Origin of the sequence: Vulcanisaeta moutnovskia 768-28, assembly GCF_000190315.1 — an archaeon.
Classification (GTDB): Archaea; Thermoproteota; Thermoprotei; order Thermoproteales; family Thermocladiaceae; genus Vulcanisaeta; species Vulcanisaeta moutnovskia.
In genome coordinates this window covers 228,685-286,046 of the sequence record NC_015151.1, presented here as the reverse complement: position 1 = coordinate 286,046, position 57,362 = coordinate 228,685, and the positions used below count along the sequence as shown (strand labels likewise).

65 protein-coding genes and 2 tRNA genes (2 of these 67 only partly in view) are annotated in these 57,362 nt (G+C 40.3%); 27 read left to right on the top strand and 40 right to left on the bottom strand.

From position 1 onward, the window contains the following. On the top strand, positions 1-1,156 hold the 3' portion of the coding sequence (locus VMUT_RS01570; protein WP_237699682.1) for an ATPase, T2SS/T4P/T4SS family. Its footprint begins 278 nt before the window's first position; only the last 1,156 of its 1,434 coding nucleotides appear in the window; its start codon lies beyond the left edge, outside the window; it ends in the stop codon at positions 1,154-1,156. After that, positions 1,143-1,910 (top strand): hypothetical protein, encoded by a 768-nt coding sequence (locus tag VMUT_RS01565; RefSeq protein WP_013603673.1) that lies wholly within the window; start codon positions 1,143-1,145, stop codon positions 1,908-1,910. The genes VMUT_RS01570 and VMUT_RS01565 overlap by 14 nt, the downstream gene beginning before the upstream one ends. Here VMUT_RS01565 and thsB read toward each other — a convergent pair. The 3 genes from thsB to VMUT_RS01550 form a co-directional block, all read right to left on the bottom strand. Then, positions 1,899-3,578, bottom strand: coding sequence for a thermosome subunit beta (gene thsB / locus VMUT_RS01560; protein ID WP_013603672.1), 1,680 nt, complete (start codon positions 3,576-3,578; stop codon positions 1,899-1,901). The two genes, VMUT_RS01565 and thsB, sit on opposite strands and share 12 nt — an antisense overlap. A 65-nt stretch (positions 3,579-3,643) precedes the next feature. Then, positions 3,644-4,675, bottom strand: coding sequence for a diphthamide synthesis protein (locus VMUT_RS01555; RefSeq protein WP_013603671.1), 1,032 nt, complete (start codon positions 4,673-4,675; stop codon positions 3,644-3,646). Positions 4,676-4,689: 14 nt separating this feature from the next. Beyond that, positions 4,690-5,148: an RNA methyltransferase gene (locus tag VMUT_RS01550; protein WP_013603670.1), complete on the bottom strand. Its 459-nt coding sequence runs from the start codon at positions 5,146-5,148 to the stop codon at positions 4,690-4,692. Positions 5,149-5,221: 73 nt separating this feature from the next. On the opposite strand from VMUT_RS01550, the gene speD reads away from it, so the two are divergent. Continuing rightward, on the top strand, positions 5,222-5,614 hold the full coding sequence (gene speD / locus VMUT_RS01545; protein ID WP_013603669.1) for an adenosylmethionine decarboxylase: 393 nt from the start codon (positions 5,222-5,224) through the stop codon (positions 5,612-5,614). 45 nt (positions 5,615-5,659) lie between these two features. Here the strand turns inward: speD and VMUT_RS01540 are convergent, their stop codons facing one another. The 4 genes from VMUT_RS01540 to VMUT_RS01530 form a co-directional block, all read right to left on the bottom strand. Further along, positions 5,660-5,890, bottom strand: a complete 231-nt coding sequence (locus VMUT_RS01540; RefSeq protein ID WP_013603668.1) for a histone family protein — start codon at positions 5,888-5,890, stop codon at positions 5,660-5,662. A gap of 70 nt (positions 5,891-5,960) precedes the next feature. Then, positions 5,961-6,140: a hypothetical protein gene (locus tag VMUT_RS12415; protein WP_013603667.1), complete on the bottom strand. Its 180-nt coding sequence runs from the start codon at positions 6,138-6,140 to the stop codon at positions 5,961-5,963. Further along, the gene (locus VMUT_RS01535) at positions 6,141-6,923 is read right to left on the bottom strand and encodes an ERCC4 domain-containing protein (RefSeq protein WP_013603666.1); all 783 of its coding nucleotides are present in this window, start codon (positions 6,921-6,923) and stop codon (positions 6,141-6,143) included. It lies immediately after the preceding gene. Positions 6,924-6,975: 52 nt separating this feature from the next. Next, on the bottom strand, positions 6,976-7,848 hold the full coding sequence (locus tag VMUT_RS01530; RefSeq protein ID WP_013603665.1) for a DMT family transporter: 873 nt from the start codon (positions 7,846-7,848) through the stop codon (positions 6,976-6,978). 105 nt (positions 7,849-7,953) lie between these two features. Here VMUT_RS01530 and VMUT_RS01525 point away from each other — a divergent pair, with 105 nt between their 5' ends. Beyond that, entirely contained in the window at positions 7,954-8,649 is a 696-nt protein-coding gene (locus tag VMUT_RS01525) for a phosphoribosyltransferase (protein WP_013603664.1), read from the top strand. Positions 8,650-8,698: 49 nt separating this feature from the next. After that, complete coding sequence (locus tag VMUT_RS01520) at positions 8,699-9,250, top strand: hypothetical protein (protein ID WP_013603663.1); 552 nt, start codon at positions 8,699-8,701, stop codon at positions 9,248-9,250. Here VMUT_RS01520 and nucS read toward each other — a convergent pair whose 3' ends face one another. From nucS to VMUT_RS01500, 4 genes are all read right to left on the bottom strand, one after another. After that, a complete protein-coding gene (gene nucS, locus VMUT_RS01515; protein ID WP_013603662.1) occupies positions 9,251-10,006 on the bottom strand; it encodes an endonuclease NucS in 756 nt (251 codons plus the stop codon). It abuts the gene before it with no gap. A gap of 47 nt (positions 10,007-10,053) precedes the next feature. Continuing rightward, positions 10,054-10,428: a hypothetical protein gene (locus VMUT_RS01510; RefSeq protein ID WP_013603661.1), complete on the bottom strand. Its 375-nt coding sequence runs from the start codon at positions 10,426-10,428 to the stop codon at positions 10,054-10,056. Continuing rightward, positions 10,425-10,655: a hypothetical protein gene (locus tag VMUT_RS01505; RefSeq protein WP_013603660.1), complete on the bottom strand. Its 231-nt coding sequence runs from the start codon at positions 10,653-10,655 to the stop codon at positions 10,425-10,427. Before VMUT_RS01505 ends, VMUT_RS01510 begins: the two co-directional genes overlap by 4 nt. A 61-nt stretch (positions 10,656-10,716) precedes the next feature. Beyond that, on the bottom strand, positions 10,717-11,910 hold the full coding sequence (locus VMUT_RS01500; RefSeq protein ID WP_013603659.1) for a citrate synthase/methylcitrate synthase: 1,194 nt from the start codon (positions 11,908-11,910) through the stop codon (positions 10,717-10,719). A 169-nt stretch (positions 11,911-12,079) separates the two neighbouring features. On the opposite strand from VMUT_RS01500, the gene VMUT_RS01495 reads away from it, so the two are divergent. Continuing rightward, positions 12,080-12,616, top strand: a complete 537-nt coding sequence (locus VMUT_RS01495; protein ID WP_048057113.1) for a nicotinamide-nucleotide adenylyltransferase — start codon at positions 12,080-12,082, stop codon at positions 12,614-12,616. A gap of 90 nt (positions 12,617-12,706) precedes the next feature. Here VMUT_RS01495 and VMUT_RS01490 read toward each other — a convergent pair. The 3 genes from VMUT_RS01490 to VMUT_RS01480 all read right to left on the bottom strand — a co-directional run bounded on the left by VMUT_RS01490 (position 12,707) and on the right by VMUT_RS01480 (position 15,528). Continuing rightward, positions 12,707-12,783 (bottom strand) — tRNA-Asn (locus VMUT_RS01490). 88 nt (positions 12,784-12,871) lie between these two features. Continuing rightward, complete coding sequence (locus tag VMUT_RS01485) at positions 12,872-14,101, bottom strand: FprA family A-type flavoprotein (protein WP_013603657.1); 1,230 nt, start codon at positions 14,099-14,101, stop codon at positions 12,872-12,874. Positions 14,102-14,262: 161 nt separating this feature from the next. Further along, entirely contained in the window at positions 14,263-15,528 is a 1,266-nt protein-coding gene (locus VMUT_RS01480) for a Glu/Leu/Phe/Val family dehydrogenase (protein WP_048056801.1), read from the bottom strand. Between the two features lie 126 nt (positions 15,529-15,654). On the opposite strand from VMUT_RS01480, the gene VMUT_RS01475 reads away from it, so the two are divergent. From VMUT_RS01475 to VMUT_RS01465, 3 genes are all read left to right on the top strand, one after another. Continuing rightward, positions 15,655-15,996 (top strand): PadR family transcriptional regulator, encoded by a 342-nt coding sequence (locus tag VMUT_RS01475; protein ID WP_013603655.1) that lies wholly within the window; start codon positions 15,655-15,657, stop codon positions 15,994-15,996. Further along, on the top strand, positions 15,977-16,600 hold the full coding sequence (locus VMUT_RS01470; RefSeq protein ID WP_013603654.1) for a CDP-alcohol phosphatidyltransferase family protein: 624 nt from the start codon (positions 15,977-15,979) through the stop codon (positions 16,598-16,600). The genes VMUT_RS01475 and VMUT_RS01470 overlap by 20 nt, the downstream gene beginning before the upstream one ends. 75 nt (positions 16,601-16,675) lie before the next feature. Then, complete coding sequence (locus VMUT_RS01465) at positions 16,676-17,116, top strand: DUF2286 domain-containing protein (protein WP_013603653.1); 441 nt, start codon at positions 16,676-16,678, stop codon at positions 17,114-17,116. Positions 17,117-17,128: 12 nt separating this feature from the next. Here VMUT_RS01465 and VMUT_RS01460 read toward each other — a convergent pair whose 3' ends face one another. Beyond that, positions 17,129-19,744, bottom strand: coding sequence for a DNA-directed DNA polymerase I (locus VMUT_RS01460; RefSeq protein ID WP_013603652.1), 2,616 nt, complete (start codon positions 19,742-19,744; stop codon positions 17,129-17,131). A 128-nt stretch (positions 19,745-19,872) separates the two neighbouring features. Here VMUT_RS01460 and VMUT_RS01455 point away from each other — a divergent pair, with 128 nt between their 5' ends. Then, positions 19,873-20,631 (top strand): CPBP family intramembrane glutamic endopeptidase, encoded by a 759-nt coding sequence (locus VMUT_RS01455; RefSeq protein ID WP_048056800.1) that lies wholly within the window; start codon positions 19,873-19,875, stop codon positions 20,629-20,631. Here the strand turns inward: VMUT_RS01455 and VMUT_RS01450 are convergent. The 3 genes from VMUT_RS01450 to VMUT_RS01440 are packed head-to-tail and all read right to left on the bottom strand — an operon-like array spanning position 20,600 to position 23,668. Next, the gene (locus tag VMUT_RS01450; RefSeq protein ID WP_013603651.1) at positions 20,600-22,015 is read right to left on the bottom strand and encodes a nucleotide-binding protein; all 1,416 of its coding nucleotides are present in this window, start codon (positions 22,013-22,015) and stop codon (positions 20,600-20,602) included. The two genes, VMUT_RS01455 and VMUT_RS01450, sit on opposite strands and share 32 nt — an antisense overlap. A 9-nt stretch (positions 22,016-22,024) precedes the next feature. Further along, a complete protein-coding gene (locus VMUT_RS01445) occupies positions 22,025-22,471 on the bottom strand; it encodes a phosphatase domain-containing protein (RefSeq protein ID WP_013603650.1) in 447 nt (148 codons plus the stop codon). A gap of 3 nt (positions 22,472-22,474) precedes the next feature. Further along, on the bottom strand, positions 22,475-23,668 hold the full coding sequence (locus VMUT_RS01440) for an aconitase X catalytic domain-containing protein (RefSeq protein ID WP_013603649.1): 1,194 nt from the start codon (positions 23,666-23,668) through the stop codon (positions 22,475-22,477). Between the two features lie 67 nt (positions 23,669-23,735). Between VMUT_RS01440 and VMUT_RS01435 the strand changes: the two genes are divergently transcribed. Further along, positions 23,736-24,503 (top strand): trehalose-phosphatase, encoded by a 768-nt coding sequence (locus tag VMUT_RS01435; protein ID WP_013603648.1) that lies wholly within the window; start codon positions 23,736-23,738, stop codon positions 24,501-24,503. Between the two features lie 172 nt (positions 24,504-24,675). On the opposite strand, the gene VMUT_RS01430 is transcribed toward VMUT_RS01435, so the two are convergent. Then, positions 24,676-25,932, bottom strand: coding sequence for a TiaS agmantine-binding domain-containing protein (locus VMUT_RS01430; RefSeq protein ID WP_237699681.1), 1,257 nt, complete (start codon positions 25,930-25,932; stop codon positions 24,676-24,678). 134 nt (positions 25,933-26,066) lie between these two features. Between VMUT_RS01430 and VMUT_RS01425 the strand changes: the two genes are divergently transcribed. Beyond that, on the top strand, positions 26,067-26,978 hold the full coding sequence (locus tag VMUT_RS01425; RefSeq protein ID WP_013603646.1) for a DNA polymerase sliding clamp: 912 nt from the start codon (positions 26,067-26,069) through the stop codon (positions 26,976-26,978). Between the two features lie 12 nt (positions 26,979-26,990). Here the strand turns inward: VMUT_RS01425 and VMUT_RS01420 are convergent, their stop codons facing one another. The 7 genes from VMUT_RS01420 to VMUT_RS01390 all read right to left on the bottom strand — a co-directional run bounded on the left by VMUT_RS01420 (position 26,991) and on the right by VMUT_RS01390 (position 34,053). Beyond that, on the bottom strand, positions 26,991-27,899 hold the full coding sequence (locus VMUT_RS01420) for a hypothetical protein (protein WP_013603645.1): 909 nt from the start codon (positions 27,897-27,899) through the stop codon (positions 26,991-26,993). A 7-nt stretch (positions 27,900-27,906) separates the two neighbouring features. Further along, complete coding sequence (locus tag VMUT_RS01415; RefSeq protein ID WP_013603644.1) at positions 27,907-29,100, bottom strand: nucleotidyltransferase family protein; 1,194 nt, start codon at positions 29,098-29,100, stop codon at positions 27,907-27,909. After that, positions 29,100-30,935: a glutamine--fructose-6-phosphate transaminase (isomerizing) gene (glmS, locus tag VMUT_RS01410; RefSeq protein WP_013603643.1), complete on the bottom strand. Its 1,836-nt coding sequence runs from the start codon at positions 30,933-30,935 to the stop codon at positions 29,100-29,102. Before glmS ends, VMUT_RS01415 begins: the two co-directional genes overlap by 1 nt. Before the next feature lie 55 nt (positions 30,936-30,990). Next, positions 30,991-31,677, bottom strand: coding sequence for a ribosome biogenesis protein (locus VMUT_RS01405; RefSeq protein WP_013603642.1), 687 nt, complete (start codon positions 31,675-31,677; stop codon positions 30,991-30,993). A gap of 21 nt (positions 31,678-31,698) precedes the next feature. Further along, positions 31,699-32,193, bottom strand: a complete 495-nt coding sequence (locus VMUT_RS01400) for a GNAT family N-acetyltransferase (protein WP_013603641.1) — start codon at positions 32,191-32,193, stop codon at positions 31,699-31,701. 227 nt (positions 32,194-32,420) lie between these two features. Continuing rightward, positions 32,421-32,897: a 30S ribosomal protein S13 gene (locus VMUT_RS01395; RefSeq protein WP_013603640.1), complete on the bottom strand. Its 477-nt coding sequence runs from the start codon at positions 32,895-32,897 to the stop codon at positions 32,421-32,423. A 37-nt stretch (positions 32,898-32,934) separates the two neighbouring features. Beyond that, on the bottom strand, positions 32,935-34,053 hold the full coding sequence (locus VMUT_RS01390) for a nucleotidyltransferase family protein (RefSeq protein WP_013603639.1): 1,119 nt from the start codon (positions 34,051-34,053) through the stop codon (positions 32,935-32,937). A 155-nt stretch (positions 34,054-34,208) separates the two neighbouring features. Between VMUT_RS01390 and VMUT_RS01385 the strand changes: the two genes are divergently transcribed. From VMUT_RS01385 to VMUT_RS01370, 4 genes are read left to right on the top strand one after another with little or no spacing between them, the layout of a single operon-like run. Next, on the top strand, positions 34,209-35,606 hold the full coding sequence (locus tag VMUT_RS01385; protein WP_148224620.1) for a hypothetical protein: 1,398 nt from the start codon (positions 34,209-34,211) through the stop codon (positions 35,604-35,606). 45 nt (positions 35,607-35,651) lie between these two features. Continuing rightward, entirely contained in the window at positions 35,652-37,022 is a 1,371-nt protein-coding gene (gene cca / locus VMUT_RS01380) for a CCA tRNA nucleotidyltransferase (protein ID WP_013603637.1), read from the top strand. Between the two features lie 57 nt (positions 37,023-37,079). Continuing rightward, a complete protein-coding gene (locus tag VMUT_RS01375; RefSeq protein ID WP_013603636.1) occupies positions 37,080-37,526 on the top strand; it encodes a hypothetical protein in 447 nt (148 codons plus the stop codon). A 6-nt stretch (positions 37,527-37,532) separates the two neighbouring features. Next, positions 37,533-38,186, top strand: a complete 654-nt coding sequence (locus VMUT_RS01370; protein ID WP_048056799.1) for an orotidine 5'-phosphate decarboxylase / HUMPS family protein — start codon at positions 37,533-37,535, stop codon at positions 38,184-38,186. Here VMUT_RS01370 and VMUT_RS01365 read toward each other — a convergent pair. From VMUT_RS01365 to VMUT_RS01355, 3 genes are read right to left on the bottom strand one after another with little or no spacing between them, the layout of a single operon-like run. Then, entirely contained in the window at positions 38,183-38,956 is a 774-nt protein-coding gene (locus VMUT_RS01365; protein ID WP_083805460.1) for a TRM11 family SAM-dependent methyltransferase, read from the bottom strand. The two genes, VMUT_RS01370 and VMUT_RS01365, sit on opposite strands and share 4 nt — an antisense overlap. Continuing rightward, positions 38,901-40,007 carry a DUF373 family protein gene (locus VMUT_RS01360; RefSeq protein ID WP_013603633.1) on the bottom strand — a complete coding sequence of 369 codons (1,107 nt, stop codon included), beginning with the start codon at positions 40,005-40,007 and terminating at the stop codon, positions 38,901-38,903. The genes VMUT_RS01365 and VMUT_RS01360 overlap by 56 nt, the downstream gene beginning before the upstream one ends. Positions 40,008-40,010: 3 nt before the next feature. Then, a complete protein-coding gene (locus tag VMUT_RS01355; protein ID WP_013603632.1) occupies positions 40,011-41,006 on the bottom strand; it encodes a coiled-coil protein in 996 nt (331 codons plus the stop codon). A 103-nt stretch (positions 41,007-41,109) separates the two neighbouring features. Between VMUT_RS01355 and VMUT_RS01350 the strand changes: the two genes are divergently transcribed. Together VMUT_RS01350 and VMUT_RS01345 are read left to right on the top strand one after the other, a co-directional pair. Continuing rightward, entirely contained in the window at positions 41,110-42,870 is a 1,761-nt protein-coding gene (locus tag VMUT_RS01350; protein ID WP_013603631.1) for a succinate dehydrogenase/fumarate reductase flavoprotein subunit, read from the top strand. A 56-nt stretch (positions 42,871-42,926) separates the two neighbouring features. Then, positions 42,927-43,346, top strand: coding sequence for a Trm112 family protein (locus VMUT_RS01345; RefSeq protein ID WP_048056798.1), 420 nt, complete (start codon positions 42,927-42,929; stop codon positions 43,344-43,346). A 30-nt stretch (positions 43,347-43,376) separates the two neighbouring features. On the opposite strand, the gene VMUT_RS01340 is transcribed toward VMUT_RS01345, so the two are convergent. After that, entirely contained in the window at positions 43,377-43,853 is a 477-nt protein-coding gene (locus tag VMUT_RS01340) for a hypothetical protein (RefSeq protein WP_013603629.1), read from the bottom strand. Positions 43,854-43,855: 2 nt separating this feature from the next. Continuing rightward, on the bottom strand, positions 43,856-44,149 hold the full coding sequence (locus VMUT_RS01335) for a DUF211 domain-containing protein (protein ID WP_013603628.1): 294 nt from the start codon (positions 44,147-44,149) through the stop codon (positions 43,856-43,858). A gap of 93 nt (positions 44,150-44,242) precedes the next feature. Between VMUT_RS01335 and VMUT_RS01330 the strand changes: the two genes are divergently transcribed. Further along, positions 44,243-44,692, top strand: a complete 450-nt coding sequence (locus VMUT_RS01330; RefSeq protein ID WP_013603627.1) for a DUF2258 domain-containing protein — start codon at positions 44,243-44,245, stop codon at positions 44,690-44,692. Between the two features lie 23 nt (positions 44,693-44,715). On the opposite strand, the gene VMUT_RS01325 is transcribed toward VMUT_RS01330, so the two are convergent. From VMUT_RS01325 to VMUT_RS12970, 4 genes are all read right to left on the bottom strand, one after another. Further along, positions 44,716-45,522, bottom strand: coding sequence for a SagB/ThcOx family dehydrogenase (locus VMUT_RS01325; RefSeq protein ID WP_013603626.1), 807 nt, complete (start codon positions 45,520-45,522; stop codon positions 44,716-44,718). A gap of 143 nt (positions 45,523-45,665) precedes the next feature. After that, a complete protein-coding gene (locus tag VMUT_RS12980; RefSeq protein WP_048056797.1) occupies positions 45,666-45,932 on the bottom strand; it encodes a zinc ribbon domain-containing protein in 267 nt (88 codons plus the stop codon). After that, a complete protein-coding gene (locus VMUT_RS12975) occupies positions 45,932-46,447 on the bottom strand; it encodes an IS200/IS605 family element transposase accessory protein TnpB (RefSeq protein ID WP_048056796.1) in 516 nt (171 codons plus the stop codon). The genes VMUT_RS12980 and VMUT_RS12975 overlap by 1 nt, the downstream gene beginning before the upstream one ends. A gap of 6 nt (positions 46,448-46,453) precedes the next feature. Then, a complete protein-coding gene (locus VMUT_RS12970; protein WP_048056795.1) occupies positions 46,454-46,648 on the bottom strand; it encodes a hypothetical protein in 195 nt (64 codons plus the stop codon). Between the two features lie 273 nt (positions 46,649-46,921). Between VMUT_RS12970 and VMUT_RS12910 the strand changes: the two genes are divergently transcribed. Beyond that, positions 46,922-47,065, top strand: a complete 144-nt coding sequence (locus VMUT_RS12910; protein WP_193387198.1) for a hypothetical protein — start codon at positions 46,922-46,924, stop codon at positions 47,063-47,065. A 36-nt stretch (positions 47,066-47,101) separates the two neighbouring features. Here VMUT_RS12910 and VMUT_RS12760 read toward each other — a convergent pair whose 3' ends face one another. Next, positions 47,102-47,242 (bottom strand): hypothetical protein, encoded by a 141-nt coding sequence (locus tag VMUT_RS12760; RefSeq protein WP_158304779.1) that lies wholly within the window; start codon positions 47,240-47,242, stop codon positions 47,102-47,104. A 53-nt stretch (positions 47,243-47,295) separates the two neighbouring features. Next, complete coding sequence (locus VMUT_RS01305) at positions 47,296-47,910, bottom strand: translin family protein (RefSeq protein WP_013603625.1); 615 nt, start codon at positions 47,908-47,910, stop codon at positions 47,296-47,298. A gap of 52 nt (positions 47,911-47,962) precedes the next feature. Here VMUT_RS01305 and VMUT_RS01300 point away from each other — a divergent pair, with 52 nt between their 5' ends. Next, positions 47,963-49,276 carry a glycerate kinase type-2 family protein gene (locus tag VMUT_RS01300; RefSeq protein ID WP_148224619.1) on the top strand — a complete coding sequence of 438 codons (1,314 nt, stop codon included), beginning with the start codon at positions 47,963-47,965 and terminating at the stop codon, positions 49,274-49,276. Here the strand turns inward: VMUT_RS01300 and VMUT_RS01295 are convergent. Next, positions 49,273-50,388 carry a Clp1/GlmU family protein gene (locus VMUT_RS01295; RefSeq protein ID WP_013603623.1) on the bottom strand — a complete coding sequence of 372 codons (1,116 nt, stop codon included), beginning with the start codon at positions 50,386-50,388 and terminating at the stop codon, positions 49,273-49,275. The two genes, VMUT_RS01300 and VMUT_RS01295, sit on opposite strands and share 4 nt — an antisense overlap. A 92-nt stretch (positions 50,389-50,480) precedes the next feature. On the opposite strand from VMUT_RS01295, the gene VMUT_RS01290 reads away from it, so the two are divergent. The 4 genes from VMUT_RS01290 (at position 50,481) to VMUT_RS01275 (ending at position 53,421) form a co-directional block, all read left to right on the top strand. Continuing rightward, positions 50,481-51,203 carry a GNAT family N-acetyltransferase gene (locus VMUT_RS01290; RefSeq protein ID WP_013603622.1) on the top strand — a complete coding sequence of 241 codons (723 nt, stop codon included), beginning with the start codon at positions 50,481-50,483 and terminating at the stop codon, positions 51,201-51,203. A gap of 24 nt (positions 51,204-51,227) precedes the next feature. Then, a tRNA-Ala gene (locus VMUT_RS01285) sits at positions 51,228-51,304 on the top strand. A 136-nt stretch (positions 51,305-51,440) separates the two neighbouring features. Continuing rightward, positions 51,441-51,788 carry a hypothetical protein gene (locus VMUT_RS01280; protein ID WP_013603621.1) on the top strand — a complete coding sequence of 116 codons (348 nt, stop codon included), beginning with the start codon at positions 51,441-51,443 and terminating at the stop codon, positions 51,786-51,788. A 34-nt stretch (positions 51,789-51,822) separates the two neighbouring features. After that, positions 51,823-53,421, top strand: a complete 1,599-nt coding sequence (locus tag VMUT_RS01275; RefSeq protein WP_013603620.1) for an amidohydrolase — start codon at positions 51,823-51,825, stop codon at positions 53,419-53,421. Here the strand turns inward: VMUT_RS01275 and VMUT_RS01270 are convergent. Continuing rightward, positions 53,418-54,557 (bottom strand): NAD(P)/FAD-dependent oxidoreductase, encoded by a 1,140-nt coding sequence (locus VMUT_RS01270; protein ID WP_013603619.1) that lies wholly within the window; start codon positions 54,555-54,557, stop codon positions 53,418-53,420. The two genes, VMUT_RS01275 and VMUT_RS01270, sit on opposite strands and share 4 nt — an antisense overlap. Positions 54,558-54,621: 64 nt before the next feature. On the opposite strand from VMUT_RS01270, the gene VMUT_RS01265 reads away from it, so the two are divergent. Both VMUT_RS01265 and VMUT_RS01260 read left to right on the top strand, forming a co-directional pair. Further along, positions 54,622-56,400 carry a molybdopterin-dependent oxidoreductase gene (locus VMUT_RS01265; RefSeq protein WP_013603618.1) on the top strand — a complete coding sequence of 593 codons (1,779 nt, stop codon included), beginning with the start codon at positions 54,622-54,624 and terminating at the stop codon, positions 56,398-56,400. A gap of 146 nt (positions 56,401-56,546) precedes the next feature. Then, positions 56,547-56,948 (top strand): hypothetical protein, encoded by a 402-nt coding sequence (locus tag VMUT_RS01260; RefSeq protein ID WP_013603617.1) that lies wholly within the window; start codon positions 56,547-56,549, stop codon positions 56,946-56,948. Here VMUT_RS01260 and amrS read toward each other — a convergent pair. After that, on the bottom strand, positions 56,945-57,362 hold the final stretch of the coding sequence (amrS, locus tag VMUT_RS01255; RefSeq protein ID WP_048056794.1) for an AmmeMemoRadiSam system radical SAM enzyme. The gene runs 725 nt beyond the window's last position; 418 of the gene's 1,143 nt are visible here — the last part of the coding sequence; the start codon falls outside the window, past its right edge; the stop codon is at positions 56,945-56,947. The genes VMUT_RS01260 and amrS overlap by 4 nt on opposite strands.

Here is a 57,362-nt window from a genome sequence, read left to right as displayed (position 1 = left end):
AATTAAGGACGGTAATTGCCTATTTGAGCTTCATAAAATTAATAATGAATATTTGAGCTATTTAATTGATTTAACAAGAAGGATTGTTCCTGGTAATGATTATTCATTATCCTCATTATTATCATCCAGAGAAAAATTCCTATCAATGTTTATTAATGATGAGTTACTTAGGGCAGCATTATTACTTGCTAGCTTTGGTTTAGGCGATTTAGCGCCCATAATTCTAAATCAGGATATTGAGGATATTTTCATGACTCAGGATTCCATGTACATTAATCATAGTAAGTATGGTACTTGTAGGGTTATAAATATTGATACGCAGGCTATTGTAAGGCAATTTCTTAAGATGGCCAATATCAGTGGTGTTAAGGTTTCCGTAGATAATCCCAGTGGGAAATTTTCAATTACACTTGGGAATAAAAAGCTCAGGATATCCGTAGATAGATGGCCTCTGGTCGAGGGTATATCCGTACATGTAAGACTTCATAAGAAACCATTTACAATTAATGAATTAATTAATGAAGGTTCAATAAACATTATAGAAGCTGGAAAATTAACTATAGCGCTACGCAATGGCTATAGTGTTTTAATAATGGGTCCTCCATCAAGTGGTAAAACTACGCTATTAAATGCACTGGATATGGTGCTACCTCTGAACGTAAGGAGAATATACATTGATGAGACCGACGAATCCCTGGAATTACCAACACCCAGCGTTAAGGTTAAGTCAATAATCGGTAAGACCGAGGAAGTCCTAAAATCATTGCATAGAGGTTATGGTATATTAATAATTGGCGAGTTAAGGGAGAGGGAGCACTTTGAGGCATTGATTCATGGAATTAATGCAGGACTCCAGGTATTAGCCACAACACATGCAGATAGTATTGAATCTTTAACAAATAGGCTAAGAGTATTTTCGTTAATCGATCTCATAGATTTAAACAAGTTCGTGCTAATAATCATGGAGAAGATAGGTACAATGCGTAGAGTTAAAGCCGTTATTTTCCCTCCATCCTTTGATCCTGATAAGCAAGAAATTAATGCCATTATTAATGGGATTATGAAACTTAATCATGATATTGATAATTACGTTAATTATTCCATTCAATTAAACAATACCCTAAACAACATCGGTGATTATAATGAGTCTCAATGAATACTTACTAGGTAATGTTAAGGCTAAGGCACAGGAAACAATTGACTCGTTAGAAAAGTCACTAACTATAATGGTTGGAATAGTATCAGTAGGCCCAATTGCATTATTCGTATTCTCAACTCTCGTAAATCCCTACCTGTCATTAATCATACCAATCTTCGTAACAACCACAGTAATTATTGTCAGAAGAATTTTCCTTCGATTTAAGAATAGACTTAATAGTGAATTATTAAATACAATGAATGCTCGAGAGGGTTTTATAGATGAGATCCTGAATAGTAATGGGTCATTAATCATGAACGTTCTTGGGATTAATGATTCCCGTAAATGGTTTTACCTATTAAGAGCCTTATATGACGAGCATAATGATATACTTGATTCATTATTATCCGAGGAATTACAGGGCGACTTATCAAAGAATGAAATTAGCCTTGCTAGGTACATACTTGCCATCAGGTATTCAAGTGATAGATTAACAATTAGCGCATTAAGTAGGGGTATAAGGACAATAATGTTCGGTTACTACATACTTTTATTTGCCGTACCTGCAGTGGCGAAATCCCTTCAATTCCTCGGTATTCACTGGAACGCATTGTTTGTCGTTTCGATACAAATAATAATATCAATAACACTACTTATTTTCGCAAGAATAATTAATAAGGAATTTAATGTTGGTGTTGATACACGAGTACTTTTTACGGTGATTATTTTAAGCATTTTAATGAGCCTGGGCTTTTTAATATTATTCAAATGAGGGGCTTGATGGGCCCTCGCCAGCTCCTTCCTCCTTCTGCTCCTTCTTTCCTCCCTCCATCTTGCTTGCAGCAATTATTTCATCAATTCTTAGGACCATTGTTGTAGCTTCAACTGCAGCCTTAAGCGCCTGCAACTTAACAGTTAATGGTTCTATAACATCGAGAGTCCACATGTCTGTAACCTTTCCTGAAAATGCATTAATACCGAACTTCCATCCATCCTCCTTACTCTCATGTATGTGCCTAAGCTCAGTCAAAACATCAACTGCATCAAGGCCGGCATTCTCGGCAAGTGTCTTTGGTATTACCTCAACGGCATTTGCAAAGGCCTCCACTGCGTACTGCTCCCTACCGCCAACCTTGGCCGCGAACTGCCTAACAACCTTAGCAACCTCCATCTCAGGCGCTCCACCACCGGGTAATACGTATGGCTCCTCAATAACATCAGAAACCACACTAAGCGCATCTGTGAGGTTCCTCTCAGCCTCATCAACAAGCCTCTCAAATCCACCCCTAATCAGTATACTAACGGCCTTCGGATTCTTGCACTGCTCAACGAACACCATCTTCTCATCTCCAACTCTTCTCTCCTCGATGAGACCTGCAAAGCCTAGGTCCGCCTCGGTCATATCCTCAATATTAGTCACTAATCTACCGCCAGTTGCCCTAACGAGCTTCTCGATATCGCTTCTCTTAACCCTCCTAACTGCTAGAATACCTGCCTTAGCAAGGTAGTACTGGGCCATGTCGTCAATGCCCTTCGTTGTGAAGACAGCATTTACTCCAAGGGCCTTAAACTTGTCAACATAGGACTTCAGAATGTTCTCCTCCTCCTCGAGGAACGCCCTTATTTGATTAGGGTCATTGATCCTAATCTCAGCATCAATCTCAGGCTTCTCAACCTCAAGTGGTGCATCTAGTAGGGCAATCTTGGCATTAACAATCCTCTTGGGCATGGCTGCATGAACAACCTCCTTATCAACCACTATACCATACACTAACTGTGTATCTTCAAGAGCGCCTCCATACTTCTTAACAATTTGGACATTATCTAAGTCCGCAATCCACTTTCCATTTCTCTCCTCAGCAACCTGTAGCATAGCCTTAACGGCTAACTCTGCGAAGTAGTCCTTGACGGTCTCGCTTATCTTTCCATGCATTGATGTAGCCGCTACCTTCTTAAGCATTGATATATCATCTCTCTTCACGGGTACTGCAATCTTCCTTAGGTGCTCCGTAGCTACATCAAGCGCCTTCTTAAATCCTGAAACCACAACAGTCGGGTGTATGTTCTTATCCAGCAATTTCTCTGCTTCCTCAAGTAATGCCCCCGCCAGTATTACTGCTGTTGTCGTTCCATCACCAACCTCATCATCCTGGGTCTTAGCAATCTCAACTAGCAACTTACCAATTGGGTGCTGAACATCCATTTCATTAAGTATTGTTGCTCCATCATTCGTAATTGTTATGTCACCAAGACTATCAATGAGCATTTTATCCATACCCTTAGGGCCAAGTGTTGACTTCATTACCTCGGCTACGGCCTTGGCGACCATTATATTTATCCTCATTGCCTCCTTGCCAAAGGCTCTCTGCGTGCCCTCCTTTAATACGAGAACTGGTACTCCACCGATCTGTGCCAGATATGCCTGTGTACCGCTACTCATCGGCGAGTCCGTAAAGCACTTCTATAAAAACCTTTCTTTTTTACGGATGATAAACAATATACGTATCACCACACTAATAAATTATTTAAGTCGAGAACATTCAATTTAAGGATATCGCCAGCATTAACGACAGGTTTTATGAACCTATCTAAATCATCAATACCAATTCTTGGACATGCAGTATTTATTACAGCATCCACAGGTAGGTTATTAATGTAATCAGGTGAAACCTCATTCAAATCAATAATAACATAACCCTTACCTAACTTTTTCAGCCTGTTAATTAATGGTTCAATTAAATCCAATCTATACTGGCCCGGCTTTCTCGATATTACAATACCCACAAACTTTGCATTATTAAATTCGTGAATTGCCTTAACCTTCATGGTTAAGTATTTACGATATATGTAATCAACATCTTCAATAATTCCTCTGAAAATATCGATTGAGTAGACGGTTGTTTGAGGTTTTAATAACTTGAACGTTAATGGATAAAAGTAACCTGAGCCTATGAATAGGATTGTGTTTGGTATTGGAAATTGAACAAAACAGCCAGTTATAGGGCCCGGGGCAATCCGTGCATTAAGTGTCTTCGCAATACTATATGCATATAATTTATATGGTAGTGCATAGGTTATGAGGGCATTAGGATTCGACTTAATAATATTATTTACTGGTTCCCTAAGTTTATCCAATAAATCAGGCTTAGGTTCATAGTAAATCGCTGAGAATAATACAGTGGGTCCATTCTTAATTCTAATAATTACCGCATCATTAAGTTCCTGTCTTTCTAACCTATAGTTATTATTTATAATACGAAAAATATTAGGAGGTAGAGCATGTCCTAAGTGAATTATGTACTGATAATCATTTGAAACCGAGAAATCACAGGTACCCCAAACATTTTGACCGCTTAAATATGCCCTGAAACCTTTGTTACTTAAATATCGTACTACCTCTAATCCAACATTTTTAAATCCAAGAGGTGTTTCAATAAGAATCTTAGCATTTCTATTCTCATTTATCACTTCCTCTATACTTTTAAGTGGCAATAAGTATGTGTCTAATATCTCCGTCAATTCGCCATTATAACTCATTAACTTAATTTTCCCTAGATAATATATAAATAAATTCTGTGCGTTCTAAATGGTCCGTTAATGATCATGGAATTTATGGGTTGCCAACCAGGTACCTCGAAATCGTGAGAAACCACGCGAGCGCCATGCTTAAGTTCTTTGTTCAGTTTTGATTTCAGTTTCTCATTAATATCACTACCGAGGTATAGTGTCACGACATCAGCTATCGAATAATCAAAATCGAAAAGATCACCCCACACAATGTACGCTCTGCCCCTCAATCCTAGTTTCTCAAAGGATTCAATGCATGATCTAACGAGCGCTGGATTAATTTCAATACCAATGCCAATAGCATTAAATATGGTAACAGCTAATGTGATGATACCGCACTCACCAGCACCCGGATCTACAACAATCTCTCCAGGCTTTACATTAGCTAGCTTAAGCATTTCAAAGGCAATATCACGTGGTGTAGGTACGTAGGGCGCCGACATGCTTCGTATCCTTTCTTTACCTAAAGAAAGATTTTAAAATGCATGCCTTATGTGGGTTTCGGAGTCCGAAGCCATGTCCATAATGTCCCAATTGGAATATGAAAAAATAAGTAAGGTGGTTGGTAAGCACGTATATGGTAATTTATACGATGTTGATCCAAGTCTTTTAAGTGATGAAAATTTTTTACGATCATTAATAACAAAAGCTGCTGAGATAGCCAATGTACATTTGGTCGAAGTTAGGTCCTGGAGATTTGTAAATGGTGATAAGGAAGGAATAAGTGTCTTGGCGCTAATCGTTGAGAGCCACCTAGCAATACACACATGGCCTATTTATAGGTTCGCAACTGTTGATATATATACATGCGGGGATCAGAGCATGCCAGATAAGGCGTTTAATTATATAGTAGGTGTCCTCAAGCCTAGGAGATACATTGTTAATTATGCTGATCGGTCAAGTGAATAATTAGATAATTATTTTAAATAGGTGTAATTCTTTAATTATGCATTATTATGATGTCGGTGCAGGTATACATCTAAGAATTCTAATTGCTGTTTTAACATCGTCAGCTGTTACCGTCTTTCTACCAGCATGTCTCGCCAATTCTATACTCTTTGTAGCTATATCAAACGCAATATATTCAAGGATATCTCTCAATGCTTGTATTGCATCTTCACCTACTCTTTCAGCACCTGCCTTATGGAAAATTCTATCTATTGGTGCCAGTGGTAATTCAGGCATTAATGTTGCTCTTTAGGAATTAATATTTAAGGATTTTTCCTCTTTCTACACACAAGAAATTACGTGTGTATTAAAGACCAATATCCTCTAATTTATATGTTAATGTTGAGAATTTTGTCTTGTATAAGTAAAAGATTTTACCGCAATTATTACAACGACATACAATTATGAAGTTTTCGCTTCCTCTCCTACTCAGGAATTGCACCATTGCCCAATTATTCATGCCGCAGTATGGGCATGTAATTACCATTTACCTATCACCAAGAAAATCCATTATATTATGCTTATTATTAACATTATCTGCATCTTTCCTATTCCTTTTATCATCATTTTCTTTCTCATTCACCTCCCTAATTGCCTCATCAATTGAAATAACGACATTATTTATTTCATCACCATACTTTGTAGTTAATACCTTCCTAACGAGACCCACTATATTTTCATTAATATTATCAACCTTCCTAGTCCATTGCCCTAGATTATTTAAGGCATCAAGAGGTGTTCCAAATGCTCTCAATAAGGCCTCCGCCCTTTTTGGGCCTATACCGGGTAATGATGATAAAAATTGAATTTGGGTATCCCTTATCGTCTCGCCCCTTTTAATTGGTATTGACTTAATGCTCTTGTTACCTATTCTTTCTACAAGTGATTTCATGACATAAGCCGTACCCTCCTCATCAGGTGTATATAGCACTCTAATACCCATATCGATTAATGTACCTAGTGCGCCGAGTACGGAGTGCTTATGAACATTCCTCCTATTTAAGGCTCTCCATAAATCACCCTCAACAATTACATAAGCCCTATTAAATGCGTGCAATAACTCCTTACTTTGTTCGAATAATCTACCATCAACTATTGATGAGATAAAGTCCATGGCCTTTTTACGTTCAATACCCATATTATTAGGTAACACATAATCACCGATATCTAATTTACGAGGAATGATATTGCAACTAAGTCTCTTAATCCACTTAATAACTTCTTCTGCTGTCTCGTATTCCCGTGAATCAACTATTATAGTGCAATCCACAGGATTCCCCAATTTTAAGAACTAGGAACTGCTTAATTTACCTAATCCATACTTAAGTTTCCTCTCCATGGGGCTCCTCAGAAATAACCATATATATTCCCAATAATGTCACTGAAATACCAACAATAGTTAATGCCTGGGGGATCTGGTGAAATATTAGTAATGCGAGTAATGATGCTCCGATGGGTTCGCCTAATGTCGATGTTGTTACGGTTATGGCCCTCGAATACCTAAGGGAGTAATTTAGTAATGTATGGCCAAGTAGCATAGGACCAAGCACGATCATTGATATATAAAACCAGGTATACGGTGGGTACGGCCAAAACCTTGTACGTAATACTAATCCAACAAACAATGTTGTGAGGGCTGAAATACTGTAAACAGGTACTGTGTATGTTGCTAATGATGCCTTGGTCCTAATGAACCTGCCTATTAGGAAGTACACGGCGCCGGACATGGCTCCGACCAACGCGAGTAAATCACCAACTAATGCCTTTAGGCTTATGTAGAATTCGGGTACCGTGATTAATACAATACCTAGGAAGGCAGTTAATGTGCCAATTATTGACCTTATCCCAACCCTCTCCCCTATTAACTTACCCATTATTAACGTGAATATTGAGTATGTGGAGACCAGCGTTGTGCTTGCCGCCACCGTTGTCAAATATAGGCTTTGAATCCACGTCATGAAGTGCGTGGCCAATGCAATGCCACTAATTACCATTAGAATAAAGTCGTTTTTTGATGGTATGTAGGCATTGCTTCTTTTCTCGGTGATTAACAATGGTGATAGTACTGCTGCGGCTATGGCAGTTCTCCAGAAGGCTACGGCTATTGGTTGAGCACCAGATAGTAATATTAGTATTGATGCCCAGGATATTGCTACCACTGCAATTGTGAGTATTACATAGTACTTAAGTACCATAAATTACTTCTAGGTTAATATGGTTCAAAAATTCAAATAAAAATAGTACTATTCCTGAATATGAGCATGAAATTTATAAATCAGTCATGAGTATTACCAAAAAACGTGGTTAGAGTACCGATAAGGCTTGTTAGTTGGGACGAAATAGCCGAGTGGGCTAGGGTATTATCAATGAAGATAAAGGACTCTGGATGGCTACCTGACATTGTAGTTGCAATAGCAAGGGGTGGTTATGCACCGGCAAGACTTATTTGCGATTACCTAGGAATTTCTGACTTAATCAGTGTTCAGGTTGTTCATTGGCCATCTACGGCTCAAGCAGCTGAGAAGGCGTATATTAAGTATCCATTGTCTGTTGACTTAAGTGGTAAGAAGGTTCTCGTAATTGATGATATCGTTGATACTGGGGACTCAATACAATTGGCTAAGGAGCACATAGAACGGAATAGCAGGAATGTGGATGTGAGGACGGCAGCTCTACAATGGATATCGACGGTTGCTAAGTTTAAACCTGATTATTGGGCAATTGAGGTTAAGGATTGGGTTTGGTTTGTTTATCCATGGAATATCACTGAGGATATGACAAACTTCATAAAGAGAATACTAATTGAAGAGTCAAAGAATGGTAAGAGAGAGTGGACCTTGAATGAGATAATTAACAGGATGATTGATTGGTACGGTGATGAAATACTTAAGGTTAAGATTACCTACATAGACTTAGCTCTCAGGAGTCTCGAGAAGCAGAATATAATTACCAGGACTTATAAGGATGGTATTGAGCATATACTACTTAGAGCGTAAAATAGTGAGAGAGTAATCATTTTTAAAGTCTACGAATAATGAGTCATTAATGCTAACACAGGAAGAGAGGATAAGAGCTTCCATAATAGGTAGGTTAGGAAGATTTAGAATATACCTTTATTTAATTCTACTGCTACTTTATTTAGCGGCTTATTTTCTCGGTTATGCCGTAAAACCCAGTCAACAATTTGCGGCACAGGTTAACCAGGAAATTAACCAGGAACAGTCAGAAATGGAGAAATTATCATCAGTATCTCAGGTGGCTGTTTTCTCCTATAAATTAACTGGCATAATGGTGTCATTAGGTCCATCATTAATACCGTTATTTGGTATATGGAATACGGCAGAGCAGTGGGTATATACGGGAATCGCCACAAATGCTGTTTCTAGTAACGTGGCTATGTCAATAATGGCCGAAACAATACTATTATCACTAATAATAGCAATACCCTCAACCGACGGCTTACTCCTAACACTATTGTTAATTAATTATGGAAGAAACAGGGAATTTAGGGAATTAGCGGTTCTCTCCCTGCGCTGGTATATAATGTCAGTTATACTAGGCATAGTATTCCTTATATTATTCGCGGCAATGCCGTAATCAAACCAATTCTTTAGGTTCAACACGCCTGAATTCGAGGCCGTATTGCCTTAGGTAATGGTAAGCTGCGGATGAGATAGAAGGTGCGACGAGAATGCCCCTAACATTCTTGCCCTCCTTCTGACTCAGGTGCTCGACATAGCGCTTAAGCTGGTTAACGGCCTCTGGACCGGCCTGGCTTCTCTTGCATTCAATAACCACCAGGTTACCCTTGGAGTCTTTACCCAGTAGGTCTATGTCGCCAACGATTGTGTGATATTCCCTGGCAATTATTTGTAGGCTATCCTCAATAATACTCGGATTACTAATAATGGCATTAACAACATCCTCCTCCCTACCAAACACTCTATAATTCAGCGTAACGCCAAGTCTCACGGCACTAACAAACCTGATTACAGGAATGTCCACAACAACTACTTCCCTAGGACTCTGCCTAACGCTTCTCAGAGTTAATATCCCTAGATTAATTGATGCATATAATGTGGATGGTGGTGGGTTCCATAACCGTGGTCTCTCTTTATTGGATTCATGAACCATAAAAGTTCCATCTGGTTTAGAAATGATGAGCCTGGGCATTAAATCCTCAAGCTGAGATTTAGCCCTGCCCTCGTATGATGCTGTCATATCTCCATAAATAAGTATTACATGCGTGCTCTTCCTGAGGTTTATGAGTCGAAGAGCCTCAGCTGGTGTTGGATCCACTAAGTATTCAAGGTCAGGCGTTGTCTCTCTACCGATGAAATTAGTGATACTCATTACGGCATTATATCCTCATTTAAACATAAGAATTTTCCCTTTACTCGTTACTTCGTATATTCAACATCATCCTCACTTATTAACTCCAACTCAAAGTTTAATCTGTAAAGGATCCTAGCAAGGTCAAGCGTACTGAGCTTTAATGGATTAATAACCATATTAAGCACATTATTTTCAATCCACAAATCAAGAGGTCTAATGATCTTTAAAACCTCATTTAGATTACCTGTCTTAATCAGCCTAAACCTATAGTACCTGGCATATGCTGTACAGCCGTTATCCACTGCCTTATTTATTAAGTCAGTATCATCGTCTGTGGTTATGAGCATGCCGTTATCACTATTATTAACTATGCTCGTACGGTTCTCCTTAATAACGTTATTGAGACAATCCTTCCACTTAATCAGATAAACAAAGTTCATGAATGCATCATCTTTTTCCTAATAAATTCCTTAATTCTATGAATATCATTTTCCTCAATCTCTACGAGACTTAATGCATTAGACAATATATTGTTAAGTTCCTCTTCACTTATTGAATTAATCTCATTAAGTTCTGTCATTATATAATTAATTACGGCCCTAGCGGCTAAGCCTTTTAGGTTATTGCGCATACTTTTCAATTCCTCTAACAATTCAACACCATTCATTGAAACCGAAGATTTAATGAAAATAAGCGTTTTTAATACTTTTTATAACGAGGAAGCATTACTATCTCTTATCAATGGGTATATAAGGTACATCATGAGGTCCTGTATAGCACGCCCTGGGTCTGAATAACCTGTGTTGATCTAGATACTCTATTGCATGTGCAGACCATCCAACTACCCTTGACATCGCAAATATTGGTGTGTAGTATTCGTAGGGTATTCCGAGTAGGTACATGGCTATGCCGCTCCAGAAGTCAATGTTTGGATATAATTTCTTAGGGGCTAGCTTTTCAAGGACAACCTTCTCCACCTCCTCAGCAATCCTATACCAAGTCATGTCACCCTTAGCCTCACTTAATTGTTTCACGAGCTCCTTGTATATCCTAGCCCTTGGATCGTACGCCTTGTACACCCTATGCCCCACGCCCATTAATCTCTTACCCTCAGCAAGTAATTTCTCCACATATGGTCTAGCGCTCTCGGGCTTCCCAATCTCCAGGTACTGCTTCATGGCGGCTTCATTAGCACCACCGTGAAGTGGTCCCTTCAATGTAGCTATGCCCGCCGCGATCGCAGAATACAGATCTGTCCATGTTGATATCGCCACAAGTGTTGCAAATGTTGAAGCAGGTACCTCATGATCAATATGAAGAACCAAGTATAAATCTATTGCCTTAGTTGATGTTTCATCAGGTTCCTTCCCAAACATCATATAGAGGAAGTTAGCGGCATGACTTAGATCCTTCCTAGGCTTAACTAGGTCCAGACCCCTGCTTGCTCTGTAATGCGCCGCCATCATTATTGGTAGTGCCGACGTTAACTTGATAGCCCTCCTGAGATTAGCCTCCTTACTATAATCATTCGGGTTCTCATCAAATGCACCCAAAGCTGCCACACCAGCCTCAAGGACAAGCATTGGATGCGCCTTAACCTTACCCAGTGTAGTTACTACGGAATAGACCTCACTGGGTAAGTCCCTGTACGAGGCTAGTAATGCCTTAAAGTCCTCAAGTTCCTTCCTGTTAGGTAATTTACCATACAGTATTAAGTATGCTACCTCCTCAAACGTTGAGTACTTAGCCAATTCATCAATTCTGTAGCCCCTATACCAGAGAATGCCATTCTTGCCATCAATATCACTTATTGTAGTGGTCTTTACCAGTACGTCTTCAAGACCATGAATTATGGGCCCGCAGGGACTTTGAATAACCTTACCACTTGTCTCAATTTTTACTTCTTTAACCTCTTCGCTCATACGCCTCTAATTAATGCGCACTTATTTAAATACTATCCTAATATATAGTTTAACTATATTTATGATATTAGTCAAATAACGAATTCTTAATAAATAAATGTAAAAGTAATATTACGATCCTATGCAATTAAAAGCTTAATACCACTAGTTAAATGTGCTTATGGGCTCAATGATTAGGGGTCTCTTCATTGGTAGATTTCAACCACCCCATTGGGGACACGTTTGGGCCATAAGGGATATACTTAATGAAATTAATGAGTTAATAATAGTGATTGGTTCAGCACAATTCAATTACATAATTAAGGATCCGTTTACAATTGGCGAGAGGATTTGGATGTTAAGGGAAGCTTTAAGGGAGGGCGGTGTTGATTTATCGAGAATAGTCATTGTGCCAATACCCAACATTGAGAATAACGCGGCATGGTTCGGTTACTTAAGGTCATACGTACCACCATTCCAGGTAGCCTATACGGGAAATCCATTCGTGGCCATGCTACTTAGGGAGGCAGGAATTGAGGTAAGGCAACAACCACTCTACGACAGACAGAAATACAACTCCACAAGAATCAGAGAATTAATGCTGAAAGACGACTCAAGGTGGGAGGAATTAGTACCAAAGTCCGTAGTTGAGATAGTAAGGAGGATAAACGGAATAGAAAGATTAAAGACAATAGCCACAGGCGAAGCAGAACCACATAAGTGGTAAACGACCGCTCTAATCATTATAACGGGTAGGTATAAAACATACAACAGGAAAACATTGGTTTGTAACACGGCCACGGGCCAAAACAAAACTTGGCGCCGCCGCCGGGATTTGAACCCGGGACCTACGGGTTAACAGCCCGCCGCTCTACCGGGCTGAGCTACGGCGGCTGGTAAGGAGTGAGGCTTATGGCTTTTTAAGTTTTTGTTCCTGGATTTTAATATTAACTATCTTTCTTGACTTTACCAAGTTATATTTTTATTGGACCATTGCTTGCTTGAAGTTTTGCAGTGCTATATCTATTTTGTTTAGATCTTCCTTTGTTGGTATTCCGTTTACGCTTATTGCGTCTATTATAGTGAAGCCCACCTTCTCAAGCCTTGCCTTTACGTGTTTAAGTACGACGTCACCCCAGCCGTAGTCCGTTATTAGCAGTATTGGTTTTCCTCCTTTTAATTTCTTTATTAATAGGTTAATTACGTAGTCCATTAGTGGGAATGGTTCAGTATCATATGTGGATACTCCAAGAATTATACCAAGTGCATTATTGGCGTCTCCAATTAAATCACCAATACTTGCTCTCTCCTTATCTGTAAACCTATAAACACTAACATTGAATCCCCACTCATTAAGTACGTGAGTTATGTGGTTCATTATACTATCGACAAAACCATACATTGAGGAGTATGTAATCACTATTTTCTTATTAACTGGCGTTTTAAGTGCAAACTCCCTATAAAGATCTATGTATCTTTTCACAATATTACCCTTAATCACAGCACCATGTGCAGGTGTAATTATGTCAATATTGCCTCCTGTCATTGTTAATACCTTATCAAGGTTCTTGGTTACATTATCCCTGTAAAACCCGATGATGTTTGCAAAGTACTTTCTCATTGATGATATGTAATCATCATTTAAGTCATCAATAAATATTGACTTAGGTATTGTGTACGCACCAAAGACATCACAAGTCAATAAAGTCCTTATTTGAGGTATGTATGTGAACATGGTCTCGGGCCAGTGGAGCCACGGCACGTGAATAAACGTTAACTGATAATTCTTCGTGCTTAAGGTTTCGCCATCTTTAACGGCCTTAAATTTGGGATTAATCCCATAAAGGTTTCTTATTAATTTATTAGCCATGGGATGTCCAATGAAGGTAATGTCCGAGTTCTTGTCATACAGGGCCTTTATTGAACCACTATGGTCCGATTCCATGTGATGAATAATCACATAGTCTAAGTCACGGATATCGATTACTGAATTTAAGGCGTTGAGGAAGTCATTTTCTAGACCCCTCTTCCACGTGTCAAAAAGTATTACTGTGTCATTGTCAATTAGTAAATATGCATTATACGTAACTCCTTCGGGTATTTCCCACAGAGCCTCGAAGTAATTTGTTTCATTGTCATTATACCTAAGTATCATTAAATCTCCACTTACCTTATCTATAATCACCTTACGATCTTGTTCTCTCATCATCATACTCCTTCTTGTTATTAAATATTTAATAATAAGGTTGTCTTGTTTATATAAAATAGTAGGCTTACTTCAATTAATATTTTATTTTCATAAAATATTTTATGAAAATAAAATAAAGGTAAAGATACTAAAATATTGATTTTATTTTTCAATATTGATTTTCCTTAGATCCAGCCCCTAACCTTCATTGCATTGTAGATCCTGTCCACAGCCTCCACATATGCTGCTTCTCTTATTGTGACCTGGCTTGTACCTAGTTTGTTCCACCTGTTCATCACTCTATTGAATGCATCTAACAATATTCTCTCTAGTTTGTTCCTTGTCTCCTCCTCATCCCAGAAGTACCACTGCAGGTCCTCAACCCATTCTAGGTATGACATCACAACACCGCCAGCGTTAGCTGCTAGGTCAGGCAATATCCAAACACCCCTTGAGTGTAGTATCTTCTCGGCATCTGCTGTAGTCGGGCCGTTTGCGCCCTCAACTATTAGCTTTGCCTTTATGTTGTTAGCATTACCCTTATGTATAACGTTTTCTAATGCCGCAGGTACTAATACATCGACTGGTAGCTCAAGAATTTCTTCATTAGTTACCTTCTTAGTTCCAGATGTGTCGTAGTTCATCACCGTACCTGTTTTATCCTTAACCGCCTTAACCTCGGCTAATTTAAGACCATTCGGATTGTAAACACCACCCCTGCTATCTGTTACCGCAACGATCTTAGCACCCATCTTCTCCAGCCAATATGCTCCCCAGTAACCTACGTTGCCAAATCCCTGGACAGCCACGGTCTTACCCTCAATACCACCCCATAATTTCTTGGCTGCCTCCCTGGCCCAAACAGCCACACCAAAACCAGTGGAGTACTCCCTAACTGGATTGCCCCATAAAACGACTGGCTTAGCCGTGAATACACCAGGTACGTTGTGACCAGCTATTTTGCTGTATTCATCAACCATCCAAGCCATTACTTGAGGATCTGTACCAACATCAGGTGCTGGAATATCAACTTCGGGACCTATGAAGGGTGCTAATGCCCTTGCATAGCCCCTGCTTAACTCCTCAAGTTCCCTCTTACTCAATTTCTTATAATCAACCGCAATAGCGCCCTTGCCTCCACCATATGGTAAGCCGTTTAGTGCGTTCTTAAAGGTCATTACTGTTGCCAGTGCTATGTCCTCCTCGAGTGTAACCTCGGGATGGAACCTTATTCCACCCTTGTAGGGTCCTAGGGCATTGTTGTGCTGCACTCTATAACCCGTGAATACTTGCATTTTTCCATTGTCCATCTTAACGGGTATGCTAACGGTTATTATTCTTTGAGGCCTGCTCAGGATTTCATAGGTCTCCTGCGGATATCCACCTAGCTCTATAGCTCTCTTTAGTGTTTGTAACACACTTTCTAGGAATGTAGTTCCCTTTAGCGACATCGAGACTATGTAAGTGATGGGTTATTAAATCTTTCTCTATTAGCTTATGTAATACGAGCATCGCATATGTATTAAGACCTAGGTTAGCATTATAAAATTATTAATAATGTCTATTTCCGAGAGCACATGAGCCAAAAGGCGCTCAATAGGCTCATAGTTAAGTTGACCAAGGAGAATCTATGGATTTACATAGTTAAACTATTAATGGAGAGGCCAATGTATGGCTATGAGATAGCTAAGGAAATTAAGGAACGCTTTAGCATTAGCATAACAAACGTTGGTGTTTATGTTGTGCTTTATAAAATGGAGAGAGACGGTTTAGTGGAGACATTCATGAGCGATGGGTCTAAGATGTATAGGCTAAGGCCAGAGACCATCGAGCTTTGGTTAAAGGCCAGGGATTTCATATCCTCAATCCTTAAAGAGGTTTTTAATTGCGGTGTTGATTGTGGTTCTGGGAAAACTTAAGGATAAGGTGGAAAGGATAGGCAAGGATATTCTTGAAAAAGGTCTTGCGAAGATTATGCCTCGAAATCCCAATATATTAACCATATTATCCCTAATTATTGCATTACCAACACCCTACTTAATGTGGCTGCATCATTATTGGGCATACATATTAACATTTGTATTATTAATCCTAGCAAGCGCACTTGATATGCTCGATGGCTTAATTGCCAGGTATTGGGGAAGAACCTCCAAACTCGGTGCATTCTTGGATTCAACATTAGACAGGTATGTTGATTTTATAGCACTTATTGATATTTGGATAGCTAGTGATAGGGGCTTATTGAGTATTATTTCATTATTACTTGCAATACTGGGTTCATTAATGACCAGCTATGCTAGGGCTAGGGCGGAGGCACTTGGCGTTAAAATGATGGGTATTGGGCTCCTTGAAAGGGAGGAAAGATTAATTATTATTCTCCTCATTCTTCTCATATTTATAATTACGGGCATAAACGCGGTGATGGTGTATGGCCTAGCTCTCCTCGCTTTATTAACAAATATCACCGCTATAGAAAGGATAGTTATCGTAATTAGGTCCTTAAGTAACTCTACTGGGCGTTGATTCTTTTGGTTATCATTTTAATAGCAGGGAAAAGTTAAGCTTTATTAATAATCCCAGGTATAGTAATTGTTGAGTATGTCTGAGGAGGGCGAGAATATAGCTATTTATATAGAGAATGAGAGTATAGCCAATAAGGAGATTGTTAAGTCCAACCTAACGGATGCAGTAAAGAATTACGTGAAGAAACTATTAGATAAGTGGAACCCCGATGAATCAGACTTCATAGTTCTTAAGGTTCCTCAAACAATAAGTCTAAATCTACCGCTGAGTAAGGAGCTTTATAAGAAGGTCGAGAAGTTCGGTGTTAAGAGGGTTGGTAATAAGGCCGAGGTTGAGATACCGACTTATGAAATAATATATAGCAATAGATGGATGGGTGAGGACATGGAGGCCGACAGATTTGTCGTAATAATGCCCTACATAAATGATGACGTTATAAACCAAGTGGTGAATAACATATTATCATCACTTGCACCTGAGGGTGAGGAGGAAGGTGAAGAATTTCTTGAGGAGTAGTTTCATAAAATATCACGAGTAATTATCTATTATTGACGAACCCATCACACCCTCAAACTCAATCCCGAACGCATCAAGAACCTGCTCCAGCGAGGTCCTTAGGTACTCAATATACTTATTGGGATCAATTTCATCAATCCTAGCCAACTGTATCGGCTTAACTCCATCCTTACCTGTGGTCTTTACGTAGATTATTATATCGCCAGGCCCAATCTTATAACCCAGGTTCTTTAATTGCAACGCAGCCTTTACATGCTGTGGCGTATTCTTTGTATATGATTCAAGAGGCTTAGTAAGTGCGGTCCTTATCGCCAATTTATTAAGTGGTATCTCCTTCCTTTGCAGTTTTCTATAGTAGTCTCTAACTCTACTTCTTACCTCCTCAACAACCTTACTAACATCCTCAAGACCCTGTATATCCGAGAGAAGACCTAGAACTTCATTAAAAGCCTCCTTAGCGAAGTCAGGGGTATTTCGTTTCTTACCAACTAATCCCTTTATATCTAACTCACTGCTTTGTAGTATACCAACGTAATTCTTTTTCCTACCACTCATAGCAACTAATCTATAGACTTTATCGAGCTCAATCTCAATACCAAACTCCTTATCCACCCATCCAATTAATTCCCTAAGTTTATTCTCATCAGGATTCCATATGAAGAGACTATCGGTATCTCCATAGATTGGTACTAACCCAAGCTCAAGCGCCTTTAATACGGTTTTAGATAGTATATACCTAGCGAGGGCCGTTGTTAATTCAGCAGCTGGTGGGCAGTATAATTGGAATACCTCAGCTCCTAGTACGCCGTATGATGCATTTATGAAAACCTTCAAAGCGCTTTGTACAACATTATAATAGCTCCTTAATAGCTCGCTTGGTGCTGATTTCGCCAATTTCTTATATACATAAGCCCTTAAATCCCTTAATAGTCCAACGATAAGGGCTGTTAATCCTCTCCTATCATTACATACCCAGTGAGGTAATTCTGGAATTGGCTTATTATTTTGTTCCTTTTCATTTAGGCACTTAACGGTTTCGTATGATATGTTCCACCGCTTTATCACTGAGGGATACATACTTGCGAAATCTAGTACGTAAACGTTTGGGAATATGCCTGGGATTGGTTCAAGAACTATGGCACCCGCATACTTCTTACCCTTAATTATTGCCTTGGTGGCAATGTCCCCTTTAGCCTTGACTATATCCTCCTTCTCCGGTATTAACCAACCCCTCCTTCTGTGCTCGTAATAAAGCATGTTCCTTATCCAGGCAGATATTTGGCTCCTAACTAGGTCATCTGGTGGTGTTTTGGATATTCTTGACATTAATATTATTAATCTTAATACAAGGTTATCATCGTATGTCGTTAGATAAAGTCCCAGAAAAGCATCCCTAAAGTTATAATTTATTAATTCAACGTAGCTCATTTGCGATACGGTTTTCTCTCTACTTATTTTCGACATACCTATTATTGCATGGGCTATTGTATCAAGTGTTCTATCCATACCCCTATATTTACCGCCAAATGCGTATACTTCAATTGCCCTAATGTTGAAGAACTTATATAAGTCAATATGTATTCCAAGGGCTGTGGAAGCCTCATTTCTCCTCAGTATTATTGGTATCTCCTCCTTCTTGAAACCAAGCTTTAAGGCTCTATGGTATATGTAGGGCAGGTCAAAGTTATCACCGTTGAATGTAATTAATATTGGGTATTGCAGGATTATTGAGAATAATTCCTTCAGCATATCATACTCACTATCGAAGAACTCCACCTCAACATCATCATACATGAGATCCTCAAGCTCTTCAGGTCTTAACTCTATATCTGGTCTCCTAAGTACAAGTATCTTTTTCAATCCATCGCTTCCAGCGAGACCTATGGCTATAATCTCGTAATTAGCCTCCCTCGGGTTAGGTACTCTATTCTCTTGCGGTGTGAATACTTCGATATCAAGGGATAATCTCTTAATATTCGGTACAGGTGCTTGAAATAGCGGTATCCACCTCCTTGCTTCCTCGAGGAACTCCCTATCATTTACGTATAATTTATTTATGAATCCCTCAATCTCAGTAGGTATCTCAATAGGTACTGGTACTAACTTTCCATCCTCAATTCTATAAAACATTCCAGGTATAATCTCATTATCATATATATAACATAGGTGATATCTAATTCTTGATTCCCAAGTCCTTGGTAATAATTCCCTTATTGAGTCAGCCCTACCTCCAATACTCAGTGGGTCCTTAGCATTTATCTTCGTAAGCACCACCTTCCTATCATCTAACGGATCATATTTCTCAACAGCTTCAATATTGCTAAACCCTGGATGAAGAATTACCTTTGTAAACTTTGAAGTTAATTCCTCAGGTTTTACATTAGTTAGTAAGTAAGGTTTATGGCCGGTATTGTCATACCAAAAGTAGATCCTATCATTGACAGGATCGTATAATTTAATGAGGGCTTTTCCCATCTTTCCATCATATGTTACAGTAAGTACTATTGATGGTGGCGTATTTTGTGGCGTCTCGGCCTTTATGGTGATCTCTTCCTCTTCTTCCTCCTCACGTTCTTCAAATTCTTCTTCCTCAATCTCTTCCTCTTCCTCATCCTCCTTACTCCTCATTGCCTTAACAAACTCTAGATATAATAACTAACTTATTAAACCGCCGCCTCCTTGTCTCAAATACTATGAATCACAACTACACTTTCCCGTGTGAGTGAATTATTTAAGTAAAACGTGTTAGACAATTAATGATGAGTAAATACCTGGGCGATATTGTTTGGCCAACAATATTATTAATTGCAATAGTTATTCCAGTATTTATTACGTACGAACCATACATATTAACAAACACCCATTATACCATATCTTCATCAATTACGCAAACATTAAGTAACGCCATGAAAAATCCAATAAGTCTCCTATCAACATACCTACTTGGGGATCTTGCTCCATATCTGTACATAGTCATTGCGGCCTTATTCATTGTTCATCGACAGAGAACTTATAAACTACGTAATGAACTTGGTCTATCCTGGATACCATTATTCGGCAAACTTACAATACCAGTGGTGATAATTCTAGCAGTAATATGGTTTTTACTAAGTGGGTTGTTACCTATCACGATATTGATACCTCAAATACCATCAGTAAACATGCTTCTCCTTATTTACACATTATATCCAATTGCAGTTAGTGAGGAATTCGTATTTAGAGGATTCATACTTAGTAGATTATTGCCAAGGCATGATTCCGTAAGCATTATTACTTCATTACCCGCCATAATAATAAGTGCCATTTACTTCACAGCGGCACATGTGCCAGTTTACCTTGCCGTTTATGGACTTAATAATCTATTATCGGTTCTTTACACGCTTAGTTATATATTTATTTACGGGGTAATAGCAGGCCTTGTATTTATCTCTACGAGAAATGTTATACCTGACATCGTAATTCATTGGATTAACGATTACTTATCTATAATAACCGTGATTTACCTAATGCATTAATTAAGGCGCTACATAAAATACTTGAAATATTGATTGCTGAGTCCTTATAATCCTCAAGATCTATTAACTCCTCAGGTTTTGATGATATGGCCAATGAATTAACCACCACAAACGGTATGCTTAACCTATTGGCGTATCTCTCGAATTTCCTTAATTTTCTATTTTCATGGGTGCCATCATATGCATTATTAAGGATTGTCAGGATTGGTTTTTTACCATTCCTAATTAACAGGTTAATGTATGATCTTAACCTGAATAATGCACCCTCAATACCATCAAGGTTCGCGGAAACTATCAACACAGTATCAGTGTTTGTTTGCCTTATGAAGTCTAATGTGGATGAAAAGCCACGCTTATATCTTCTAGATGAGCCTGTCAAGAGTCCCATAACACCCTCAATAATCAATATATCTAATCCAATACTCCTGACTGTACTCAGTGTCTCCTTCCAGTCGATCCAACCAAGTGATTTACTTCCCCACCTTAATTTTATGCTCATCCATGGCTTAAATGGTCTATTAAGGATATAGAGACTTGGGTGTAAGTCCCTAATATCACCTGCCAATTTGGCAATACCTACGTAATAACCAGCCCTGCTTAAGCAGAGGGCCAATGCACTTGTTATTAATGTCTTACCTTCGCCAGTCATTGTGGACACGACGGTGATTATTCTAGTGCTCATTCCAGGATTACCACCTTCTCTACTCATCCATTCATTCTCGCGGTAACTTCTGTAGTAATTAGAAATTTCATTTTCATTATAAACCCCAATTTCACTAAGTATATTCCTCGTTATTGGAGATCTAGGTCCTAGTAATCCATGAACCATGGTACCAAATACGTTGTACTTGCGTGATATGATTAACGTAGGTACGTTAATCTCGGCATTCCTATAATTATGCCTTGGCACTTGCGATACTCCAACGACCTGCACATTATCCGATAGAATCCTCATTCTACCATATGTATGTGCTTGCCAGCCCTTTAATTCAGTATTTACAATATTCCTGGTTACCCATGATTCATTAACGATACTAACCCTCACAGGTCCTGTAACAATTAATGGTTCAAAAATAACGTCTAGGATGCCAAGTCCCTTAGAGTACCCAGGTAGCCCTCTAACATTGAGATTTACGGCTCTTGACAATAATTGAGTACCTGAACAAACACCTATGGTAAGCCCACCCCTTTCAGCATATTCCCAAATTTCCTTTTCAATCCAATTATAACGTTGCAATATCTGGGACTCCACCAAGGTTCCAGGTGGTAATATTAACATATCAAGATCCTTAATGATGCTTGGTTCATTAATACGTAGGTTAAATGGCAATTCTTCATAATAAGGCATTGCGCCTCTAATACTTAATACCCCTATCTTAATCATTATTAATCACTATGATATTACCACAGCGTCAATACCATTACTTACCAAAGTTGATACAGTATCAGCATTATCATCAAAATGAACCAATATTTCATACCTTCTCAATAAGCTCTTAATTGTCCATGACTTATAAATAGGGTCCGGGTCAGTATTATTATCAGGTCTCATAAATAATTCCTCAAATTCATTCACACCAAAACTCCTTAATTGATTTATTGTGCATTCCCTCATTGATTCTCTCCTACCTGTAACGATTATTATGCCGAAGTCCCTATTCCTTAGCTGTTTAAGAATATCTATAATCCTTGGTTTAGGTTTATCCATGAACAGCTTTTTGCAATCAAGAAAGCAATCCCAATCAACTTCGTTATTAGGCCTAAGGCAAAGCCTTAACCTGCTCTCCGAATTAACCAGGACTCCATCGATATCAAAGGATACGTACTTAATGAGTATCACCCCTTACTCATCAAATGCAAGGTCTAGGCACTTAATGCCATTGCAGCTTATATAATTAATGCCAATCATCTTAGGTAAGTAATACATTTGCTTAACTGACTCCGTGGCTACGGTATTAACCCCAACGCTTTTGAGGAAAGGTGACACAACAGGACATGTGGTTAATACCAAGTGTATGTTGGAATTCTCAAGTAGATTAAGTTCGTCTTGACTTAGTGAGTTTATTACGAAGGGCGTTGTGGTTATGTAAACGGGCTTTTTAGCCCTTCTGGATCCCTTGCTTCTTACGTAATTAATGACTGACATTACCTCGTCAATACCATAATGGGGACACCCGAGAAATATGGCATCAAAATTTTGTTTTTCTACTCCGGAATCCTTAATTATATCGTTAATGTCTAGATTAATTTCCTCAGGCTTATCCATCATTGCTAAGTACTCCTTATGATTTGGTGTTACTCCATCGATTACCATGAATGCATGGGGTGAGTACGTTGCATAGCTAGCCAGTAATTGCTTAATTACAGCATTGCCACCAAACTTAGCCACCAGATATGGCTTTCCATCACCGACCTCCTCAGCAATTTTCCTACCTAGGAGCCCCGCGATTAATGGATTATTAATTGCCTGCCCTCCCTTAACCCTAACTACATGCGTTGGTACCCTACCACTCAGTGTGTATAGCCCATACCTTGGAACCCTACCAACTAATGCCGACAAAACAACGAAAGGTCCCGGTAATTTTTCGGTCCAAGCATCGTGAACGGCATTTATATAGGCAATTGCATTTGATTCAGCCCATGCATGGTAAGTCCTTGGTCTAATCCGTAGGTACTCGTACGGGGTACATGTAAGCCATAGACTAGCGCCCATACTTTTTAATGCATTTATTATTCTCCATTGCTTGTCAATGAACTCCTTATCTATTCCCCAATCATTAAGTACATCAATGCCCACAGGATTTACCGTTGTAAATACGTGAAATCTAGCACTGGATTTTGCCAAATCCTCTAGGTACTCGAGACCTGGATCACCTATTGTTAAGTAGGAGACACCTGCAATATGCGCTGTCTCTATCTCAATGAGCCTATCAGCCTTTAATACATCGCCGACCTTAACTACGACCTGCATTGCCCTTGCAATGGCATCTCCATAATCACCATGAAGCATGGCTTCCTCATACTTACTAAGGTACATTCAGCACCTTAGATCTAGGTGGAGAAAATAAATCTTAAATAGATTATTATTTTACACGAACTCGGTAATGCTCAATAACAGTAAAATCGATTTATTTAGGAACGTTTCTGCGTTATTTACTGACTATGATGGTACAATAGCGCCAATAGACGTGGCAAGGCAATTGAGTAAACCCCCTGTGGCTATTTATGAAAAACTGAATGAAATAAGTAAATACATACCAATAGCCGTAATAAGTACCAAGGATTGCGACTTCTTAATTCCAAGAACCGACTTTGCCAGAGCGTGGTCCTGCACAAATGGTCTTGAGATAAGAATTGGAGGGTCTCATCATATACATGAGGATTTACCTAAATGGCAAGATAAATTTGAATCTCTGATTAATGCCATAAATAGTATCAACGAGTTAAAAGGCATTTATTTAGAAGTGAAGCGTGTTGGTAATTTGATTGGTGGATTGGGAATTGATTGGAGAACCAAGGGTTCAATAAACATGAAGGTTCTTAATCAAATTATTAAGTCGGCGAGTGAATCAGGATTTAAAGTCATTAAGTATAGGGGTCATCCATTCATAGATATATATCCAGGGATACAAATCGATAAGGGTTATGCTGTAATGAGGCTCAGGGAGCTTATGGGTATAAAGGGGTCAATAATGTATATGGGTGATTCAGAAAATGACATTCCCGCAATGAGAATCGTTGAGTATCCCATCGGTATTAGGCATAGGTATAATGAGGGTCTTGATCTACCAGTATTATTGTGGGTTCATGAGAATGAACTACCAATCTTTCTTGATTACTTATTAACGGCCCTAAAATCCAAGGTTCATTAATTTCCGGAGCCTAATTAATTTACTTAGCCGTCGTAATTTAACCTCATAGTTATTACTCACTTTTAAATCAATTCTAAGAGAATTCATAACCCTAGACTCTATAATACTTTCAACATTCATATGCTTCTTGAGTGCCGTAATTAGATATATTAAAAACCTTTCTCTATAGTAATCAATAAACCCACAAATATGGTTTAGGCATATAGAGTGCAAGACCCTCAAGACCAACCCTCTCGTTAGGCTTCATTAAATGCCTATACTCACTTGCTTTCGGATTTATTAGAAACCAATTATTTCGTGGTATAATTATTCTCGGTAATTTACCCTCAAATCCACATCGCTTACATCGTAGTAATCCTGATCTTCCCATAGACTCCATAGGGCCACCACACCTAGGGCACCTCGGATTTCTCACCTCGACATACCTATCATGGAGTACTCTCATACCCTCGATATACAGATCAAGTTTCTCATTCGGCTTAACTCCACCCCACGCCTCTACCATGCATCCCACGCAATTCGCCAACTCCTTAGAAACACCGAGATGTCTATACGCTATTGCCTTATGAGCATCATCTAAGGTAAGGTGCACATGGCCTTTATCATCAAATACCGCATTCATTAAAATACCTATAAGATCAACATTCCTATAAGGGATGTATTCGCTTGCTCGTGACCTATGGTCGTTAGTTCCCTGGTTTGTCACGTAGATGATCCACCCAATAGCATTATACTTATTGGCTAGGTAATTACCCATGGCAAGCACATGATACGGTGAATCACCCCTAACACCAAATAATACTGGGTCAGGTCCATGAGGTTCAATGAGTACTTGATCTTCATTTATATTTAAGAAAGTGAATGGTCTTGTTGTATGGTCCCAGTGCTTCACGTCAATGGGATTAATCATGGGCCTATCCTCATCCTCAGGTCTATATGCTATGAATTCGTACGTGGCATCAATTGGTATGAAACCTAACGATGCCAATGCGCCAATAGTTCCTCTACCACCCATAAGTTTTGCATTTACTTTGCTAGCGACTTTACGTGCGAGGTCTAACGTAACAATATCCCTAACACTCTTCCTATAAAACCACGTTAATCTCTCATCAACCTTAAGCATATTTCTTATTACTAGGTATGCAATACCAGGGCTTGTCTTACCAACTCTCTTAACCATTTGGTTGATTAATGATTCCATGAGCTCAACATGATCCTTAGCATCATCCTCAGATTCAACGTAAATAATTACTGACAAAGATGCATTACCTCTTGTTTTAAATGGTACGTAGGGATTTAACCTGGTTAGGCGTGGTAATCCAATAACACTCCTAGTAAGGTTCTCTCTAACTAGGTATTTTATAAATGAATACATAACATATGTCGTACATCCACCACCTTCCCAATCAGTGTCATCAATACCAATCATTAAGTAAGGCATTAGGCTTAGGCATAATTTTAGAGAAGAGGCAATTATCTCTTTCCCATAATTCCTTGTTAGGATTACTTTGATATTAAAGCGATGAAAGCCTTTTAAAGAAAATTGCATAATCCCAGTTAATTATGGCTGAGAGTGAAGAGCCGGAGAGGGAGGAGCGTGAAGAAGGTGAGGAAGAGGAGACTGAAGGGGTTGAGGCAGAGGGTACGGGTGAGGAGGTTAGTGAGGGCGAAGAGGGCGGTGCAGGTGGTGTTGTTGAGACTGAGGAATATTATAGAATAATGTTCCCGAAGGGTAAGGAGTTTAGATACATATTTACAGCCCTTGCTAATTTACTCCAGGAGTCGAATCTTATTATTGATTCTGAGGGTATTAAGATGAAGTCCATAGACCCGAGCAAGGTTTCCCTGGTGATTTTAAACATACCTGGTTCAGGCCTTGAGGAATACACAGTGACTAAGGAACTAAAGATAGGAATAAGCTTTGACCTGATTAAAAAGATATTAAAGAGAGTTAAGGCGAGAGAAAAGGTTGAGCTTGGTGTTGACACCAGTAGGAATAGGTTCTTCGTAACAATATACACGAAAAAAGGTAGGGAGGGTGGTTTTTACAGGAGGTTTGGTCTTCCAATAATTAATATAGCCGAGGAGGAGGTTCCTGAACCTAAGCTTGAGTACCCTGTTAGGATTAGGATGGATATGGATGTGTTTATTGATGTATTAAGTTCAGCTAATGAGTTTTCTGACTCCGTGAGATTTATAGCTAAGGAAGATACCTTTTCCATAATGGCCGAGAGCGAGGGTGGTAAGGCAATTGAAACAACATATACGAGTAGTGATGAAGTATTTTATGAATATTCAGTGCAGGGTTCACATGATGCTATGTACTCCGTAGAATTACTCCTCGATTTTATTAAACCTATGAAGCAAATAAGTGAGACTGTGACAATAGAGTTTGATAATAATAAACCGTTGAAATTAACAATAGATTTTGCAATAGGTTCAGTACAATTCTATTTAGCGCCCAGGGTAGCTTAATCCCATTAAAATTTAAATGGTGTATTTAATCGATAAATAGTCATGCGGTGGTATTATTATAGGTATTAATTGGGAAATATTTGCATCAAGCGATGTACCTTTAATAGAACCCTCCCTAGGTTTAAAATCAAGGTTGAGATTAATAGCCTGATCACTCCAATTACCTATGAATAATACGCCATGACCATCTACAGACTCAATTCTAGTGATTATATGCGTGGTCATTATTGACCGGGTTTCATAATCATTATCAAGCGTGACTTTACCGCCATTTATATTAACATTTAAATCACTAATAACATATGCACGATTTAGACTTGCCATAAGGATAATATAATGATCATCTAGGTAAATAAGGATCCAGTTTAGGTACGGTACTATGTTTGTATTCATGGTAATATGTAGCGGCCACCTTACTGGGTTTAATAATGATAAGAACGTTAGATACTTTAGTTCTTCATTTGATGAGTATAATAGTTCATTAAACACCCTGAGACCCATTGTGGGCATATTATATTTATTAAAGGCGATGGATAGTTTTGATATTCTTTCGGGATCTAACTCATGGATCTTCATATAATATTTATATAATGCATTTACTGCTCTATTATATTCATACAACCTATTTGCTAGGCATATTAATTCATCCTTACAGCTTTTCCTTAATTCAGCCCTAATTCTCATCATTTCATTCCTTAAATTCATTATTAACTTAACGTTCCTTTCTTCACGTAATTTTCTATACGTACTTAAGTACTTAATCATTAGTTCATCATCACTGCAATACTCAGGTTCAATATTGAGTAGTTCATAGGCATTCCATAACCATGGCATGTACTCACACCTGGGCTTTATGTAAATACCCACGCCTAGGTTCAATGTATAATCCTGCTTAGAGGTATATATTACTAGGTGTGTCATGGATTTATTATTTTAATATTGATAATGGTGAGACGTATTTATTATGCTCTATTATCGAACCTGGATAAATTACGGTGTTAGCCCCTATTCTAGCCTTAGGCCCTACTATAGCACCTAGTTTAGCGATCTGTTTTCCCTTAACAATAACTGGTGATAAATGCGATACCTCAACGCCACTTGGTAATACGTTTAATGTCACAACACCTGGCTCTACGGTACTTTCATCACCAATTATCGAACTACCTATGAATGATCCCCTACCCACTGTAGCCCTATATCCAATTAATGATTCCGTTATTTCAGCATCAGCGCCAATTACGGATTCCTCCTCCAGTGATGTATTGTTCCTAATTATCGCATTATTGCCAACATAAGTATTTTTACCAATATATGCAGGTCCTCTTATTATTGCGCCATGGTCTATCCTAGCGCCCTCGTCTATTATCACAGAGCCCTCTACAACTGCTCTTGGTGAAATATCGGCATCCTTACTAATCCTGGTCTCCTTTAAGTCAATCATTAAGTATTTTATTGCGCTCAGTAAGTCCCAGGGATAACTAACATCAACAAACCATCCACTCCATAAAGCTGTATTGATATTGCCTTTGAACTGCTTTAGGGCTTCGTTAATATTTCCGTTAAATTCTTGTAGTGAAATTAGAAATTCCTTTTCAGTTATGAGTATCCCAGTCCATGCATAGCCTGATTTATGCTCTACGATCTTATTTATTGAGACAGTATCATTTATCTCAACCTCAAAGTAGCCTTGCAGGTCTGATAATGGGGTCATTAATATAGTTATTGGCTTCCCTGAATTCACATGACTGTTCAATGCAAGTTCATAGGCTTCTCGGGGTAGTATTACGTCACTAAACGATACTATTGTTGTGCCCTTGCCAACAATTTCATTTATCATTCTTAATGCACTATCAATATCATCACCCTTTTGTCCCACATTCTCTATTGAAATATTATTAAAATAGCGACCAAGTTCATTACCTATCTTTGCAGGATTTCTAGAAATAACATATATACTCTTTAAACCCAACCGAACTAGGTTATCTGTTGGATAATAAATAAGTGGCTTTCCTAGTAATTTAATGAGTGGTTTATCGAGGTAAGGCGTTAATGGTTCCATATTAGTGCCTCTACCACCACCAAGTATTACGCCAATAATTTCTCTTGAGTAGGCCATGGTCATCACTCCACAGTCACTGTCTTTGCCAAATTCCTTGGTTTGTCTGGGTCATAACCACGGGCAACAGCAGTATAATAAGCAAGGAGTTGCATTGGTACGATATATATTATTGGAGCTATCCTATAATCAACATTTGGCAATTCAAGCACTGCATTTAGTAACTCTTTAAATTTACCAATGTATTTCTCAGGTACGAATCCTATTGTGTATGCGTCCCTTGCCTTCATTTCCATTACATTACCGAGTAATGGATCTACATTATCATCATCAAGTATCGAAAAGACTACGGGATAACCTTCCTCAACCAATGCTATGGGTCCATGCTTGCTCTCACCAGCGGGATACGCCTCGGCATGTATGTAAGCTATTTCTTTCAGTTTCAAAGCACCCTCCATACTCAACGGAACACCAATTCCCCTACCTAAGTAATACGCGTTCTGTCTCCTACTCATATACTCACTTAATGCCTTAACCCTACCTTCAGTTCTAGTTATAATATTTTGGAGAAGCCCAGGTAACTTATTAAGTGAGTCCATGATACTCCTATACTCATTAGCGTCTAATTTGCCCATGATAATGCCAGCCCTTAAGGTAAGTATTGTCATTATAACCAATTGTGTGGTAAAGGTCTTTGTTGCCGCAACACCGATTTCGGGCCCTGCCCTTGTATAAAGTACGTAATTTGACTCTCTGGGTATTGCACTATCAATAACATTAGATATGGCAATAACCTTAGCGCCTCTCTCCTTCAATGCTCTCACAGCTACTAAGGTATCTATTGTCTCACCTGATTGGCTTATGGCTATTACAGTATCATTATCATTAACGGCATTAACATACCTCTTGTACTCAGATGATATTACGGCATGCGTATCAAGGCCTAGTACTGTCGTAAGTAGGTAATCACCAACGAGGCCTGCGTGGTATGATGTACCAGCGCCAACTATTAGTATTTTCCTTGAATTTAGGAGGAGATTAACCACGTTATCAAACTCCTTTTCATTAATACCTGCCAATGTTGAGCCTATGGCAAAGGGTTGCTCATGGATTTCCTTAAGCATGAAGTGCGGGTAACCCTCCTTGCTTGCCATTTCCGGTGTCCAACTAATTAGCCTAATCCTCTCCTCAATATTAACAGGTACGCCATCCTTCTCAATATAGACTTTGTTGGGCTCAATATATCCATACTCACCGTCTCTAAGTACAATTACCGTGTTTGTGAACTCAAGAAATGCAGGTATGTCACTGGCGACAAAGTTAGTGCCATTACCAATACCAATAACTAGAGGTGAGGTATTTCTGGCAAAGTAAAGCCTGTTGGGTTCCTGTGATATGGTAACGACAAATGCATATGCGCCCTTAAGCCTTGATAATGCTGCCTTAAATGCATCAAATGGTCTATAACCAAGCTTCAGATACTCCTCTATTAAATGAGCGACTACTTCAGTATCGGTCTCGCTCTTAAAGACGTGGCCTTTCTTAATGAGTTCCTCCTTAAGTTCTAGGAAGTTTGATATTATACCGTTATGAATAATAGCAACACTACCTGTACAGTCTGTATGTGGATGCGCATTCTCATCGCTTGGCTTACCATGGGTTGCCCATCTAGTATGTCCAATAGCCGTCGTGCCATCAACCTCATCAAAATTTAGCCTAGTACTAACCTCGATGATCTTACCCTTACCCTTCCTAACCTCTATGTAATTGCCCTTAATGACTGCAATGCCAACGGAGTCATAACCCCTGTACTCAAGCCTTTCAAGGCACTTTCTAACGACTTTACCAATGGGCTCCCTAAGGTTATTTGGTAACGATGTTATACCAATAATACCACACATAAACTAGGCACTTAATCCTAAATAGAATAAACAGAATTAATAAATATTTAGTTACTCAAGAAAGAAGACCTAACTCGATCTCAAGAATAGTTAGTAACCTGCATAAAATCGAGGACGTATCCATGACATACTTACCAATCCTAAAAACATCATCAGCAAGTTGATACGTGCGTTCATCAAATGAACCCCTTGGAAACGCGCCAATCATTATCAAAGGTCTCCTGAACTCCTTAATGTAGTTAATAAATGATTTCCATGAAATCTCCTTCCCCTTTACATCATCAAGTAGTATTTTATGGTCTGTTAATTCCGTATTCAGTATATAGTCAATTCCATTCACGAATTTTAATAATGGTTTTCCATAGGGCGGTACCTTACCCTCCTTGAATAATTGGCTCATTAAGCCCGTGAAATTCTCATAGTTGCGTGGTGGACGTATCTCCGGATCAACGTCAATTACTAAATTATTTATTGTGTGAACATACGTCTTAACTAGGTTATTACGTGCAAGTAGACTACCCTGTATCAGAAGGAGCGCTTGGTGAAGTATATCGGGTCTTCCTCGTTTCTCAGCATTAGGTAAATCGATCATTGCTCTATGATGTCTAGCCCTATCGAGAATCAGGTATCTAGCGTCTTTGTGTCTCCTCCTTGCGTCTTTAATTATTACTGGGTCATTTAGTAATTCCTTGGGTACCGTCTCAAGCGCTGTTTCGGTAAGTAGAATTACTATTTTCTCCACAAGTGCTTACTAGTGCTGCGCTTAATTTAAGAACTGGTCAACATTTATGGTTTGGAGGTTAAATATTGTGGTGCATTCCTCATACATGCACTTTATAATTCCATGGAATTTCCTAGATATGGCTAATATCCTGTAATTATCAGGTGTGGTATGTGCTATTAAGGTCTTAGCACCTCTTTTCTTTAGGTCATTTATGGCATATGCCACAAGTTTTGTACCGATGCCCTTGCCTTGATGGTTATCTTTAATTACAATAGCCATCTCATAACAACCATCACTTAAATAAACGGCTTCCAAAACTCCAACAAGTTCATTACCTATAAAAGCCCCATAAATGATATTACGCGGGTCAGAGAATACGGACCCGATGTACCTCTCGAAATCCTTAAAGAAACCCCTGAACCTGTAATAAATACTTTCGTTACTTAATGAATTGTATAAGTCAATTACTAACTTACTATCATTGCCCTTCAACTCCCTAAATTCAAGCTTAACTAATGGTTTCGCGATACTCATTATCGATCATGTTATACCACTATTAACCTTTTAAATTTCTTTCTCTTCAAGTGTAAAATACACCCAGTAGAAGTATCGTATACAAAGATATAATGATGATTTATTACGAATATCATTATATAAAATAGAATTGAATAGACAAGAATATTTCATGGTTGAATAGTATCGTGGAGCAACTTACTATCTATATTTATATAATTTAGATAATAATTCATTTGGTATAAAAATTATTTACCACCGCCACCCGCTCCTCCAGCTGCTGTCTTTCCTTTCGCCACACCTACCGTTAAGCCCAATCTACCTGTTGTCCTTGTCCTTTGGCCCCTAACCTTAAGCCCTAGATTATGCCTAATGCCCTTCCAGCTCCTTAGCTTCTTCATTAAATCAATATCCTTCTTAGCTGCCAGCACTAGATCAGCGCCTAGTAAATGTACGTTTCGCCCAGTTTCTGGGTCCTTAGGTCTATTTACAAACCAACCAGGTGCAAATTGGTATAGGTTCCTCACGGCCCAATCAAGCTTCCTAACAGTCTCATCATCAAGTTGTCCCAATCTAATTAATGGGTTTATTCCTAAATACCTGCATATTGCATATGCCGTTGGTATTCCAATACCTCTAATTTTGGTTAAGGCATAGGCTACTGGTTTAAATCCATCCAGGTCAGTGTCACCAATTCTAACTATCTGCTTAACTTCCTGCGACATTCAGGGTTAATGCCAGTATGGGTATTTAAATTTTAATTTAAAGTATGACCTCGCCCTCCCTATATATTGGCTCCATTATCTCCCTATACGGCCCTATCTTCGTGTTTTTAGCAACAAATACGGAATCCTTTATATAAACGCCATCACCAATCACAGATCCATCCTCAATTCTAGCCCACTTACCAATATACGTATTGCTCCCAACAATGCTTCCCGAAACATAAACGCCATCGCATAATAATGATCCATCAAAAATTAATGAATTTACTATCTTAACCGTATTACCAATCTTCGAATTTTTATGAATTATAACATTCGGTCCAATCTCAGTATTATTACCAATAGTAACGTTTGGACCTAAATAAACAGGAGGTTGCATGGTAACTGTTGATGGTAAGTCAGCATTTATACAATTACTATTACCATCCCTACACCTACTGGTTAAAACGCTGAAGTTAGCCTTCATGTAGTCTTCGGGTGTGCCTATATCGAACCAAAGACCATTATGGATATATCCATAAACCTCACCCATCCTCAATAACCTGGGTATAATATCAACAGCAAGCTTGATTTGATTCTCCGGATTTTTCGGTATTAATTTAACGACTTCCTTCGTAAAAACATAAAATCCAGCATTTATTAAATTTGAACCAACATATTGCTTGGGCTTCTCTATGAAATTTATTATCCTACCAGTCTCATCTAGTTGAGCGACGCCGTATCTAGATACATCATCTACTCTGGTAAGGGTTATTGTAGCTACACCATTCATCTTTTCATGGAAGTTAATAAGCGATTCTGCATTTACATCGCTAAGTATATCTCCATAAACCACCAGGAAGGTGTCCGATAATTCATATTTTTCATTAATTAATGAGATCGGTCCAGCATCACCCAGGGGCTTATTCTCCGTTACGAATATTAGTTTATCCTTAAAATTGCTCCATGCTCCCTCCATGTGTTCCCTAATTAAATCGCCCATGTACCTTATTGATATAAAAATCCTATTTAGTGGTAGTTTTGTTATGGATTCCATAATCCAATCTATTATTTCCTTATCGAGTATTGGTAGAAGTGGTTTAGGGCGTGAATAACTAAGGGGTCTTAGCCTGGTTGCTAATCCGCCGGCTAATATTATCACATCGTAACTCTTCATATACAGTATTTCACTTTCTGGATATTTTAATTTTATTATGTCATAAACTAGTGCTTAATCTCATTCAAGGTTTTCCAATGCTAATGTAATCACGTTATCCCCCGACCCAAGCGTTGGGGATTAATAAATTAATAGTGCAGCCTTATCACATTAGTGTGAGTAATGTACTTGATGCTTGCCATTGGGATCATGAATGCATAACAAACTCTGTGGCATCAGTACTCATACAGTTATTAAAGGGTTTTGCGCCTAAGAACTTAGTTAGCAATAGTGCATTTCGAGACTTGGCATCTTGCAATAATGAATGTAAATTAACCGTGAATAATTACTCATTCATTAGGGATTTAGATGAAGCAAGTATTAAGGATGGTGTTGCTAAGGTTCTTAAGTTCATAGATCTAGATGATGTCCCTGCCCTAGTACAATTACTAATGAATATGGATTTGGGACCTGGCATTATTGCGGTTGATGAAAATATAGGTATAAACATAAAAGGTGAGTTGGGCGCTAGGATAAATGAGGTACTTGGGATAGCACTTTATTCAGTGGCTGTTTATGATAATGCCATTACTAGGTTTAGTGCCGCTGCAGCGATTTATGAGGGTATTGGTAATGTTGGTAAGGCACGTTTTATGGAGGCTATGTCGAAGATAGCGAGGGCTGAGGACCTTAGGATTAAGGCTTCAAAGCTTCACGAAGAGGGTAAGCATGACGCTGAGAAAAGTATGATCGAGGATGCATCTAAATTATACGTATCATCCGTGGTTAATTTCAGGGAGGCCGTCGGCATAGATGAGGCTAAGGCTAATGAAGTCTTGAGTATGATGGACTCCTCAGAGGTTTTGGCTAACTATTACTTCACGCATGGTGATATAACCAGGGCAATGCAGTACTACGATACCTGCAGAAGCGCTTTAAGTAATATTAAGGGTTTAAGCGAGGAGTATTTGAATGCAGTTAAGTTAAAGGGTGATTTGTGTGCAGCTTTTTACTTACTATGTAGGGCCATTGAGGAGGGTGATTGGAAGACGTATGAGGAGGCCGGCGATAAATTCCTTGAGTTAATAAACGAGGGCTTAGTTGATGAATTAACTACAGAAGGCGCAGTGATGTCTTACAGGGGCGCCATAGATGGTGTTAGTGAGATCGATGATGCCGTTAGAATCTACTCAAAATATGTTAAGTCTGTGAGTAGGTATTTCGATAATGTAATTAAGGATAAATATGGCGACTTTAACTCGTTTATTGAGGAATTCCGTAAAGGCAATTATGAAAGCCTTGCTCATCTGCTCAGTACTGACGTTAATACTCTTAAGTTATATGTTGTTGGTAAGATACTTATGGATATCGTTAAGGAGGAAGGATTAAGTGAAGATACAGCCCTTGAGGTACTTGCCTATTTAGCCGGGCTTGGTTTAAATCCCATTGACATGAGCGTGAATGAGATGATTGATGAACTACAGGGCCTTATTGCAGATAAGGATTTCCTTAATAGGGTTAGGGATCTGTTATTTAGAATTAAGGATAGGCTCAATAGTATCGTTAGTCAGTAAAAATAATGAGGGTGAATTTATAACTATTCCATACTTAACCTAGTTGTGAATATTGAGGATGTAATTTCAGAGGCTGTGAAGATAGTCACGCCAGACCTTGAGGAAAAAACCAAGGTAATTAACATGGCTAATGAAGTAGTTAAGTTAATTACAGATGGGTTACTAAAACGTAATTATAGGGATTTTGCTGTAACGATACAGGGCTCGGTAGCTAAGGATACCTGGTTACCTGGTGATAGGGATATTGATATTTTCATCGTATTGCCTAAGGATTATCTTAACAAAATTAGGGATGGTAGCATAATTAATGATTTAATGAATATAGCGATTGAAAATAATATTAATTGGAGTATTAAGTATGCTCAGCATCCTTACATTCAATTACTAATTAATGACTTCGAAATAGACGTAGTGCCATGTATTCGTATCAATCCTGGTGAACGGCCATTAACTGCAGCCGATAGAACCCCATTGCACACTGATTTTGTGAATAAAAAACTTGGTCAGAGAAATACTGATGTTAGGTTGTTAAAGGCTTTCTTTAAATCGGTGGGTGTTTATGGCGCTGAGATTAGGGTACAGGGTTTTAGCGGTTATGTGAGTGAACTTCTAGTGATACACTATGGTTCATTTCTTGATACAATAAGGGCTATCAGTAATTGGTCAGTAAGGCACGTATTTATAGACATGACAAGTACTTACAATGAGAAGGATGCGGTAAAGAAATTCAAGTCACCTGTTATAATAATAGACCCCGTAGATCCTAATCGTAATGCAGCGGCATCAATAAGCAGGGATACTTTAGCTATGGCCATAGCTGCATCGCGAGAATTCCTTAGGAATCCACGAGTAGAGTTCTTTATGAGAACACGTAAGGTAGTGAAACCCACATTCGTGCTTCCAACGGTCGTAATAAAAATACCATATCCAACAAATACATCACCAGACATTGTGTGGGGTGAAATTAAGAAATTAATGGCTTCATTAACTAAGAATCTCAAGAAGCTCGATTTTAAGGTTATCCGATCAATGGCATGGAGTGACGATAAATCAATAATCCTCTTAATGATATCCTTCAACGAATTAGAACTTCCTCAATATGAACTACATGAAGGACCTCCCGTGAATTCAGATGCTGCCGAGAGGTTCATTAAGAAGTATATTAATGAACAAAATATTATTGGCCCATTCATAAGGGGTTCACGATGGTTTGTGGTTAGGAGTAGGAGATTTTTTGATGCCGTTAATGCAATAAGGTATTTAGTATCTACCGTATCGTTAAGGCATCTAAGAAGTTCCCTAAATAATGCTGAATATATGAAGTTAAAGACACCTAGTGATTTAGAGATTTTCAGTTTGAATGAGAGAGCTATTGTTGAAGAATTTCTTTGGTCAAGACCCTGGTGGTTGATTTAGGTTGTTCTCTCAATTTTTCATAAGCGATATTTTTTTAAAGTACTTCGATACTAATCAATGGGTATGTCAACTGCGCCTGATCTCGAATTAATGACCTTCAAGGGGGTTAAGGAGCTGCTTAGTTATGTAAATAATCAAATAAATGATCTTGAGAAGAGAATTAAGGATATTGAGGATATGATGGGCGACCTTAAGGTTAAGGCCGATAAGTACATGGCGCTACTGCAGATGATAGAGGAGATAGTTGGTAAGGGCCAACAATTACCACTGTCCACAGCAGTTGAACTTACGGGACTAAAGATAATCTTTGACCCAAGGCCAATTGATGAGTATGAGACCCTTAACGAGAGTAGGAAGGCAATGGCGGATAGATTAACTGCATTAACCAGGGTTAAGGATATACTCGAGGTTATAGTGAATAAGCTCGGTGATAAGGCTGAAGTGCCAATACTAGTTGAATTAAAGACTGGGATTCCTATTAAGATAATTTTCAGGAGTTGGTGAGTTTAATTGAAATTACAAGTAGCGCTCGACCTTACAGAGCCTAGTTTGGCTGTTGACTTGGCACGTAAACTATGCACTGCAAGGGTTGTGGACATAGTTGAGGCGGGCACTCCATTAATAAAGTCAGCAGGGATATTCATAGTTAGCGCACTAAGAATTGCCTGCCCTAATGCAGAGATAATGGCTGATTTAAAAACAATGGATGTTGGTGCGCTTGAAGCAAGACTGGCAATTAATTCCGGTGCTAATATAGTTAGTGTTTTGGGTGCCGCAGCCAATGAAACAATAAGTGAGTTTATAAACGAGGCTAGGAGACTTAATGGCAAGTCGTTAGTTGACATGATAAGTGTTAAGGACCCCATTACTAGGGTTAAGGAGTTGCTTAGTATTGGGTTGAGACCTGACTATGTTGGTCTTCATCTAGGCATTGATGTTCAGAGGAGTAGGGGTTTAACCATTGAGGATTTAATAAATGAGGCCATAAATATTAAGAATAATTTTGACCTAGCTGTGGCCATAGCAGGTGGTATTGATGAAAAAATAGCACCTAAAATAAGGGGTACTAATATCGATATTGTGGTTGTTGGAAGGGCAATAACACAGGCAGCAGACCCAGTAATGGCTGCTAGGGTCATAAGGAATTCTCTCGGTATTAACTAAGGTTTTCTAAAAACATATATCAATCGTGTTAAGCCACCATGGACGTACTGCAAACCACTAATTACTAACTCAAAGCCTAAGTTTAAGAACCAATCAAGGGAATCAACATAGGTAGGATGCGAGAAGGCTATGTAACCACCTCTTCTTAATATTCTGAAGGATTCTTCGGCGAATTTTCTATAAAATGAGTCCAAATCTATATTACTTATTGATAGTCTATTGTATGGAGGGTCTGTGGCTATTGAATGAATTGAATTATCCTTAATAGGGCTCAGGAGAGAGTCTGAGTTTATCGAATCGGTATACACACCACTACCTACCATACTTAAGTATCTCGGATTTGTATCAATCCCAATTACGTGAGCGCCAACTAGCATAGCCTCCTGCGCGATTATTCCAGAGCCTACGAATGGGTCAAGGAAAACTTCATTCTCATTAGTTCTTGCTAAGTTAACGAGTAATCTGGCTATACGTAAGTCAATACTAACGATATTATCCTTTCTGCCTCGCTTTAGGGTCCTATACCTCGATCTGTCAAGTTCTGCAAAGAGTGTTTCGTTAGTATCATCAATGACCCATGCACGCCTAATCAATGCCGCTCTACAGAATCTTCTTTTTAGGGATTCAAGGCTACCCTTATAATTTATTATTAAATCCTTGGTATCATCAATAAGATCCAGGGACCCATCGGATAATTCACACAGTGATTCTAATTCACCGTAAGCCAGAGCCTTTAGGTCCCGGCTTACCTCTACTCTTAACCTTACCATACTTGTTTCTTAATATACTTAATACTATCAATGTTATTAATCCTACCACAGTATATATTGTTAAATTGAAAAGTAGTACGTACGTACCCACCTTACCAAGCATATAACCAGCTAAATCACCAGCTACAAATAATAGGAACATCGTTAAAAGCACATCAGCAGCTACCCTACCAAATGGCTTTACTTTATACTTAATGTAAACCTCGATTACATTAACTGTAAGTATTGCACCAATTACAAGCCCCATTAAATCAAATATATTCAATTCACCCCAAATTGGTATGGCTTGATGTAGTATATAATAGGTAGATAGCAAGTATACTATTGCAAAGAAGACTGAAAGTGCTGATATGAAAAACGTTGTTTCATACATTCTGATAAATCGGAGTAAGCTATTATGAAGATTAAAACCGTAGAGCATAAATACCGCGCCGAGTAATATTGTTATACTAGCTATTATCATGGTTCTAATGATAATGGGTATGTACGGCCATATACTATAGAACGTACCATAAATCAGTAATAAGGCTCCGGGTACGCCGAGTGCATATCTTCTATACTTAGGTTCACTGAATAATTTACCAATGTAGTACTTGGCAAGCACAGCGAATTCCTCAAAACCCCTGGTTTGTTTAACAACAATTCTTCTAACAGAGACAACGGGTCTTCTCGATTGAATAAGTGGAACAACAACCTCGTCAGATGGTCCATCAGATACCACGATAAAGCCATCAGCATCAAAAACTTGAAGCACCTTATCAACTTCATTAAGTATCTTCATGTCGGCAGTGACATCCTCTGAACTCGTTCCCGTAACCACCGCAATTTCTACATTCTCTGCGCCAAATGTTGATATTAATGTATCATATAATTGTACCGCGCCAAACATGGCGTTAGCATCGGAATCATCTGGATACCTAAGTATGTATTCTGTGGCTACCTTAAGTACATTACCCCTGCCTATAATCGGTGTTGGAACGCCAAGTCTCTCGCCTACATCATTGTCCCTATCAACATACAGCACAATTAATCTTCTTACGAGCTTAGACATGGCCTACTTCTCATTATCTTCATCTAACTCCAGCCCTAATAAATCATTCAGTGATACTCTTTCACCTTTCATTAATTTCTGAAGCCCCTCCTCAGCCTTTTTCTTCATCTCCTCCTTCATCTTGGCCTCCTCCTGCTTCTTAACAACTAGGTTCTTGGATTTACGTGCTGCCGCTAAAAGCAGTTGGTACTTATTTAATTCATCATTCAATTCCTTTAACCTAGCCCTTAACTCCTTTATTTCAGCGGACCTACTCAGTATCTTAACCTTTAATTCATCACGCCTAGCCTTAAGTGAATCCCTCTTACTCTTTAATTGAATGATTTCATTAACAATGGACTCCCTTTTTTTCTTAAGTTCCTCCAATTGCATCTTAATATTAGCAAGAGCATTACTGTAGAGATCCCTCATCTGCTGCACTATTTCCGTCCTTTCTTTACGTATTTTCTCAATTTCCTGAGAACTATTACTTATATATTCCTTAATCCTTGAGAGCACCTCAGCCGCGTTTAACTCCTTCTCTAATTGCTGTATTGTCCTAAAGAACTCCCACTCCCTCTCAGGGTCTGTGGGTGATATTTCATGCTCAAACTCAAGCTTATCTATTAATTCCTTCAACTTATCCTTATCAACAGGCTTACCACCAATCAAATCATTAATCATCTTTAGCAATTCCCTATACTTCCTTACCTTATCCATCAACTCCTTAATCCTCTGAAGAAGCTCCACTCTCCTATTCTTAAGTTGCTTTAGTGTGTTTACGGCATCATCTCTGCTCTTTCTTAACTTATTTATTTCCTCCTTAATACTTCCTAACTCTGTCCTCTTATTATTGAGTTGATTTATTACTGCGCTTAATTCCTCTCTAGTTTTATTCAATTCATTACGAAGACTCTCCCTCTCTTTCTCCTTCTCGCCGATTTCATTTCTAACCTTAAGAACTTCACCACTCAATTCCTTAATCTTATTCTCTAGCTCCTCCTCATTTAAAATTGGCATTCAGGTAAGCCATATTAAGGAGGGTATTAATAATGCTTATCCCAGGTCAGTAATCTTAATAGGGGAAGAAAATATAAATCGCCTATGTAAAACGAACTAGAGTATGACTGAAGTGCTTAAGTACGATCTAATAATTATTGGGTCAGGCCTAGCGGGTTTAAGGTCAGCATTTGAAGCTGCCAGAGTCTCGCAGGGCAAGATAAGAATTGCCGTTTTATCCAAGGTGCATGCAATGAGAAGTCACTCCGTCAGTGCTGAAGGTGGTGCAAGCGCAGTCCTCTACCCAAAGGAGACAGGTGATAGTTTTGATTTGCATGCATACGATACTGTTAAGGGCAGTGACTTTCTGGCTGATCAAGACGCTGTTGAGCTACTCGTACGAGAGGCCCCTAAGGAAATAATATTCATGGATCATCTGGGCGTTCCCTGGTCAAGGGATGAAAAAGGCAGGATATTACAGAGACCATTTGGCGGAATGTCAATTCCCAGAACCACCTTCGCCCAAGATAAAAGTGGCTTCTTCTTAATGAGTACGCTATATGACAACGTACTTAGATTTGATAATATTGAAATGCTTCATGAATACTTCGTCACATCATTAATAATGAATAACGGAGTATTTAGGGGAGTTACTGCCATAGACCTAAGGACAGGAGAATTCAAGGCAATACTTGCTAAGGCAGGTATAATCGCGACTGGAGGTAACGGTAGAGTTTATAAATTCACAACAATGGCCTGGTCATCTACCGGTGATGGCTTTTCCCTAGCTTATAGGGCAGGTATACCACTTAAGGACATGGAGTTTCCGCAATTCCATCCAACGGCTTTAGTGCCTAACGGCATATTAATAACGGAGGGCGCCAGAGGCGAGGGCGGTTACTTGGTTAATAAGGAGGGCGAGAGGTTCATGAAGAATTATGCGCCAAGTAAGATGGAACTCGCGCCTAGGGACATAGTTAGCAGGGCAATAGTTACTGAGTGCCTACAGGGCAGGGGCTTTGTGGATGAGGAGTCTGGACTTTGTTATGTATTGCTTGATTTAAGGCATCTTGGTGAAGAGAGAATAAATAAGAGATTACCAATGATTAGGGAGATAGTAATTAAGACGCTGGGTATTGACCCAGTTGATGAGCCGATACCTGTTAGACCAGCAATGCATTATATGATGGGCGGCATACATGTTGATCTATATGGACAGGTAATGCTCGATGAGGAAAAGACGAGAGTACCTAACTTATGGGCTGTTGGTGAAGCCGCTAACGTAAGTGTTCATGGAGCCAATAGGTTAGGTAGTAATTCATTAAGTGATTGCCTTGTGTGGGGTAGGATTGATGGTGCTGCTGCCGCTAGGTACGCAATGTCAGCTCCAGACTCAATGCTTGAATATACTGGCGACATAGCAGCAAAAGTGGCTAATGAGGAAAGTAGGATATTCGATAAACTACTGCACAAGGAAGTTGGTGCTGAAAACCCATACTCTATTAGGGAGGATATGAATAGGACCATGGACACGTATGTGTACGTATTTAGAGACAAGAGTGGACTAGAGGAGGCATACTCAACTATAAAGAGGTTGAGGGAAAGGTTCCAGAATGTTAGGATTGAGGATAAGGGCAAATATTACAACACTAACCTTAGAGACGTGCTAGAGCTTGACTTCTTACTTGAGCAGGCTGAATTGATAATTGTTGGCGCAATAACAAGGACCGAATCAAGAGGTGCCCATTATAGGCTTGATTATCCAAAGAGAGATGATGCTAATTGGCTGAAGCATACAATATACTTCTACACACCTGATGGGCCGAGAATAAGCTATGCGCCGGTTCGTATAACGAGATGGAAACCTGAGGAAAGAAAGTACTAGGGAATAAAATTAAAGTAGGTAAAAGTAATTAAAGGGGTATTAACAGGAGTTCTTTCGTGAAATACAGACTAATGGATGTATTGGCATGCCCATACGACAAGACATTCCCATTAACGCTAATAGTGCTTAGGGAGAAGGAGTATCCTGAACGAAAATATGAATGGAATAGGAGGCCATTCTGTGAGGAGTACTGTGCACTTAAGAATGTCTTCATAAAGAATTACCCAAACCCGCAGGAACTACCCTGCGACGAGTGCATTAAGAAGGAGGTTGTTGAGGGCATACTTTACTGCACTAAGTGCGGTCGTTGGTACCCAATTAAGGATGAGATACCAATATTATTACCTGATGAACTCAGGAATAAGGAGGAGGATAAGGCCTTCCTAGATAAAGTTAGGGATCAATTAATTAAGGTCAATCCTGAACTCGGAAATAAAATATTGAGGGAAGGAAAACCAACTAACCTATCAACATAGTGAATAGATAGCAATCGTGTACCAACGTCTTTAAATAACAGAGCCTATAAATGACATGGTTATTCCTAGTACTATGTAAAGGATGAGCCAAAGAATGGCATTCCCCCTAAAGTACCTACTCATTAACGTACCGAAGACACCGAGCATAATTACTGGGATTACTGGGATCCAAAGCACCTTAATTAGGTACATTGTTAAGTCAGTGATTAAGGCGCCAATTAACGATACTGTGCCAAAGATTAGGCCCTTAATCAATGCATCATAAATAGCCTTCCTATGCAGGCTAGTCCTCAGCAACGATCCTCTTCTCATTAGCAAAGACCTCTCAATACGATTTAACGAACTCCTCTCTTCAATGTACTCAGCCATGAATGCGGTTACTAGGTTGATTACCGTGACTATAACCACCAACTTGACCGTGCTCCGCGTAGTCTCACCTAACACGAGTGTCGTCAAAACACTATCCAAAAAACCAAGTACCAGGTACCTGCCATCAATACTTACCATACTCACCTCTCCTTAAGCAACTGAGGATTAAGCTCAAGCAAGTAATCCCCAACCACTACCTGGTCAATACTCCTAATAGCGCCACCCAAGTCCTCAATAACCCTCCTCACCTCATCATAATTTATATTATCACCCTCAACGACAATTACCAGGCCTAGAACCTCAACATCAGTGTCGGTAACGGTAACATTAACAGCCTTAACACCACTAACCCTTCCTAACCTATTTGCGAGCTCCACTGTGGAGACACTACTTGGTATATCAACATCAAGCACAACCCTACGTAACCCACTCAATTCAGATCAGAAATAATAAACCACACCCCTACTTAAGTATTTAACCCGCATCGGAAAATAAGTTTTAAATGAAGCCTGATAATATAGTATATTATGTCTTGGAAACCCAGTGAAGATGTAGAACGAGATAAGGAGCGAACCGTAGAATATGAGAAACTATACAGTGGCTTCACATTCCAAGGGCCATTAACTGTCGAGTTAAGGACAGGCATAATCATAGCAGCAAGATTCGCCGATAAATTAAGGCGTGCTGCATTCGCAGCTTTTTCAAAGATGGTTCCTGAAGATGTGATACTCAGGGATATTGCCGAGTTGAATAAGGCCGTATACGATGAGATGATTAAGAGAAACATCGATAAGTTAGCTCTCGTGAGGATTAGCATCGTAGTATCATACGACCAAAAGGCAAACAGGCTTAACTTCTCTAATTTAAAGATTGAGAGACTGTATACGGAGGACGAGGTTAATAAGGCCATTGAGGAAAGATGCGGTGAGTTAGAGAGGAAGATTGAGAGAATAAGGAGTATAATAGGCTCGATATAAGGCATCTAAAGTTGCATCTATGGTTAAAAACCACGTGCCTCTTTACCAATAAGCATTAGCAATACTGGGAATTCCTCAATGCAATCAATACCGAGGAATCTGCATAATTCATTGTCGTAGAAGGCGCCCACGGCCCTAACGCTGAGTTCCAAACCTATTGCCGCTAGGTATATATTTTCCATCGTGGCGCCAGCGTCAAGCAGGACATACCTCAAAGCCCTCTTCCAATATTTCCAACGTGTTCGTGAATAGAATGCCGTGAGTATGACGACTACTGACGCCCTACCAACGTGGTCCTGCCCAAGGGCTAGGTCAACCATTAATGAATTATATTTACCTAGTTTAAGGGTCTCTAGTGCGTGATTGAATGGGTCATAGCGATAGAGTCCCTCCTTTAACCCCACCACGTTGTGAACCACTGGATAGGCCTCAATGGGTTGTAAAGCTCCCGCTGATGGATATGCACGTAGTGGGTATTTACCTAATCCATAGGCCTGGGTCCAACCAGTAATGCCTAGACCCAGGTAAAGTATGGTTGCTAAGTCATCGATGTTTATTGACTCATCAATAAAATCCTCCGCACTTCTTCTTACGGTGATTACATTACTCACAGCCATGGTAATGGGCTTAGGATTTGGCAATTTAATCACGTAATTACCCCTGGTCCTTCTCAACGAAGGCATCGTACCAACTCTCCTGGACCAATACTCATTCCTGTAATGTCTCATTAGGAAGTCGCATGCTATGCCGATATCTTTACTTATGAGCTTCTTAAACATGGACAATGCCTCACTGGGTATGATATCCCTTAATGCCTCATCCTCGCACATGATATCTCAATAAAAATATAACAAATGATATTTATTATTTTGACTTTAGTTTAGCACTGAGCAATTACCGCAACTACTCAGAGGGTAGGGTTTAGGTCTGGTCGTTGCTTTTCGCTAACTGTTAATGCTTCTTGATGCAGTCTTCATCCCTCACGAGTTTTCCTTCCCTCTGTCATGGCTTCATCCTTCATTGGGAGGGCGTTCGGGGATGACCCAGGCGCCCCCACATGCGCCTTGAGCCATACGTTCATTGCACCAACCGCATCCCTATCAGCGATAAAGCCACAGTCTGGGCAGTGAGCCAACCTATTCACGTATTCTAGCTTCGAGCCGCACCTCGGGCATTTGCTTGATGTGTTCCTTGGATTGACGAATATGACTGGCACGTTATACTCAATTGCTTTACTCACTATAGCTTGCTGGGGTCTCCTGTAGGCGAATAGCTCAACTTCCAAGTAATTAATGATGGCTTGCCGTTAATCGAACTTCTCAATCCATTAAGGTCCTCAAGGACTATTGCATGCCCATGCCTTCCGGAATACTGAACAATGCGCCTAGCCAGTTTCCAGGAATCATCAGTGACTATATTGCGGGACTCCCTGTGGAGCGCCCTAACCCTACTCAAGATACGCCTATTGAACCTCCACCTCCTTGGATACTTCCTCATTAGTTCCTCAGCCCTAGCCCTCTTAGACAGGGCATCAATGAATCTCGTCCTTAACCTCTTAACCTCAAAACCATTGAATAGCGTCAACTGCCTTAGATTAACATCAACAGCGGTGAATCCCCTGGGCACGTATGGAGCATAGCGAGTCTCAAAGACTATGCCCACGAATAACTTACCACCTAAGTACTTCAGGTGAACCTCCTTCCACTTAAACCCAAGGAATCTCCTAACGTATTCCTCCCTTTGCCTAAGCCTCAAAACATACTACCTATCCCTAACAATAATCCTGATTGTGCCATTGCCTAGATTAACCCTTGTGTCCTGGTAATCGAGCCTGATTGGCAATGCCTTGACAATTGGTTTAGAACCATTATTAGCCCTTGCCGATTTCACAATGGCTAAGGCTTGGTCGTAAATATTCCTGGCAACATGAGTTCTAAAGCCGTAGCCCCTAAGCATCGGGTAGAAGAGTTAATGAAGCTGGGACTTCCTAGGCAGGGAATCCAAGTCCCACAAGGCATCAATCAGCCTCTGAAGGGCATGCCTGCATAGTGCCAAGTTCCAAAGTAAGTCATTTAATGTTTCCTTCAACCACCTCAGCCCTAAGAGCCCTGTAGTGCATCCTCTCCCAGATCCGCCCACCCAGGTGGATAGACCTAGTCATCGGTATCACTGGTTATTTTAGAACTCAGTTTTATAAAATTTTGTACTCATCTTTTGCTGAATTAGAGTATGGTAGCAATCTATGTGTTTGAGGGTAAGGTTGTAAAGACAATGAACAGGTACCTCATATACCCACCGAGGGAATACCAGGAAAAACTAGCAAGACTACACGGAAAACCACTAAAAATCATCGTGATAGAGGAGGGGGAATAATCACGTAATTAAAAATAACGAAATACCCACAAGTATTTAAAATTTAGAAGAGGCTGCGAATAACCAGCCACTATCAACCATTCCCGATATTGATAGGAAGAGCAGGTCCCAAAACGTCAAGGCTTTTCTTAACTTAACAATACTTTTACCTGCCGTAGAATTTTGTTCGTTTTCCATATTTCCGGTGAAGGAAGGTCACGAGATCGAAAGATTTAGAAAATTTTTAAGCCTTACTCCAGTGAATTATTTACGTTAGAATTTTTCGATGATTGTTCCTGAACCACCTTAATATTTAATGTCTTGTAGAATATCTTTTCATTAAGCCAGTTAATGTTGGATGACACGTAATCAACCTTCTTCCTCATCTCGTAATCCCTGGGCTCTAGACTAAGTAAATCCAGGTAAAGCTCCTCCATTACCCTCTTAGCCTTTAACGCGAAGTCTAGGTTATTCTTAATCATCTCCTCAGTCGCCTTTCTACTGAGCTCGCCCGTGAAATCAGCAATGCCGTTTATGTAGGGCTCAGCGTCGATGCCTAACTCACTCGGGCTTGGTATCCTATTTTCGGTCATGAAGAACCACATTGTCATCGCCTCAACGTACTCCTGGAGACTAATTACTGCGTTATTATAATACATTGGGTACTTGGCAATTAATTCTCTGAGTTTATTAACGAGATCCTGCATCTCCCTTATGTATTTACGCGCTGTCTCAATATCATCCCTAATCAATGAGTATATTACGGACTTAGAAAGCCTATTCACCTTAACCCCAGTCTCAATAACCTCATCCTTAACCTCCTCAAGCTCTCTCAACCTCGCCCTTAATCCATCGGTGTCAATCATACGGTTTGGTATCAGCCCAAGCCTTAAAAAGCAATTGCCACTAATAACTCACGTGGTATTTCCCGTATTTGGCGGTGACTTACTGAGTGATTTACTAGGTCTCATTCTTAAGTCCTCAGACCTATACCTCAGGACCTTAAGAGCAATCAATATTGGTAATGGTAAGGTAAGAGTCATGAGACATGAAATCGATAACTTCTATGTCATAGCCATCGGTAAGGGCTCAGTGGGGATGGCTAGGGCAGTTGAGGATGCGGCCTACGATAAAATCATTGATGGGATTGCCGTGGTGCCCAAGGGGACGCCAGGTAATCTACGGAAGATAAGGATCCTTGAGTCAACACACCCATTGCCAACAGAGGCAAGTGTTAATGCTGGTTTGAAGATACTTGATTTACTAAGTAATGTTAGGAGTGATGATTATGTACTATTCCTAATAAGCGGTGGTGGTTCAGCCCTGGTCGAAGTACCCATGAAAGGTCTGAGCCTTGAGGACATTAAGGAAGTAAATAACCTACTACTGAGGAGTGGGGCTACTATTCATGAGATAAACACCGTGAGAAAGCACCTATCGATGACGAAGGGAGGGAGACTAGCCAAGGAGGTAATTAAGAGGGGCGGTAGGGTAATAACGTTAATAGCAAGCGATGTACCTGGCGATGACCCGGCAACGGTTGCCAGCGGACCAACAGTCCCTGACCCAACCATGTATAAAGATGCCATAACCATACTGAGGAATAGGGGTCTTTGGGATAAGGTACCCAGTACCGTTAGGGAGGTTCTTGAGCAGGGTTTGAAGGGCATAATTGAGGAGTCGCCTAAGGAGTTGGTTAATACATGGAATTATGTGATTGCGAGCAATATGGACGTGCTCACGGACTTGGCAAATTATGCCAAGTCGCTTGGTATGGAGTCCTTAATACTCACGTCTAGGATGGATGGGGAGGCCAGGGAGGTTGGTAGGTACTTGGCGAGTGTAGCACTGGAGGCCAGGTTTAGGGGTGTCCCGATTCGGCGCGGTTTGATCCTATCTGGTGGTGAGCCTACGGTTACGGTGGTGGGTAATGGTAGGGGTGGTAGGACGACGGAGATATGTATGGGTTTCGCATTATCGGTGAGGGGCGTTGATGGTGTCTCCATGATTTCCATGGCAACCGACGGAATCGACGGAAACATGGATGCAGCGGGCTGTGTCGCTGATGGTCACCTAATCGAGGAAGCCATTAAGTTAGGTATTGACCCAGTGAATGAGTTACGTAATAACAATACCGCGGTCATATTCGAAAGGACAAACACCATAATACGTACTGGGTGGACGGGCAGTAACCTAAACATCGTCACAGCAATCTACGTCTCAGGCTATTAAAGTAGTGGAAATGGTTCAATCTCCTCAAGCTTCTCCGGGTCAACACGTAGCCTACCCATGACTGCCTCCTCAAAGTAATCTGTGGTGACAAGGGCGTTGGCTATACCCTCCTTAAGATTAAATTCCTTAATCACGCCAAAGCCTACCAGGAAACCCCTACGCACCAAGCCAATGAATACATTATTAAAGAGCCTAGACGGGACCTTGACCACACTACCATGCCTGGTGACCTTAGCCACGTTATCAATCACGTAATGACCGCAATTATTGACTATGCACTCAATCACTGAGTTACCAATGATTTTGTTTAACTCGATATTGACATTAACCAACTCACCACTTAAGTACCTACGTAATGCTTGATTCCTCAGAAACCTCCTCTCATCTGAGTCTCTGGGTCTTACGTACTTTGATCTAGAAACATTAATTACCTTAACACCTGACCTTAAGCGTAGGTTAATGCCTATGGATACTACGTAATCCGCACCAACCGCATCAACGACATTCCTTATCAACTCAATACCACCATCCCCAACCCAACCAGGCATGTCAACCAACACGAGGCCCGGCGTCCTACTAAAGGCCTCCCTAACCATAGTGCTAACCCCGCCGATAAACCGACCAATGCATTGTGATGGACTGTTACAACCAATGAAGAACCCGCTCATCATGTGTAAGTCCTCTAATGTTGGCGTTGGTAATCCAACGCAGGAAAGCCCAATAACACCGGGAGGCCCTATCGATGACTGACCAACATCGGCATCTATGACGCATGTACTTAAGCCCCGGATAACGTGCTTATTCAGTAGATACGTGGTTAGTGTGGTCTTGCCAGAATCGATATCGCCAACTATTAAGGCAATACCCTCGAGATTAAGCTCATCCCAATCGCTTGGTATTGTGCTACCATCAACATACCTAACGGAACCTCCACTAACGGATAATGTGCATGAACCCCTGGCGAATATGGGCAAAACCCTAAACCTTTCAACACTTAATGAACCATTCACGGGGTAGCCCAACACCTCGCATTGCCCGCTCGCCACGGTTATAGTTGCAGGTCCTTCCACGATTAAGGTACCATTACTGAAGTTTAGGGTGAATGAACCCACGAAAAATAATTTTCATAAGATATGTTTAAGTGTTTTATTGCAGGGTTGGCGGGAAAAGGTAAAAATAGCGGTATTTGGCATTTACGGCCACAATGAATGAATTGACGATACGAAAGGCATCATCCAGTGATGCAGAGCAAGTAATAGGGTTCACTAGGAATACGTTTCAGTGGGGTGATTACATACCTAGTGTTATTAATGAGTGGATTAATGAGGGCACGGCCTACGTTGCAATTATTAAGGACAGAATAGTAGGCGTAGTAAACATGGTATTGATTAGGGAAACAAGCACGGCATGGCTCGAGGGAATTCGAATTCACCCCAGCTATAGAAGGATGGGCATTGGTAAGGCATTAACGGAGTACGTACTCAATGAAGCCGTGAAAAACGGTATTAGGTACGCGATGCTAATGATCGCTGATTGGAACGAGCCGAGTCGATGCCTAGCGAAGTCCCTGGGATTCCACGAAGTGTTAACCCTATTCACAGGCGTGGCAAGGCCAAGCCAAGTAAGTATAGTCCGTGGAGAGGCAATTCGGGAAGTAATCAGGGAGGCATTAAAAAGGACTAATGGCTACTTCTGCACAACAAGAAGACACTGGCTATGTACGAGGGCCATTGAGGACTTTGTAATGACCATGATAGACGAGGTGTACGTCGGAAGGGGCATAGGCCTTGGTGAATTCTCCATAGGGCCACCAACAACGCCCATCAAAACCGAGGTACTTGCCACGGAGGGGGGAGACTTCGAGAATTACTACGGCAAGTTCATTGTTTACGAGAAGGAACTAGGTCAAGCACAGGCAAAAGCTTAAATTTCCTTACTTACGGTTTTTCCTGGGCCGGTAGTCTAGCCTGGAAGGATGCCCGCCTTGCACGCGGGAGATCCCGGGTTCAAATCCCGGCCGGTCCACCATGGATCGTTAGTCCTCACAAAATATCCTCCTGATTTCCTTACTTATACTCTTTTACTAAAGATATCCCGGCTATCTCAGTTAGTGACGTTGCCGAGTTATGTAAATTTAAAAATTCACAACTCTCATTAATTCTTAGTGGGTGGTGTTTCTCTAAGTGATGTATATGGACGTTGCGTCACGGTTTATGAATATAGTATACTGGTTAAGTTATGTACCTCGACCACGGTGTTACTAATTGTTCTATCCTTCTTTTTAATAGCCTACAACTTCTTCATTAGCATAATAGTCATTGCGATCATTCTCTCATTCTCAGAATTATACCATAGGGAATTGAGGGTTGATAGGGTCGTCATGGTTAGACACGGCAGATATTACATGGTTAATTTCGTGTGCGGTAACGAGATAATCAGGGCCAGGGCAAACCTAACCACAGCGTCTAGGATAGCCTCGATCATTAAGGTGCCCATCGACTTTCACCAGTAACACTTACATAGGGGCGCTTTAATAACTCTAGATAATGGTTAGCGGCTTTGTTTTGTTTAATGGTTTGGTTTATCCATCATTCAAGCCCCTGGTTAGGACTGAGGCTATGGTTGTAGTTGGTGATAGGGTTGTTTATGCCGGTGATGAAACAAGAGCATTGAGGATTGCGGATGCCCTCGGGCTCGAGAAGGTGGACTTAAAGGGCCGTGTTGCGATGCCAGGATTTATCGACGCCCATGCGCACTTGGACTCGATAGGCATTAACCTGGCGACACTGGATTTAAGGGGTATTGATAGTATTGAGGAGTTGAAGAGTAGGCTTAAGGAGTATGTGAAGAGTGTTAAGACCAGGTGGGTAATGGGTAGGGGTTGGGATCAGGAATTGTTTAGGGAGAGGCGTTGGCCGAGTAGGTTCGACATTGATGAGGTGGTCAGCGATAGACCCGTCATGCTGGTTAGGGTCTGTGGTCATGCTGCCGTGCTTAACACGAGGGCTATGGAGTTAACTGGGCTCTTAAATGCAGCGGATAGGGATGTAATTAGGGATGAGAGGGGTAATGCCACGGGTGTAATTGTTGAGCGGGCGTTGGATAAGGTTGAGGAGTTGGTGAGGGGCTCATACACACTTGATGATTATAGGGAGTTCATGATGAACTCAATGAAGTATGCGGCATCACTTGGCGTTACTACGGTTAGCTTCGTATCAGTTGATCTCAAGAGCATTCGATCACTGATAATGATCGAGAAAGATCTCGGTAAGTTACCGATTAGGGTTAGGGCTTACTTAAATCCATTCGACCATGGGATTGATGTCATTGAGTTACTGAGACAGCTCGGCATTAGGGCTGGGTTTGGCTCTCATTACCTGAGGATTAATGGTATTAAGGTCATCGCCGATGGTTCGCTTGGGGCTAGGACTGCCTGGTTGTCAAGACCGTACAGTGATGATCCAGGTAATTCCGGCAGACCGAATTACGGTTTTGATGAGTTGATGAGTATTGCAAGGAGGAGTAGTGAGGCTTGTCTTCAACTCGCTATTCATGGTATTGGGGATAGGATGGTTGAAGTAATACTCGATATTTACGGTAAGCTAGGCAATGCCCAGGCGCTTAGGCATAGGATTGAACACGCCTCAGTCCTCAGGGAGGACTTAATAAGGAGGATTAGGGAGCTCGGCATCGTATTAGCCGTTCAGCCTCACTTCGTAATTGCTGATTGGTGGGTTGTGAATAGGGTTGGTGCTGATAGGGCTAGGTACGTGTACCCATTCAAGACGCTGATCGATAATGGTATCATGCTCGGCTTCAGCACAGACGCGCCAGTCGAGCCGCTAAATCCATGGGAGACCGTGTATGCGGCGGTTACCAGGGGCTGCTATGAGGGTATAGAGCTCTGTAAGTATACGGGTAATGAGAGGGTAGGCGTGGTAGACGTCCTCCACTACTACACGTATGGTTCTGCATACCTACTCCGTGAGGAGAATGAGCTCGGAAAGCTCGAGCCAGGTTACCTAGCTGACTTCATAATAATCGATAAAGACCCACTAAGCGTAGGCGATAAGGAACTAAGAAACATAAAGGTACTAGAAACATACACAGGAGGACAAAAAGTATATATCCGTGAATCTCATTAAAATGCAGCCTTTTCTTGCACTATTCCCTGTATTGTTCTTCCCTCCCTGAATCTATTTAGTCTGAATATGTCCTTAAACGTTTTTATTTTTCCATACTTTATTAGTTCCGTGACCATGATGGCGAAGGCCGGTGCCAGCTTAAATCCGTGGCCACTTAAACCAATAACAATCACCAAGTCCTTAATAGGTTCATCAATAATTGGCATCCAATCAGGTGTAACATCGTAGAGGCCCCTCCAACCGCCCAGGTACTTGGCATTTACGAACCACGGCAACCTCCTGGCTGCATTCTCCATGACACCAACGGCATAGTCAAACTCAGGCTCAGCTAGTGGGTTGAAGTTATCTGGATCTGGCCAAACATCCTCGGGTGGGTACAATAGTCCCATTAATCCGTTAGTCGAACCCTCAGGCCTTATATAGAAGTTATTCACGTAATCAAAAACGTTGGGTAGTGACCTACCCATGTCAACCCTAACCACCCTCTCAATAATATTTTTAATTGGCAGGTTTAGTTGAGGTAGTAACTTTGGTGTCCATACATTTGTCGCGATAACGTAGTGATCAGCCCTTACAATATCGTCACTATTAACGAGTCTCACGCCAATTACCTTATCATCATTAAATTGAACACGGGCCTCATCAATAACTAACTCAACACCTAACTCCCTAGCCCTATTCATGACCGTGTTCGTATATAGGCCCGTATCCACATAACCCGCATCCTCCTCATAAATACCGACCTCATCCTGTGCAGTATCTATATCGAACATTTCACGGATCTCATCATTACCCAGTAATCGAACCTTGGCACCAACATTACGTAGCATTTCAAAGGTCTTCCTCATGTCGGCCTCATCGTTACCAAGGACCAGGAGGCCTGTCTTCGTGAACACATTAACGCTGAATTCCTTCTCGAAGTTCATGAAGAATTCATGACTGTAATGCGACATACTAGCCACATCCTCATTCGCATAGTAACTCCTAACGAGGCCTAGGGAATATGCTGTCATTCCTTGAGCGACACCATGCCTATCAATGACCAAGACCCTAAGGCCCTCCTTGGCGAGGTAGTAAGCCGTTGTTGTTCCCGTGGAACCAGCACCAACTACTATTACATCGAATACCCTGCTCATGGTCAATCCTCACTTATCACTGGGAATTAGTTTATAACTAGTACGTGATTGACCACTAATTAACATGGTAATTGCATGCACGAGGGACTGCTACGACACATGCATATTTGACGAGAACTATAGGCCACTTAACATATTCCCGATTAATGGCTTCACATGCGCCAGGGGTAGGGCTGACCTAATTAGGAATGAGAGAAATAGGGTTACTTCGGCCTACATAGATGGTAAGGAGGTCAGTATTGATGAGGTCATTAAATACGTGGCAAGACTACTCGGGGAGGCCATAAAGAAGGATCCGGCCAGGATACTACGTACAGACTATGACGGAAACCAGGGATTACTCACGTGGTATTTCCCAGATAGGCTGTTTAATGTCATTGGCGCATCACAGACTGATAGGTCCATATGCTCTGCGGAGGGTCACGCAGCCATCAGGTCGCATTACGGCACCAGCATGGGTGCCCTGCCTGAGGATTTCGTTAAGTATAAGGCTGCCGTGTTCTGGGCATTTCCTGCTAGTGTGTCGGCGCCGCACATATGGGCTTTATTCATTAAGAAGTTCAAGGTGGCGATTGATGTTAGATTCAGTGACACAGCTAGGAAGTCGGATAAGGCGATAATAGTTAAGCCCGGTACCGACGTGTTTTTGGCACTCGGCATAATCAAGGTGCTTATTGATGAGGGTCTTGTCGAGGGTAAGGTTAGGCATTTTGAGAAGTTGGCTAGCTACGTCGGGAAGTTCTCGCTTGATTATCTATCAAGGATTAGCGGCGTGTCCATCGATGACATTAAATGGCTCGCTGAGTTTTACCATGGTTATAAGCCATTAACGCTGATCGGTTTTGCTCTTGGGCGTTCCCTAAATGGCGGTGATGCCATTGGTATGATTTCACTAATCCCAGCCTTAGTCGGTCTAGAGAGGGGTTATTACTACTCGAACTCTCTGGGTTGGGGAATAGACTTTGACTACCTTAGAGGTCTTCACATGGCCAAGTCATCTAGGGTTATACCCATGGCTGATTTTGGGGATTACATTGAGCGTGGTGAGGTCGATATCATGTATGCCTGGAATGAGAACCCGGTGGTTACCTTACCAGGTGGTGACAAGCTGATTGAGGCTGTTCGTGAGGGCAGGGTCACATTAATTGTTCATGATCCATACTGGTCCGAAACGGCTAAGCTAGCTAATGTCGTTATTCCGGCGCCGACGTTCCTTGAGAAGTATGACGTAATTTATAGTTATTGGCATGATTACCTGGTTTACAATGAACCAATTAAGTCTCCTAAGGGCATAACGGAGGTTGACTTAATGCGTAGATTAGCTAAGGAGCTTGAGATTTCTCATCCACTACTTCTTGAGGATCCCTGGAAGGCCGTGGATAGAGCCATAAGGCCTGCTGGTATTACATTGGAGGAGTTGAGGGAGAGGAAGGTCATTAAGATTAAGCCAAAGTATTTACCCACTAATGAGCCAGATGCGTTTCCGCTGCCTAATCTCGTAGAGCCCAGTGAATTGAGTAGTTATGAGATTAGACTAGTTTTTACTTCGCACCCACTTTATACGAATACGCAGTTCCGCGAGGTTTACGGCAATCTAGAACCTGTGGTTTATACTCATGATTATGAGGGTATTGTTGTTTTGGAGAATGAGTTTGGTAGTGTTAGAGCTAGGGCTGTTAGGGATGATAATGTGCCTCCTGGTGTGGCATTGATTTATAAGAGTAGTCTTATTGACCTTGATGGTAAGCCAATAAATAGTATTACAGGGCGTGTTAAGGGTAAGTATGCAGGTACACCATTGCTCAATGGTATTAAGGTTAGGGTTAATGTCGTGAGTAAGTAATGTATAATTTTACCAATTTATTATTGGTTAATCAAGTTATTTTTACATCATTTATGGTAATTAATAAGTCATTAATACCTAATTTACCGTGCATAATTATTATTTTTAGGGACATGTTTTTAAACAATTCCCATTAACGAAATGAAATGGTCGTAGAGTTAGCTAAAGGATCTACTAGGAATTTGAGGAGATTTCTAAGGAAGTTGAACTTGGCCATAGGTAAGTGTTTTGATGATATTGAATTCACGTCATTACTAAGGAGCGTTAATAGTAGGTATGGCGATGATTATTGGCTGCTGGGTTGGAAGGAGCATAAGGCAAGTGATTATTTATCACTTTTTGTATTAACACTTATTGATAAGTATAATGAGGAGTACGTGGTTAGGATCTACGTTAATGTCAGCACAATAAGCATAGTACTCCCCACTAACCAGCTTAATCTCACCGATGAGACTACGGGTATAACAATGCTAATCAATGGAAATACTGCTAACCTATCAGGCAGGGTATTCTGTATCACTAATATTGAGATTAAGAGGTTAACCTAACCCTCCTGTCTTTTAACATGTATCTTGTTCCTAAGTTCCTCGATCTGCTCCCTAGTTACTCTAACATACCTAGACAATAATTCAATAGGTACGTAGACGAACCTATCACTTAATCTCCATGTCGACCATACCTTACCACCAATATTAATTTTAGCACCACAGAACTTACACCTTCCATCCTCCGTTAAATTAACCTCCAATATGTCGAAACCCCTCCTCCTAATCACAACCCTGCCACAACTTGGACAATAGGTGTTTTCGAGTTTATGCCCAGGAACATTACCAATATAGACGTATTTAAGTCCCTCCTCCTTAGCCACCTGAGCATGCTTCTCCAGTGTCTCTATGGGTGTTGGTGGTAGGTAATCAACGTTATAATCAGGGTGAAACCTTAGGAAGTGTATGGGCGTCTCG

Excerpts from the sequence above, each read along its gene's own strand:
- VMUT_RS12415 (WP_013603667.1), bottom strand. The coding sequence starts at position 6,140 with ATGGTAATTACATGCCCATACTGCGGCATGAATAATTGGGCAATGGTG.
- VMUT_RS01350 (WP_013603631.1), top strand. The coding sequence starts at position 41,110 with ATGACTGAAGTGCTTAAGTACGATCTAATAATTATTGGGTCAGGCCTA.
- VMUT_RS12970 (WP_048056795.1), bottom strand. The coding sequence starts at position 46,648 with ATGCTTAGGGGCTACGGCTTTAGAACTCATGTTGCCAGGAATATTTAC.
- speD (WP_013603669.1), top strand. The coding sequence starts at position 5,222 with ATGTCCATAATGTCCCAATTGGAATATGAAAAAATAAGTAAGGTGGTT.
- VMUT_RS01290 (WP_013603622.1), top strand. The coding sequence starts at position 50,481 with ATGAATGAATTGACGATACGAAAGGCATCATCCAGTGATGCAGAGCAA.
- glmS (WP_013603643.1), bottom strand. The coding sequence starts at position 30,935 with ATGTGTGGTATTATTGGTATAACATCGTTACCAAATAACCTTAGGGAG.
- VMUT_RS01260 (WP_013603617.1), top strand. The coding sequence starts at position 56,547 with ATGGTCGTAGAGTTAGCTAAAGGATCTACTAGGAATTTGAGGAGATTT.
- VMUT_RS01425 (WP_013603646.1), top strand. The coding sequence starts at position 26,067 with ATGGCTGAGAGTGAAGAGCCGGAGAGGGAGGAGCGTGAAGAAGGTGAG.
- VMUT_RS01455 (WP_048056800.1), top strand. The coding sequence starts at position 19,873 with ATGATGAGTAAATACCTGGGCGATATTGTTTGGCCAACAATATTATTA.
- VMUT_RS01495 (WP_048057113.1), top strand. The coding sequence starts at position 12,080 with ATGATTAGGGGTCTCTTCATTGGTAGATTTCAACCACCCCATTGGGGA.
- VMUT_RS01460 (WP_013603652.1), bottom strand. The coding sequence starts at position 19,744 with ATGAGGAGTAAGGAGGATGAGGAAGAGGAAGAGATTGAGGAAGAAGAA.
- VMUT_RS01355 (WP_013603632.1), bottom strand. The coding sequence starts at position 41,006 with ATGCCAATTTTAAATGAGGAGGAGCTAGAGAATAAGATTAAGGAATTG.
- VMUT_RS01520 (WP_013603663.1), top strand. The coding sequence starts at position 8,699 with ATGCTAACACAGGAAGAGAGGATAAGAGCTTCCATAATAGGTAGGTTA.
- VMUT_RS01510 (WP_013603661.1), bottom strand. The coding sequence starts at position 10,428 with ATGAACTTTGTTTATCTGATTAAGTGGAAGGATTGTCTCAATAACGTT.
- VMUT_RS01435 (WP_013603648.1), top strand. The coding sequence starts at position 23,736 with ATGCTCAATAACAGTAAAATCGATTTATTTAGGAACGTTTCTGCGTTA.
- VMUT_RS01400 (WP_013603641.1), bottom strand. The coding sequence starts at position 32,193 with ATGAGTATCGCGAAACCATTAGTTAAGCTTGAATTTAGGGAGTTGAAG.
- nucS (WP_013603662.1), bottom strand. The coding sequence starts at position 10,006 with ATGAGTATCACTAATTTCATCGGTAGAGAGACAACGCCTGACCTTGAA.
- VMUT_RS01480 (WP_048056801.1), bottom strand. The coding sequence starts at position 15,528 with ATGTCGCTAAAGGGAACTACATTCCTAGAAAGTGTGTTACAAACACTA.
- VMUT_RS01390 (WP_013603639.1), bottom strand. The coding sequence starts at position 34,053 with ATGAAGAGTTACGATGTGATAATATTAGCCGGCGGATTAGCAACCAGG.
- VMUT_RS01555 (WP_013603671.1), bottom strand. The coding sequence starts at position 4,675 with ATGAGTTATAATGGCGAATTGACGGAGATATTAGACACATACTTATTG.
- VMUT_RS01565 (WP_013603673.1), top strand. The coding sequence starts at position 1,143 with ATGAGTCTCAATGAATACTTACTAGGTAATGTTAAGGCTAAGGCACAG.
- VMUT_RS01415 (WP_013603644.1), bottom strand. The coding sequence starts at position 29,100 with ATGACCATGGCCTACTCAAGAGAAATTATTGGCGTAATACTTGGTGGT.
- VMUT_RS01265 (WP_013603618.1), top strand. The coding sequence starts at position 54,622 with ATGGTAATTGCATGCACGAGGGACTGCTACGACACATGCATATTTGAC.
- VMUT_RS12910 (WP_193387198.1), top strand. The coding sequence starts at position 46,922 with ATGGTAGCAATCTATGTGTTTGAGGGTAAGGTTGTAAAGACAATGAAC.
- VMUT_RS01395 (WP_013603640.1), bottom strand. The coding sequence starts at position 32,897 with ATGTCGCAGGAAGTTAAGCAGATAGTTAGAATTGGTGACACTGACCTG.
- VMUT_RS01270 (WP_013603619.1), bottom strand. The coding sequence starts at position 54,557 with ATGAGCAGGGTATTCGATGTAATAGTAGTTGGTGCTGGTTCCACGGGA.
- VMUT_RS01275 (WP_013603620.1), top strand. The coding sequence starts at position 51,823 with ATGGTTAGCGGCTTTGTTTTGTTTAATGGTTTGGTTTATCCATCATTC.
- VMUT_RS01330 (WP_013603627.1), top strand. The coding sequence starts at position 44,243 with ATGTCTTGGAAACCCAGTGAAGATGTAGAACGAGATAAGGAGCGAACC.
- VMUT_RS01450 (WP_013603651.1), bottom strand. The coding sequence starts at position 22,015 with ATGATTAAGATAGGGGTATTAAGTATTAGAGGCGCAATGCCTTATTAT.
- VMUT_RS01550 (WP_013603670.1), bottom strand. The coding sequence starts at position 5,148 with ATGTCGGCGCCCTACGTACCTACACCACGTGATATTGCCTTTGAAATG.
- VMUT_RS01465 (WP_013603653.1), top strand. The coding sequence starts at position 16,676 with ATGTCTGAGGAGGGCGAGAATATAGCTATTTATATAGAGAATGAGAGT.
- VMUT_RS01500 (WP_013603659.1), bottom strand. The coding sequence starts at position 11,910 with ATGAGCGAAGAGGTTAAAGAAGTAAAAATTGAGACAAGTGGTAAGGTT.
- VMUT_RS01540 (WP_013603668.1), bottom strand. The coding sequence starts at position 5,890 with ATGCCTGAATTACCACTGGCACCAATAGATAGAATTTTCCATAAGGCA.
- thsB (WP_013603672.1), bottom strand. The coding sequence starts at position 3,578 with ATGAGTAGCGGTACACAGGCATATCTGGCACAGATCGGTGGAGTACCA.
- VMUT_RS01375 (WP_013603636.1), top strand. The coding sequence starts at position 37,080 with ATGGGTATGTCAACTGCGCCTGATCTCGAATTAATGACCTTCAAGGGG.
- VMUT_RS12760 (WP_158304779.1), bottom strand. The coding sequence starts at position 47,242 with ATGGAAAACGAACAAAATTCTACGGCAGGTAAAAGTATTGTTAAGTTA.
- VMUT_RS01305 (WP_013603625.1), bottom strand. The coding sequence starts at position 47,910 with ATGATTGACACCGATGGATTAAGGGCGAGGTTGAGAGAGCTTGAGGAG.
- VMUT_RS01325 (WP_013603626.1), bottom strand. The coding sequence starts at position 45,522 with ATGTGCGAGGATGAGGCATTAAGGGATATCATACCCAGTGAGGCATTG.
- VMUT_RS01475 (WP_013603655.1), top strand. The coding sequence starts at position 15,655 with ATGAGCCAAAAGGCGCTCAATAGGCTCATAGTTAAGTTGACCAAGGAG.
- VMUT_RS01420 (WP_013603645.1), bottom strand. The coding sequence starts at position 27,899 with ATGACACACCTAGTAATATATACCTCTAAGCAGGATTATACATTGAAC.
- VMUT_RS01340 (WP_013603629.1), bottom strand. The coding sequence starts at position 43,853 with ATGGTAAGTATTGATGGCAGGTACCTGGTACTTGGTTTTTTGGATAGT.
- VMUT_RS01360 (WP_013603633.1), bottom strand. The coding sequence starts at position 40,007 with ATGTCTAAGCTCGTAAGAAGATTAATTGTGCTGTATGTTGATAGGGAC.
- VMUT_RS01505 (WP_013603660.1), bottom strand. The coding sequence starts at position 10,655 with ATGAATGGTGTTGAATTGTTAGAGGAATTGAAAAGTATGCGCAATAAC.
- VMUT_RS01430 (WP_237699681.1), bottom strand. The coding sequence starts at position 25,932 with ATGATTGGTATTGATGACACTGATTGGGAAGGTGGTGGATGTACGACA.
- VMUT_RS01365 (WP_083805460.1), bottom strand. The coding sequence starts at position 38,956 with ATGGTAAGGTTAAGAGTAGAGGTAAGCCGGGACCTAAAGGCTCTGGCT.
- VMUT_RS01530 (WP_013603665.1), bottom strand. The coding sequence starts at position 7,848 with ATGGTACTTAAGTACTATGTAATACTCACAATTGCAGTGGTAGCAATA.
- VMUT_RS01485 (WP_013603657.1), bottom strand. The coding sequence starts at position 14,101 with ATGATGATGAGAGAACAAGATCGTAAGGTGATTATAGATAAGGTAAGT.
- VMUT_RS01440 (WP_013603649.1), bottom strand. The coding sequence starts at position 23,668 with ATGTACCTTAGTAAGTATGAGGAAGCCATGCTTCATGGTGATTATGGA.